The 47,045-nt window shown below is 73.8% G+C and carries 39 protein-coding genes and 1 pseudogene; 10 read left to right on the forward strand and 30 right to left on the reverse strand.

Annotated features, from left to right (window positions below):
• Positions 1 to 847 (forward strand): annotated as a pseudogene (locus ACFWA9_RS16915) (hypothetical protein); the annotation flags it as partial.
• A gap of 849 nt (positions 848 to 1,696) precedes the next feature.
• Here ACFWA9_RS16915 and ACFWA9_RS16920 read toward each other — a convergent pair.
• On the reverse strand, positions 1,697 to 2,506 hold the full coding sequence (locus tag ACFWA9_RS16920) for an RNA methyltransferase (protein ID WP_329486847.1): 810 nt from the start codon (positions 2,504 to 2,506) through the stop codon (positions 1,697 to 1,699).
• A 263-nt stretch (positions 2,507 to 2,769) separates the two neighbouring features.
• On the opposite strand from ACFWA9_RS16920, the gene ACFWA9_RS16925 reads away from it, so the two are divergent.
• On the forward strand, positions 2,770 to 5,373 hold the full coding sequence (locus tag ACFWA9_RS16925) for a SpoIIE family protein phosphatase (protein ID WP_380387916.1): 2,604 nt from the start codon (positions 2,770 to 2,772) through the stop codon (positions 5,371 to 5,373).
• A gap of 104 nt (positions 5,374 to 5,477) precedes the next feature.
• Here the strand turns inward: ACFWA9_RS16925 and cobA are convergent, their stop codons facing one another.
• The 17 genes from cobA to ACFWA9_RS17010 all read right to left on the reverse strand — a co-directional run bounded on the left by cobA (position 5,478) and on the right by ACFWA9_RS17010 (position 27,299).
• Entirely contained in the window at positions 5,478 to 6,755 is a 1,278-nt protein-coding gene (gene cobA, locus ACFWA9_RS16930) for a uroporphyrinogen-III C-methyltransferase (RefSeq protein WP_380387918.1), read from the reverse strand.
• A 107-nt stretch (positions 6,756 to 6,862) separates the two neighbouring features.
• Positions 6,863 to 10,627 (reverse strand): nicotinate-nucleotide--dimethylbenzimidazole phosphoribosyltransferase, encoded by a 3,765-nt coding sequence (gene cobT / locus ACFWA9_RS16935; protein ID WP_380387920.1) that lies wholly within the window; start codon positions 10,625 to 10,627, stop codon positions 6,863 to 6,865.
• Between the two features lie 496 nt (positions 10,628 to 11,123).
• Positions 11,124 to 12,389: a precorrin-6y C5,15-methyltransferase (decarboxylating) subunit CbiE gene (gene cbiE, locus ACFWA9_RS16940; RefSeq protein WP_380387922.1), complete on the reverse strand. Its 1,266-nt coding sequence runs from the start codon at positions 12,387 to 12,389 to the stop codon at positions 11,124 to 11,126.
• Between the two features lie 217 nt (positions 12,390 to 12,606).
• Positions 12,607 to 13,290: a GNAT family N-acetyltransferase gene (locus tag ACFWA9_RS16945; RefSeq protein ID WP_329486852.1), complete on the reverse strand. Its 684-nt coding sequence runs from the start codon at positions 13,288 to 13,290 to the stop codon at positions 12,607 to 12,609.
• A 204-nt stretch (positions 13,291 to 13,494) separates the two neighbouring features.
• Positions 13,495 to 14,322, reverse strand: coding sequence for a MetQ/NlpA family ABC transporter substrate-binding protein (locus ACFWA9_RS16950; protein WP_352290995.1), 828 nt, complete (start codon positions 14,320 to 14,322; stop codon positions 13,495 to 13,497).
• A gap of 58 nt (positions 14,323 to 14,380) precedes the next feature.
• Entirely contained in the window at positions 14,381 to 15,118 is a 738-nt protein-coding gene (locus ACFWA9_RS16955) for a methionine ABC transporter permease (protein WP_329486854.1), read from the reverse strand.
• Complete coding sequence (locus ACFWA9_RS16960) at positions 15,115 to 16,155, reverse strand: ATP-binding cassette domain-containing protein (RefSeq protein WP_329486855.1); 1,041 nt, start codon at positions 16,153 to 16,155, stop codon at positions 15,115 to 15,117. Before ACFWA9_RS16960 ends, ACFWA9_RS16955 begins: the two co-directional genes overlap by 4 nt.
• 558 nt (positions 16,156 to 16,713) lie before the next feature.
• Positions 16,714 to 17,217 carry a GNAT family N-acetyltransferase gene (locus tag ACFWA9_RS16965; RefSeq protein WP_329486856.1) on the reverse strand — a complete coding sequence of 168 codons (504 nt, stop codon included), beginning with the start codon at positions 17,215 to 17,217 and terminating at the stop codon, positions 16,714 to 16,716.
• A 311-nt stretch (positions 17,218 to 17,528) separates the two neighbouring features.
• Complete coding sequence (locus ACFWA9_RS16970) at positions 17,529 to 17,786, reverse strand: hypothetical protein (RefSeq protein ID WP_329486857.1); 258 nt, start codon at positions 17,784 to 17,786, stop codon at positions 17,529 to 17,531.
• Between the two features lie 116 nt (positions 17,787 to 17,902).
• Positions 17,903 to 19,342 (reverse strand): argininosuccinate lyase, encoded by a 1,440-nt coding sequence (argH, locus tag ACFWA9_RS16975; RefSeq protein WP_352290993.1) that lies wholly within the window; start codon positions 19,340 to 19,342, stop codon positions 17,903 to 17,905.
• A gap of 97 nt (positions 19,343 to 19,439) precedes the next feature.
• Positions 19,440 to 20,633, reverse strand: a complete 1,194-nt coding sequence (locus ACFWA9_RS16980; protein ID WP_329486859.1) for an argininosuccinate synthase — start codon at positions 20,631 to 20,633, stop codon at positions 19,440 to 19,442.
• 171 nt (positions 20,634 to 20,804) lie between these two features.
• On the reverse strand, positions 20,805 to 21,353 hold the full coding sequence (locus ACFWA9_RS16985) for an arginine repressor (RefSeq protein WP_329486860.1): 549 nt from the start codon (positions 21,351 to 21,353) through the stop codon (positions 20,805 to 20,807).
• A 17-nt stretch (positions 21,354 to 21,370) separates the two neighbouring features.
• On the reverse strand, positions 21,371 to 22,615 hold the full coding sequence (locus ACFWA9_RS16990; RefSeq protein ID WP_352290992.1) for an acetylornithine transaminase: 1,245 nt from the start codon (positions 22,613 to 22,615) through the stop codon (positions 21,371 to 21,373).
• On the reverse strand, positions 22,612 to 23,487 hold the full coding sequence (gene argB / locus ACFWA9_RS16995) for an acetylglutamate kinase (protein ID WP_329492049.1): 876 nt from the start codon (positions 23,485 to 23,487) through the stop codon (positions 22,612 to 22,614). The genes ACFWA9_RS16990 and argB overlap by 4 nt, the downstream gene beginning before the upstream one ends.
• Positions 23,488 to 23,599: 112 nt before the next feature.
• Entirely contained in the window at positions 23,600 to 24,769 is a 1,170-nt protein-coding gene (argJ, locus tag ACFWA9_RS17000; RefSeq protein ID WP_380387927.1) for a bifunctional glutamate N-acetyltransferase/amino-acid acetyltransferase ArgJ, read from the reverse strand.
• The gene (argC, locus tag ACFWA9_RS17005; RefSeq protein ID WP_329486863.1) at positions 24,766 to 25,794 is read right to left on the reverse strand and encodes an N-acetyl-gamma-glutamyl-phosphate reductase; all 1,029 of its coding nucleotides are present in this window, start codon (positions 25,792 to 25,794) and stop codon (positions 24,766 to 24,768) included. The genes argJ and argC overlap by 4 nt, the downstream gene beginning before the upstream one ends.
• 221 nt (positions 25,795 to 26,015) lie before the next feature.
• Entirely contained in the window at positions 26,016 to 27,299 is a 1,284-nt protein-coding gene (locus ACFWA9_RS17010) for a methyltransferase (RefSeq protein ID WP_380387929.1), read from the reverse strand.
• A gap of 98 nt (positions 27,300 to 27,397) precedes the next feature.
• Between ACFWA9_RS17010 and ACFWA9_RS17015 the strand changes: the two genes are divergently transcribed.
• Positions 27,398 to 27,799, forward strand: a complete 402-nt coding sequence (locus tag ACFWA9_RS17015; protein WP_380387931.1) for a VOC family protein — start codon at positions 27,398 to 27,400, stop codon at positions 27,797 to 27,799.
• A 77-nt stretch (positions 27,800 to 27,876) separates the two neighbouring features.
• A complete protein-coding gene (locus ACFWA9_RS17020; protein ID WP_329486866.1) occupies positions 27,877 to 28,251 on the forward strand; it encodes a S4 domain-containing protein in 375 nt (124 codons plus the stop codon).
• A 42-nt stretch (positions 28,252 to 28,293) separates the two neighbouring features.
• On the opposite strand, the gene ACFWA9_RS17025 is transcribed toward ACFWA9_RS17020, so the two are convergent.
• The gene (locus ACFWA9_RS17025) at positions 28,294 to 28,800 is read right to left on the reverse strand and encodes an FBP domain-containing protein (RefSeq protein WP_329486867.1); all 507 of its coding nucleotides are present in this window, start codon (positions 28,798 to 28,800) and stop codon (positions 28,294 to 28,296) included.
• Positions 28,801 to 29,007: 207 nt separating this feature from the next.
• Positions 29,008 to 29,886: an SAM-dependent methyltransferase gene (locus ACFWA9_RS17030; protein WP_380387933.1), complete on the reverse strand. Its 879-nt coding sequence runs from the start codon at positions 29,884 to 29,886 to the stop codon at positions 29,008 to 29,010.
• A gap of 280 nt (positions 29,887 to 30,166) precedes the next feature.
• On the opposite strand from ACFWA9_RS17030, the gene ACFWA9_RS17035 reads away from it, so the two are divergent.
• Positions 30,167 to 31,105: a polysaccharide deacetylase family protein gene (locus tag ACFWA9_RS17035; RefSeq protein WP_352290988.1), complete on the forward strand. Its 939-nt coding sequence runs from the start codon at positions 30,167 to 30,169 to the stop codon at positions 31,103 to 31,105.
• A 246-nt stretch (positions 31,106 to 31,351) separates the two neighbouring features.
• Positions 31,352 to 32,221 carry a 3-hydroxybutyryl-CoA dehydrogenase gene (locus ACFWA9_RS17040; RefSeq protein ID WP_380387936.1) on the forward strand — a complete coding sequence of 290 codons (870 nt, stop codon included), beginning with the start codon at positions 31,352 to 31,354 and terminating at the stop codon, positions 32,219 to 32,221.
• A gap of 404 nt (positions 32,222 to 32,625) precedes the next feature.
• Here ACFWA9_RS17040 and ACFWA9_RS17045 read toward each other — a convergent pair whose 3' ends face one another.
• The 9 genes from ACFWA9_RS17045 to infC form a co-directional block, all read right to left on the reverse strand.
• Complete coding sequence (locus ACFWA9_RS17045) at positions 32,626 to 33,357, reverse strand: hypothetical protein (RefSeq protein WP_329486871.1); 732 nt, start codon at positions 33,355 to 33,357, stop codon at positions 32,626 to 32,628.
• A 93-nt stretch (positions 33,358 to 33,450) separates the two neighbouring features.
• The gene (locus tag ACFWA9_RS17050; RefSeq protein ID WP_380387938.1) at positions 33,451 to 34,290 is read right to left on the reverse strand and encodes a chitosanase; all 840 of its coding nucleotides are present in this window, start codon (positions 34,288 to 34,290) and stop codon (positions 33,451 to 33,453) included.
• Positions 34,291 to 34,516: 226 nt separating this feature from the next.
• On the reverse strand, positions 34,517 to 37,018 hold the full coding sequence (pheT, locus tag ACFWA9_RS17055) for a phenylalanine--tRNA ligase subunit beta (RefSeq protein ID WP_380387940.1): 2,502 nt from the start codon (positions 37,016 to 37,018) through the stop codon (positions 34,517 to 34,519).
• Positions 37,018 to 38,139, reverse strand: a complete 1,122-nt coding sequence (gene pheS, locus ACFWA9_RS17060) for a phenylalanine--tRNA ligase subunit alpha (protein ID WP_329486873.1) — start codon at positions 38,137 to 38,139, stop codon at positions 37,018 to 37,020. The genes pheT and pheS overlap by 1 nt, the downstream gene beginning before the upstream one ends.
• 278 nt (positions 38,140 to 38,417) lie before the next feature.
• Positions 38,418 to 39,521, reverse strand: a complete 1,104-nt coding sequence (locus ACFWA9_RS17065; protein ID WP_380387942.1) for an ATP-binding protein — start codon at positions 39,519 to 39,521, stop codon at positions 38,418 to 38,420.
• Between the two features lie 125 nt (positions 39,522 to 39,646).
• Positions 39,647 to 40,513 (reverse strand): RNA methyltransferase, encoded by an 867-nt coding sequence (locus ACFWA9_RS17070; RefSeq protein WP_329486875.1) that lies wholly within the window; start codon positions 40,511 to 40,513, stop codon positions 39,647 to 39,649.
• Positions 40,514 to 40,652: 139 nt separating this feature from the next.
• Positions 40,653 to 41,048: a 50S ribosomal protein L20 gene (rplT, locus tag ACFWA9_RS17075; RefSeq protein WP_329486876.1), complete on the reverse strand. Its 396-nt coding sequence runs from the start codon at positions 41,046 to 41,048 to the stop codon at positions 40,653 to 40,655.
• Positions 41,049 to 41,157: 109 nt separating this feature from the next.
• Entirely contained in the window at positions 41,158 to 41,352 is a 195-nt protein-coding gene (rpmI, locus tag ACFWA9_RS17080; RefSeq protein ID WP_329486877.1) for a 50S ribosomal protein L35, read from the reverse strand.
• Between the two features lie 139 nt (positions 41,353 to 41,491).
• On the reverse strand, positions 41,492 to 42,214 hold the full coding sequence (infC, locus tag ACFWA9_RS17085; RefSeq protein WP_359807314.1) for a translation initiation factor IF-3: 723 nt from the start codon (positions 42,212 to 42,214) through the stop codon (positions 41,492 to 41,494).
• A gap of 483 nt (positions 42,215 to 42,697) precedes the next feature.
• Here infC and ACFWA9_RS17090 point away from each other — a divergent pair, with 483 nt between their 5' ends.
• Positions 42,698 to 43,075: a DUF1844 domain-containing protein gene (locus ACFWA9_RS17090; protein WP_329486878.1), complete on the forward strand. Its 378-nt coding sequence runs from the start codon at positions 42,698 to 42,700 to the stop codon at positions 43,073 to 43,075.
• Between the two features lie 85 nt (positions 43,076 to 43,160).
• On the opposite strand, the gene ACFWA9_RS17095 is transcribed toward ACFWA9_RS17090, so the two are convergent.
• The gene (locus ACFWA9_RS17095) at positions 43,161 to 43,904 is read right to left on the reverse strand and encodes an SseB family protein (RefSeq protein ID WP_380387945.1); all 744 of its coding nucleotides are present in this window, start codon (positions 43,902 to 43,904) and stop codon (positions 43,161 to 43,163) included.
• Positions 43,905 to 44,021: 117 nt separating this feature from the next.
• Here ACFWA9_RS17095 and ACFWA9_RS17100 point away from each other — a divergent pair, with 117 nt between their 5' ends.
• The 3 genes from ACFWA9_RS17100 (at position 44,022) to ACFWA9_RS17110 (ending at position 46,983) form a co-directional block, all read left to right on the forward strand.
• Complete coding sequence (locus ACFWA9_RS17100) at positions 44,022 to 45,254, forward strand: amino acid deaminase/aldolase (RefSeq protein ID WP_380387947.1); 1,233 nt, start codon at positions 44,022 to 44,024, stop codon at positions 45,252 to 45,254.
• A gap of 97 nt (positions 45,255 to 45,351) precedes the next feature.
• Positions 45,352 to 45,810 (forward strand): hypothetical protein, encoded by a 459-nt coding sequence (locus ACFWA9_RS17105; protein ID WP_380387949.1) that lies wholly within the window; start codon positions 45,352 to 45,354, stop codon positions 45,808 to 45,810.
• A 249-nt stretch (positions 45,811 to 46,059) separates the two neighbouring features.
• A complete protein-coding gene (locus tag ACFWA9_RS17110; RefSeq protein ID WP_329486882.1) occupies positions 46,060 to 46,983 on the forward strand; it encodes a lytic polysaccharide monooxygenase in 924 nt (307 codons plus the stop codon).
• Positions 46,984 to 47,045: the final 62 nt, after the last annotated feature.

Raw genomic sequence — 47,045 nt, forward strand, 5'->3', positions numbered from 1 at the left:
GGACCAACGGCCGGACCGGCCGCGCGGGCAGGCCCGCGACCGGCAGCACACGCCCGTCCCCGGCGGCCGCCCGGCCACCGCCCGCCGGCGGTTGCTGCGGCAGCGGCTGGTGGTCTTCGTCACCGTGACGATCGGTGTGGCACTGGCGATCGCGGCGGCGCAGGGGTGCGAGAACCGGGACAACCAGAGCCTCGGTCCGGTCCGCGGCGCCGGGGCCACGGTCAGCGCCGGACCCAACGGGCCCGCCGGGCAGCCGGGCGCCGCCCCGCAGGGGGCCGGGCTCTCGGCGGACGGCGCGGCGCAGTCCGCGACACCGCTGGCGGCGGCGGCCCACGGCAGCGTGGCGGGTGACGGCGCGCTGACGCCGCCGCAGGGCGCCGGGCCGGCGGTGGACTGGCCCAACCGCAGCTACCCCGACCCGGCGGGCGGCCCGGCGATCGCGCTGCGGGACGGCCGCTCGGCGGCGGGGGCGGGGCCCCAGGTCGCGCTCAGCGCCGTCCTCCCGGCCCGCTACAAGGGCGCGGCCGCGGCCCTGGTGGTGCTGCGCCGCGCGGAGGGCTCGGTGCCGGCCGACCTCGTCCAGCTGTTCGCCTTCAACGGGGACGCGCCGGTCGCGCTGGCGTCCCGCTCGTCCGCCGCCGATCCGCAGGCGACCGCCGCCTGGCGGCTCGACAACGGCGCGCTGGTCCGCGAGGAGCGGGCCAACCAGACCGGCGCGGTGGCCTCCACCCGCTACTCGGTGCGGTCGGACGGCACCATCGAGGAGTCCTGGCCCGGCGCCCCCACCACGATCGTCACCCCGCCACCCGCCGCCGCCCCGGCCCCGCCGACGGCCCCCACGGGCTGACCGGCGGGGCAACCGACGCACCGGAAGTCGACCGGGCCGACTTCCTGCTCCCGGGAAGAGCGCTGCCGTTGGCGGCCGACCTGGGCACCGAACGCATCGCCCCGCACCGGAAGTCGGCTCGTCCGACGTCCCACTCCGCTGCGGACCGCGTGTCGTCGGCGGATCCTAAGGGCCGCCCTCGGGGCCGCGCGCGGGAAGTCGGACAGATCGACTTCCTACTCCCCCCGTTGGGCCGTCCCTGCCCGCTGCTGCCGACCGCCTCGGGGACACCGCCGCATCACCCCTGCACGCGAAGTCGGCCCGCCCGACTTCGCCCTCTCCCAGCTGGCTGAGGCGCTCACCGACAGCTCCGGTGGGACGCCCCTAGGCCACCCCCGAGCGCAGGAGGTCGGCCGGGCCGACTTCCTGATCCGCGGCTCAGGGTGTGGATGGCGTGGGCCATCGGGGAGCCAAGGCGGTGCTCCGCCCTGATGAGGGCTCGGTGGAGGGTGCGGGGTGCGGATCGGGCCGAGGGGCCGGAGGTGCGGGCCACGGTGAGGAAGCCGCCGGGCACGCCGCCGGCGTAATCCGCGGCGGCCGGCGGGTCAGGCCGTCGCCCTCCGGGATTGTTCGGCTGGGTGTGGGAGCGGAGGTGACGGGTCAGGCCGCGACGCTGATGGTGTGGCCCACGCCGCGGGCCACACCGGCGGTGCTCCGCGCTGACCTGAGCTCGGTGGAGGGTGCGGGGTGCGGATCAGGCCGAGGGGCCGGAGGTGCGGGCCACGGGGAGGAAGCCGCCGCCGGCGGCCGGCGGGTGAGGCCGTCGCCCGCCGGGGTTTCTCGGCTGGGTGTGGGAGCGGAGGTGACGGGTCAGGCCGGGGCGGTGACGGCGTAGAAGGCCACGGCTGCGGCGGCGCCCACGTTGAGGGAGTCGATGCCGTGGGCCATCGGGATGCGGACGGCGCGGTCCGCGGCGGCCAGCGCCCGGCGGGTGAGGCCGTCGCCCTCCGCACCGAGCATCAGGGCCGCCTTGGGCAGCCGGTGCGGGGCCAGGGCCGCCAGGTCGACGGAGCCCTCGGCGGGGGTCAGGGCGAGCAGCTCGAAACCGGCGGCGCGCACGGTGTCCAGCGCGGCCGGCCAGGGCTCCAGCCGCGCGTACGGGACGGCGAAGACGGCGCCCATGGAGACCTTGACCGCGCGCCGGTACAGCGGATCCGCGCAGTCGGGCGACAGCAGCACGGCGTCCATGCCGAGCGCGGCCGCGCTGCGGAAGATCGCGCCCAGGTTGGTGTGGTCGACCAGGCCCTCCAGCACGGCCACCCGGCGGGCGCCGGCCAGCAGCTCGGCGGCGTCCGGGAGCGGGCGGCGTTCCATCGAGGCGAGCGCGCCGCGGTGGACGTGGTAACCGGTGACCGCCTCGGCCAGCCCCGGTTCGACCACGTGGACGGGGGCGTCGGTGTCGGCGATCACGTCCGCCATCACGTCCAGCCACTTGGCCGTCAGCAGCATCGACCGCATCCGGTACCCGGCGGCCATCGCCCGGCGGATGACTTTCTCGCCCTCGGCGATGAACAGGCCCTCGGCGGGTTCGCGGCGGCGCCGCAGTTCGACGTCGGTCAGGCCGGTGTAGTCGCTCAGGCGCGGGTCGGCGGGATCGGTGATGGTGCTGGGTTCGGACACCCTGCGATCTTGCCAAGCCGGGGTGGAGAAGGCCAAACGGCCCAGGGCGGGATGTGCTTGACCTTGGCCTGTAGGTGTGTGGAGTGCAAATATGACGTATGGCCCGTTTTCCGGGCCGATCATGGGCTCCGTCGGCCTCTGGCACTTTCGGCTCCGCTACGTCTTCCCGTGCCGCTGGTACCGCCGGCTCCTCCGGTGGGCGCCCACACGGTCGGCAACAGCAGCCGAAGGACGCTCGGCCGAGACCGGTACAGCGCCGGTCGGTGGCCGGGCAGGTCTTCGCGCTGCAGGTACTCGTGGTGCTGCTGCTGGTCGCCGCCGCCGTGGTGGCGCTGGTGGTGCAGTCCCGCAACGACGCCCGGCACGAGGCGACCAACCGGTCGGTGGCGGTCGCCCAGACCTTCGCCAACTCACCGGGCATCGTCGAGGCGCTGCACTCCCCCGACCCCACCGCGGTCCTGCAGCCGAAGGCCCAGGCCGCGGCGCTCAACGCGGGAGTGGACTTCATCGTCGTCCTCAACACCGACGGCATCCGCTACACGCACCCCAATCCGGCCCGGATCGGTCAGAAGTTCGTCGGCGACTACGAGCCCGCGCTGCACGGGCAGGTGGTGACCGAGCAGGTCAACGGCACGATCGGACCTCTGGTCCAGGCGATCGTGCCGGTCCGGGCACCGGACGACTCCGTGGTCGGCATGGTCTCGGCGGGGGTCACCATCGCCAACATCAGCAGCGCGAGCGAGCGGCAGCTGCCCGTGGTGCTGGGCGCCGCGGCGGTCGCCATGGGGCTGGCCACCTGCGGGACGGCGCTGGTCAGCCGGCGGCTGCGGCGGCAGACCCACGGGCTGGGCCCGTCCGAGATGACGCGGATGTACGAGCACCACGCGGCGGTGCTGCACGCGGTGCGCGAGGGCGTGCTGATCGTGGCCGGCGACGGGCGGCTGCTGCTCTGCAACGACGAGGCGCGCCGGCTGCTGGCGCTGCCCGCCGACGCCGAGGGGCGGCTGGTGACCGAGCTGGGCCTGGACCGCGCGCCCGAGGAACTGCTGACGGCCAACCGGCCGGTCACCGACGAGGTGGTGCTGGCCGGTGAGCGGCTGCTGGCCGTGAACGTCCGGCTGACCGACCGGGACGGCGGTCCGCCGGGCTGCGTCGCCACCCTGCGGGACTCCACCGAGCTGCTGGCGCTGTCCGGGCGGGCCGAGGTGGCCCAGCGGCGGCTGCGGCTGCTGTACGACGCCGGGGTGTCGGTGGGCAGCTCGCTCGATGTGACGCGGACGGCCGAGGAGCTGGCCCAGGTGGCGGTGCCGCGGTTCGCGGACTTCGTCAGCGTCGATCTGGCCGAGGAGGTGCTGGAGGGCGACGAGCCGGCGCAGGGCCAGCCGCTCGGACAGATGCGGCGGGCGGCGTTCAAGGGCGTCCGGGAGGGCTCGCCGTTCTACCCGGTGGGCACGGTGCTGGCGGTCGTGCCGTCGACGCCGCTGGCGGGCGCGCTGGACACCGGGGAGGCCGGGCTGGAGCCGCGGCTGGCGGAGACGGAGGCCTGGCGGGGGCAGGACCCGGAGCGCTCGGCGCAGGCGCTGGAGTACGGGGTGCACTCGCTGGTGCGGGTGCCGCTGCGGGCGCGCGGGGTGCTGCTGGGGGTGGCGCGGTTCTGGCGGGCGGACCGGCCGGAGCCGTTCGACGAGGAGGACCTGGCGCTGGCCGAGGAGCTGGTCTCGCACGCCGCGGTCTGCATCGACAACGCGCGCCGGTACACCCGCGAGCACGCGATGGCGGTGACGCTGCAGCACAGCCTGCTGCCGCGCAACCTGCCCGCGCAGAACGCGCTGGACGTGGCGCACCGGTACCTGCCGGCGCAGGCGGGGGTGGGCGGCGACTGGTTCGACCTGATCCCGCTGCCGGGCGCGCGGGTCGCGCTGGTGGTCGGGGACGTGGTGGGGCACGGCCTGCACGCGGCGGCGACGATGGGCCGGCTGCGGACGGCGATCCACAACTTCTCGACGCTGGACCTGCCGCCGGACGAGTTGCTCGGGCACCTGGACGAGCTGGTGAACCGGATCGACCAGGAGGAGTCGGCGACCGGCGGGGCGGCGGCGGTCACCGGCGCGACCTGCCTGTACGCCATCTACGACCCGGTGACGCGGCGCTGCACGCTGGCCAGCGCGGGGCACCCGCCGCCGGCGCTGGTCGGTCCGGACGGCCGGGTGGAGTTCCCGGAGCTGCCGACCGGGCCGCCGCTGGGGGTGGGAGCGCTGCCGTTCACGACCGCCGAGCTGGAGGTGGCCGAGGGCAGCCGACTGGTGCTCTACACCGACGGACTGGTGGAGGACCGCGACCGGGACATCGACGAGGGGCTGGAGATGCTGCGGGCCGCGCTCACCGGGCCGCCGCGCACTCCCGAGCAGACCTGCGCGGACGTGCTGGGCGCGATGCTGCCGGCAAGGCCGCAGGACGACATCGCGCTGCTGGTGGCGCAGACCCGGGCGCTGGCGTCCGACCAGGTGGCGGAATGGGAGGTGCCGTCCGACCCGGCCGCGGTCGGCGAGGTGCGGGCGGCGGTGGCGGAGCGGCTGGCGCAGTGGGGGCTGGACGAGGCGGCGTTCGTCACCGAGCTGATCCTGAGCGAGCTGGTGACCAACGCGATCCGGTACGGGCGCGGGCCGATCCGGGTCCGGCTGCTCCGCGACCGGGCGCTGATCTGCGAGGTGTCCGACGCCAGCAGTACGTCGCCGCACCTGAAGTACGCGGCCACCACGGACGAGGGCGGGCGCGGGCTCTTCCTGGTCGCGCAGTTCGCGGACCGCTGGGGCACCCGTTACACGGCCGGCGGCAAGGTGATCTGGACCGAGCAGCCGTTGGAGTGAGGCCGGGCGCGCGGGGCGCGGTGCGGAGTGGGAAGTCGGCCGGGCCGACTTCCCACTCCTCGGTCGATCAGGCGGGCACGGCTGATCAGACGCGCACGGGTTGGTCAGGCGTGCACGGCGGGGGCCAGGACGTTGACCACGTCACCGATGACGATCACGGCGGGGGGCTTGATCCGCTCCGCCTCGACGGTGGCCGCGACCGTGGCGAGGGTGGCGTCCACCCGGCGCTGGGCCGAGGTGGTGCCCTCCTGGACGACCGCCACCGGGGTGTCGGCCGGGCGGCCGCACTCGATCAGCTTGTCGGCGATCGCGCCGATCTTGTCGACGGCCATCAGCAGCACCAGGGTGCCGGTCATCCGCGCGACGGCCTCCCAGTTGGTCAGCGAGCGTTCGTCGGCCGGGCCGACGTGCCCCGAGATCACGGTGAACTCGTGCGTCATCCCGCGGTGGGTCACCGGCACGCCGGCCGAGGCCGGCACGCTGATCGAGCTGGAGATGCCCGGCACCACGGTGACCGGCAGCCCGGCCTCCGCGCAGGCCAGCAGCTCCTCGCCGCCGCGCCCGAACACGTACGGGTCGCCGCCCTTGAGCCGGACGACGAACTTGCCGGCCTTGGCGTGCTCGATGAGCGTCCGGTTGATCGCCTCCTGGGCCATGAACCGGCCGTACGGGATCTTGGACGCGTCGATCACCTCGACGTGCTCGGGCAGCTCGGCGAGCAGCTCGCGCGGGGCGAGCCGGTCCGCGACCACCACGTCGGCGTCGGCCAGCAGCCGGCGCCCGCGCACGGTGATCAGGTCCGGGTCACCAGGACCGCCGCCGACCAGGGCGACGCTCCCCGTGCCCGGCCGCCCGGCGGCGCCCCCGACCCCGTGCGAGCGGTACTGGCGGGCGGCCAGCGAGCCGTCCCGCAGGCCGTCCACGATGGCGTCGCGCAGGGCGGCGGAGTGCCTCGGGTCACCGGTGAGGACGGCGACGGTGGCGCCCGCGTCGCGGCCGCTGGCCGGGGTCCAGGCGGTGGCGGCGGCCGCGTCGTCGCTGCGGGCGCAGAACACCCGCTCGCGCTCCGCCTCGGTGCTGACCGCGGCGTTGACCGCCGGGTCGTCGGTGGCGACCAGCGCGTACCAGCTGTCGGCCAGGTCGCCGTCCCGGTAGCGGCGCTCGTGCCAGGTGAACTCCCCGGCGTCGGCCATCGCCTGGACGGCGGGCGTGGTGGTCGGCGATATCAGGTGCAGGTCCGCACCGGTGGCGATCAGCGCGGGGAGCCGGCGCTGGGCCACGTGGCCGCCGCCGACCACGACGACGCGGCGGCCGGCGAGCAGCAGGCCCACCGGGTACGGGGTCCGGCCCTCGGTGCCGGGGTGCGGGTGGGGCGCGGTCATGGGCAGGGCTCCTGAATCAACGTGAGGGTGCGGTGGGGGTACGGCGCGGCACCGCTCCGCGCGCCGGCGCGCCCTCGGGCCGGTTCACGGAGCGGTGCGGACGGTCGTCAGGCCTTCTCGGTGACCCCGGCGGAGTCGAACGTGGCTACATCGTGCATCGCCCGGGCCGCACTCTGCACCAGCGGCAGGGCCAGCAGGGCGCCGGTGCCTTCGCCGAGCCGCAGGTCGAGGTCGATCAGCGGACGCAGGCCGAGCTTGGCCAGCGCGGCCTGGTGGCCGGGCTCCGCCGAGCGGTGGCCGGCGATGCAGGCGGCGAGCACCTCGGGCGCGATCGCCTTGGCGGCCAGCGCGGCCGAGCCGGCGATGACGCCGTCCAGGATGACCGGGGTGCGCAGCGAGGCGGCGCCGAGCAGGAAGCCGGCGATGGCCGCGTGCTCCAGACCGCCGACGGCGGCGAGGACGCCGATCGGGTCGGCCGGGTCCGGCTGGTGCAGGGCGAGCGCGGCGCGGACGACCTCGACCTTGCGGGCGTGCGTCGCGTCGTCGATGCCGGTGCCGCGGCCGGTGACCTCGGCCGGGTCCAGCCCGGTGAAGACCGAGATCAGGGCGGCGGAGGCGGTGGTGTTGGCGATGCCCATGTCACCGGTGACCAGGGCCTTGTTGCCGGCGGCGACGAGGTCACGGGCGGTCTCGATGCCGATCTCGACGGCCTTGAGGGCCTCGTCCCGGGTCATCGCCGGGCCCTGGGTCATGTCCCCGGTGCCGGGCCTGACCTTGCGCGGCAGCAGGCCGGTGGTCCGGCCCTGCTGGATGGCGTCGGGGAGCTCGGCGGCGACGCCGACGTCGACCACGCAGACCTCGGTGCCGATCTGCTTGGCGAAGGCGTTGATCACCGCGCCGCCGGCCAGGAAGTTGCCGACCATCTGGGCGGTGACCTCCTGCGGCCAGGGGCTGACGCCCTGGGCGTGGACACCGTGGTCGCCCGCGAAGATCGCCACGCAGGCGGGCTCCGGGATCGGCGGCGGGCACTTGCGGGACAGCCCGGACAGCTGAGCGGAGATGATCTCCAGCATGCCGAGCGAGCCGGCCGGCTTGGTCATCCGCTTCTGGCGGTCCCAGGCCTCGCCGAGGGCCTTGGCGTCGAGCGGGCGGATGCCGCGCAGGGTCTCGGAGAGCAGGCTGTGCGGCTCCTCGCCGGGCAGCGCGCGGTTGCCGTACTGCTCCTCGTGGACGACCCAGGAGAGCGGGCGCTTCTTGGCCCAGCCCTGCTGCTGGAGCTCCGGCTCGTCCGGGAAGGCGTCGACGTAGCCGACGCAGAGGTAGGCGACGACCTCCAGGTGCTCGGGCAGGCCGAGCTCGCGGACCATCTCCTCCTCGTCGAAGAAGCTCACCCAGCCGACGCCGAGGCCTTCGGCGCGGGCGGCCAGCCAGAGGTTCTCGACGGCCAGGGCGGCCGAGTAGGGGGCCATCTGGGGCTGGGTGTGCCGGCCGAGGGTGTGGCGGCCGCCGCGGGTGCGGTCGGCGGTGACCACGATGTTGACGGGCGTTTCGAGGATCGCCTCGATCTTGATTTCCTTGAACTGCTTGGCCCGGCCCTTGGGGAGCGAGTCCGCGTAGGCCTCGCGCTGGCGCTCGGCCAGTTCGTGCATCTTGCGACGGGTCTTGGCCGAGCGGATCACGACGAAGTCCCAGGGCTGGGAGTAGCCGACGCTGGGCGCGGTGTGGGCGGCCTCCAGGACGCGGATCAGCACCTCGTGCGGAATCTGGTCCGGGCGGAAGCCGTTGCGGATGTCGCGGCGCTCGCGGATCACCTGGTGGACGGCCTCGCGGCCGGCGTCGTCGTAGCCGGGGGCGGCCGGGCCACGCGGCTCGGCGGGCTCCTCCGCGGGCTCCTCGGCGACGGGCTCGGCAGTGACAGGCTCCTCGGTGACGGGCTCGGCGGCTTCGGCGGGGTCGGCCGCCTCGGCGGGCTCCGCGGCCTCGGCGCTTCCGGCCTCCGCGTCGGGGGCGGCGGCGTCGGCCCCGGCGGCCTCGGGCTCGCTCTCGGCGGCCGGCTGCTCCGCAGGGGCCTCAGGGACCTCCGCGGCGGCCTCGGGAGCCGTCTCGGGCTCCACCGGCTCCCCCACGGCCGCGGGCTCGGCGACAGCCCCCTCCGGGCCCGGAGCCGGGGCGGCGGCCTCAGCCTCGGCCTCCGCCGGCGCCTCCTGCGGCTGCTCGGGCTCCGCGACGGCGACGGCGACGGCCTGGCCGGACGGCATCTCGCCGGTGCCGACGGCGGTCTCGGCGGACTCCTCGGCGGCGGCCTCGACGACCGTCCCGGCGGCGGCCTCGGCCGGGCTCTCGCCTTCGGCAGGGGCCTGGCCCTCGGTGACGACCGACGCCTGCTCGACGGCGTCCGGCTCCTGGGGGGCCGGCGCCTGCTCGACGGCGGGCTGCTCGACAGCGGGCTGCTCAACGGCGACCGGCTCGGCGGCGGGCTGCTCCGGGGCGGTGTCCGGCACCGGCTCGGCGGCGGGCGCCTGGGCCTGCTCGACGACCGCTATGGGGACGGCGTGCCGGCCCTCGCCCTCCGCGACGGCCTGGACCGGCTCGGTGCCCTCGACCTGCGGGAGGCCGTGCGGGGTCGGTGCGGCGAGGAAGGCGGAGATCCGGCGGGGCTGACCGGCCTGGGCGGCCGGCTGCTGCGGCGCGGCCTGGGCGGCGTCGGGCGCCTGCGCCTCGGCGGCCACGGGCTCGGCGACAGCGGGCTCGACGACAGCGGGCTCGACGGCAGCGACCTGCTCGACGGCGACCGGCTCGGCGGCGACGGCCTCGGCGGGCAGGGCTTCGGTCTGCTCGGCGACCGGCACCTGCACCGGCACCTGCTCCACGACGGCCGCGGGCTCCACGACGGCGTCGGCGGCCGGCGCCGCGACGGGCGCCTCGGCGGTCAGCCCGGCGTCGGCGACCGGAGCGGCCACCTCCACCGCGTCCACCGGCTGCGCGGCCGGTTCGGCGTACTGCGGGGCCTGCGGGGCCTCCTGGACCGGCGGCACGGCCTGGGGCGGCTGGACCGGGGCCACCGGCTGCTGCGCCGGCTGGGCCTGCACGGGCGCGGTGGCCTGCGGCTCCGGCTGCCCGGCGAAGACCGGGATGCCGTGCGCGGGCGTGCCGCCCTGCGACGGGCCGCGGTCGGCGAGCGAGCGCACCGGGACCTGGCCGGTCATCAGCGAGGGGTCCGGGATCGGGGGCCCGGCGTGCAGCGGGCGGCGGGGCTGCTGAGCCGCCGTCAGCTGGTCCTGGCCCTGCGCCTGGAGCGGCGGCTGGACCTGCTGCGGCACCGCGGCCTGGAGCGGCACCGGCTGGACCTGCTGGGCGGCCGGGTCGGCCGCGCCGAGGACCGGCGGCTCCAGCGGCGGCCAGGACGGCTCGACCGGCGTACCGGGTACGGCCTGCTGCTCGGCGCTCTGCTCACCGGGACCGGCCGCCAGCGGCTCGCCCCAGGAACCCTGCGGACCGGGCATCAGCAGGACGTCGTCCTCGTCGTCGAGGGGGTCCGGCTGGTCCGGCTGGTCCAGGAAGTGGAACGCGGGGCGCGGGGCGCCCTGGTCGACCCCCCAGCCCTCGCCGGGCGCCTGGACGCCGTAGCCGGGCACGCCGATCGGCTGCGGCTGACCGCCGGGGCCCTGCGCGGGAAACATGCCGATGCCCTGGCCCACCGCTCCGGGCAGGCCGTTCCCCGGCGCCGCCGGGTTCGGGATCAGGCCGCCGTCCGGTGCGACGCCCTGCCCCGGCGCGACAGTGGAGACGCCCTCCGGGCCGCCGAGAGGGTCGGGCCCGGCGAGCAGGTGCTCCGGCAGTCCCTCGTTCGGAACGTGGCCGCCATCGGTCATGTCAAAGCTCCTTCCAGGCCGCTGCCGCGCCCTTGGCGACGCGATCACCGACCGCAGCGCCCATCCGCACGGGCCGGGCCCTGGAACCGGACCCGCCCCTCAACCACATGCGGCCGCCGCGCCGAGGCGCTGCGGCCGAATTCCTTCCGGCGCGCTGCGGCACCCCGGCCCGCGCGCCACCCGGGTGGGAAGGCGCGCCATCTGAGACAACGACAAGGCGGGGCGACCGGCAACGACCGCACCGGACCCTACGGCATTCTCCAGGTCCGGCACGCGGCCCGTCGAATTGCCCACACTCCGAGCCGTTCCGGGTTGCACCGCGTCAAAAAGGCGACAAACCGACCGGATCGGGCGGGCCCCCGGACGCCGCAGCCGTCCCGGACGCCACACTACCGGCCCGGCGCCGTCACCTCTCGAATCGGTGTCCGGATGCGACCTGGATCACCGCCGGACCCCGCAATCGCCACCGGGGCGGCCGGGCGACGGCACCCGGTCTTCACACGATCTGCTCACCCCAGAGCAGGAGCACGCCGGGCTCGCCCGCCGCGAGCCCCAGGCCGCCGTCCGCCCCGACCGGGCGCAGCGGCGCGGACTGGAGCAACGCGCCGTCGGCGCGGTAGCCGGCCCCGGTGACGGCGCGGCGGATCTCCTCGGCCTCGGCGAGGGTGCGGGCCACCGCCGCGAAGCGCTCGGGCCGGCGGGCCAGGACGGCGCGCACCACCTCGATGCCGCCGGCCTCGACGACGGCCGCGTCGGGCTCCGGCAGGCCGCCGAGCACCTCCGGGCCGGAGCCGTGGACGGTCTCCACCTCGACGCCGAAGCGGCGGGCGTTGACCGTCAGCCGGGCGCAGGCGGAGCGGGAGGCCTCGACCGCGACGACGGCCGCGCCGAACCGGGCGGCCTCCACGGCGAGGGCGCCGCTGCCCGCGCCGACCGACCAGACCAAGTCCCCCGGACGGACACCCAGACGGGCCAGTACGAGGGCGCGCGCGTGCGCGGGCAGCGCCTCCGGCGCGCCGGGCGCGTCCTCCGCGCGCCCGGCGCCCGTGTAGGCGTCGCCGGGGAGCGCCCAGCCGCGGTCCGGGCCGGGGTAGCCGACCGGGCGGCCGGCCAGCCAGCCGGCCGCCTCGCCCACCGCGCCCGCCTGCGGACCGCCGCCGTTGCCGCCGATGACCAGCACCACGTTGGGGTCGCGCCAGATGTGGTCGGCGACCCGGTCGGAGGTGAGGACGGTGACGTCCTCCTCGGGGGTGCCGAGGGCCTCGCAGACCACGAAGGTGCGGTGCACCCCGCGCAGCATCAGGGCGAGTTCGCTCGGTCCGGCGCCGGGTGCGGTGAGCACGGCGACCTTGGCGTTGGCCCGGCAGATGTTGGCGGCCCGGCGCAGCCGTCCGCCGTGGGCGCTGACCACCTGGGCGTCCTCCCAGGGCATGCCGGCCCGGGCGAAGGCGACGGCGACCGAGGAGACGGCGGGCAGGACTTCGAGTTCGAGGCCGTACTCGGGGCGGCGCAGGGTGCGCACGACGCCGAAGAAGCCCGGGTCGCCCTCGGCCACCACCACGGCGGCGCCGCGGTGTTCGGCGATCCGGCGGGCCGCGAGCCCGACGTTGCCGAGCACGAGCCGCTCCGCGCTCGGGGGCACCGGGAGGGCGTTGAGCTGGTAGGGGGCGCCGGCCACCAGGGTGGCCGCGGCGAGTGCCGCGCCGGCGGCCTCGGTCAGCGGGGTGCCGTCCCACCCGATGACCGTGATCCGGTCAGCCATCTGCGGCCGTTCTCCCTCGCCTCGGTGCGCCGACATGCCGCGCCCGCTTACGGCGCCGTGGGAGAGGCTACCGGGTGCGTTCCCCTCGGCGCCGACTTCTCGCACACATGTCCGCCGTTCGTCGGCCGCCGCTCCCCCGCCGGTCACCGTGCGGCCCACCGGTCACCGTGCGCCGGCTGGTCACCGTGCGGCCCGCCCGGGCCCGGACGACGGCGGGTCAGTCGCGCAGGACGTAGCGGTGGTCGTCGTGCCAGGCGCTCTCCGGCTCCGCCGGGTTCTCCATGTCCTCGGGGAGCAGGCTCCACAGGATGAGGTCGCTGCGGCTCTCGGCCGCGCTCCGGTGGCCGGACGGCACCTCCGCGGTGTGCGTACCGGCTCCGACGGACTCGGCCGGTTCGCCGCGCACTATCCAGGCGCTGCGCAGTACGCCCTCGCTGATGGCGCCGACCTTCTGGGCGACCTGCTGGGCGGCGGTGTTGCCGGCGGCGGTGCGCATCTCCAGGCGCAGGAAACCGCGGTCCTCGAACAGCCACTGGGCGGTGCCCAGGACGGCCTCGGGCGCGTAGCCCTCGCCGCGCGCCCAGGGGGCGGTGACGTAGGCGATCTCGGTGGAGCGCAGCCGCCAGTCGGTGTTGCGCAGCTCGACCAGGCCGACCAGGCGCTGGGTGAGGTGTTCGGTGACGGCGAAGACGATGCCGCGGCCGGCCGCCCGGTGGGCGGGGGCGAGGGTGCGGGCGAGTTCGGCGGCGTAGGCCTCGGTGAAGGGGTACGGGAGGTCGGTCCAGGCGAGGACGAGTTCGTCGGCCGTCATCGCGGCGAGGCCGGGGGCGTCGTTCTCCGCAAGGGGGCGCAGCAGCAGCCGCTCGGTGCTGATGGCGGTCTCGGGGAAGCTCGCTGCCATGCCGTCTCTCCTCGCCGGTCGTGGACACACCGTACGCCTCACCGGTACCCCGGATGTCGCGCGGTGCGCGGACCGCACGACGGTACGTCAGAACGCGGTCTGTCAGGGCGTCACTGGTGCATACTGCCCGACCGGGCCCCCGCCGAGGTGCGGCGGGGGCCCGGTCGTGGACGTGCGGTTCGGCGGTGCCGGTGGGTCCGCCGGTCAGAACGCCGGGATGACGGAACCCTTGAAGGTGTCGTCGATGTACTTCTTGACCTCGGCGGAGTGGAGCAGCTCGGCGAGCTTCTTGACCCGGGGGTCGTTCTCCTTGCCCTGCTTGACCGCGAGGATGTTGGCGTAGGGGTTGCCCTCGGCCTTCTCCAGCAGCAGCGAGTCGCCGGCGGGCTTGAGGCCGGCGTCGAGGGCGTAGTTGCCGTTGATCACGGCGGCGTCGAGGTCGTCGATGGAGCGGGGCAGCTGGGCGGCCTCCAGCTCCTTCCACTTGAGGTTCTTCGGGTTGCCGGTGATGTCCTGCGGGGTCGCGGCGGTGCCGACGCCGGCCTTGAGGGTGATCACGTTGTTGTCGGCGAGCAGCTTGAGCGCGCGGCCCTCGTTGGTGGCGTCGTTGGGCAGGCCGACGGTGGCGCCGTCCTTGAGGTCGCCGATCGCCTTGACCTTCTTCGAGTACACGCCCAGCGGCTCCAGGTGGACCGGCTCGACGGAGACGATCTGGGTGCCGTGCTTCTTGTTGAAGTCCTCCAGGTACGGCACGTGCTGGAAGTAGTTCGCGTCAGCCGAGCCGTCCTGCACCGCGGTGTTGGGGGTCACGTAGTCGGTGACCTCCTTGATGGTGAGCTTGAGGCCGGCCTTGTCCGCGAGGTTGTCCTTGACGAACTTCAGGACCTGCCCGTGCGGGGTGGGGCTGGCGACCACGGTGAGCGGGGCGTTGGGGTCGGAGGAGCCGGACGAGCCGGAGCTTCCGCAGGCCGCCAGCGAGAGGGCGATGCCGGCCGTGGCGAGGACGCTGGTGAACTTCAGGGCGTTGCGCACGAAAAGTGCCTTTCTGCGTGATACGGGGAGCCGGGTCCGGAATCGGACGCCGGGAGGTCTAGAGGGCGACGAGGTCCTCGTCGGGGGCGGCCGGGGTCGTGCCGCGCGGGCGGAGCAGGCGGGTCCGGCCGCCGGTGCGCCCGCGGTTGGCGAGCCGGCCCACGGCCCAGTCGCCGAGCAGCTGCACCAGGGTCACGATGATCACCAGCTCCGCGACGATGATCCACATGAAGGCGGTCTCGAAGCGGAAGTAGCCGTAGTTGATGGCGAGGGTGCCGAGGCCCCCGCCGCCGACCACGCCGGCCATCGCGGAGTAGCTGATCAGCGTGATGACCGTGGTGGTGACGGAGGCGGTCAGGCCGGGCAGCGACTCCGGGAGCAGCGCCTTGCGGACGATGGTCCAGGTGGAGGCGCCCATGGCCTGCAGGGCCTCGACCAGGCCGCGGTCGACCTCGCGCAGGGAGGTCTCGACCAGCCGGGCGAAGAAGGGGATCGCGCCGATGGTGAGCGGCACGGTCGCGGCCTCCCAGCCGATGGAGGTGCCGACCAGCCAGCGGGTGAAGGAGATCAGGGCGATCATCAGGATGATGAACGGCACCGAGCGGACGATGTTCACGATCGCGCCGAGCACCTTGTTGACCGGCCGGTTCTGCAGCAGCCCGCCCTTGTCGGTGAGCACCAGCAGGACGCCGAGCGGCAGGCCGAGCAGGACGGTGCCGGCGGTGGCGACGCCGACCATCTGGAGGGTCTCCCAGGTGGCGGGCCACATCAGTTCCTGCATCTGGTCCCAGGTCATGCCACCGCTCCGCTCGCCTTGTCGATGCCGGTCGTGTCGAGCACGTCCACCTGCAGGCCCTGCTCGCGCAGGAACCCGATCGGCACCACGTTGTCCTGGTGGCCGCCGGGGAGTTCGACCCGCATCCGGCCGACCATGCGGCCGGCGATGGTCTCGACAGCGGCGCCGAGGATGTTGATGTCGATCTGGTAGGTGCGGGCGAGCTGGGAGACGAAGGGCTGGGCGGAGCTGTCGCCCTGGAAGGTGATCTCCAGCACCGTGCGGCCGGGGTGGCCGGTGCCGAACTCGCTGAGCGGGAAGAGCTCGCGGGCGAGTTCCGAACCGGGCTTGGCCAGCAGGTCGGTGAGCTCGCCGGACTCGACCACCCGGCCGCCGCGCATCAGGGCGGCGGAGTCGCAGACGGACTTGATAACGTCCATCTCGTGGGTGATCAGCAGGACGGTCAGGCCGAGCTGCTGGTTGAGGTCGCGCAGCAGCTTGAGGATCGAGCGGGTGGTCTCCGGGTCGAGGGCCGAGGTGGCCTCGTCGGAGAGGAGCACCTTGGGGTCGCCGGCGAGGGCGCGGGCGATGCCGACGCGCTGCTTCTGGCCGCCGGAGAGCTGGCCGGGGTAGCTGCGGGCCTTGTCGCCGAGGCCGACCAGGTCGAGCAGTTCGGCGGCCTTGCGGCGGCGCTCGGTGCGGTCCAGGCCGACGATCTCCAGCGGGAGCTCGACGTTCTGCTGCACGGTGCGGGAGGCGAGCAGGTTGAAGTGCTGGAAGACCATGCCGATCCGGCGGCGTGCCTCGCGCAGCTCCTTGCCGGCCCGGTTCTCACCGCCGGCGAGCGCGGTGAGCTCGACGCCGTCCACGGTGACGGTGCCGGAGCTGGGGCGCTCCAGCATGTTGACGCAGCGGATGAGGGTGGACTTGCCGGCGCCGCTGGTGCCGACGACTCCGTAGACCTCGCCGGGGCGCACGTGCAGGTCGACGCCGGCGAGGGCGGTCACCTCGCGGCCGCGGGAGCGGTAGACCTTGGTGAGGTCCGTGGTGGTGATCACAGCTGCTTCCGTGGGTCGGGGGCGGACGGCGTGGAGCCGCCGGACCGGGTTGCGGTCGGCGGGACGGACGGCGTCGCACCGGGGGGATCCGGACCTGCCACCCCTTGATCGTCGCCGCTGGGCGGCCGGGCCGCGCGACGGCGTGGCCCTAACGAGTCATCAGGGACGACCGCCGGCCCGTGGCCGGGCAGGCGGACGGAGCGGGTGGTGCTCCACAGGCTGGGGCGTGCTCGCACTGACGGGAGCAGGCCGGGTCTCGCTTCGGGGCGCGAGGGGGAGGGCCCCGGCCGACGGCCGGGGAGGGGACGGTGGCCCTCAGCGGTGACACATTCGACGACACATGGCGCGCTCACCTGCCGGCAGTGTGCCGGTGGGGGTCCATTTCGTCGTCGCAGTCATGTGAGCCAGTAAATCAGAAGGTTCGACTTCGTCCCAACTATTCGGATTCGCTGTCCGCAATACGGACAGCCACCCCTGTGAGCTGCTGCGATGCACCTCGGCGCCGCCCCCGGATCGTCCGGATGATGGCGGCGCCGGGTAACGGCGACGGCGCGGGGCTCAGGCGGTCGCGGCGAGCGGCGCCACCGCGGGCTTCTCCAGGTGGACCAGGCCCGGCCCGCCGTCGACCTGCTCGACGGCGGTCTGGCGGTAGCCCTGACGGGTGTAGAGGCGCAGGTTGCCCAGGCTGCGGTGGCCGGTGAACAGGCGGTACGCCGTCACCGGGCGGCCGTCGGCGGCGAGGCGGCGCTCCAGGGCCTCCAGCAGGCGGCCGCCGAGGCCGTGGCGCTGCATCCGGGGGTGGACGACCAGGCGCCCTATCCGGCCGATGCCGTCGGGGCCGATCCGGCCGCGGACGGTGCCGACCACCTCGTCACCGAGCCGGGCGACCAGGACGTACTGCTCGGTGAGCTCCTCGCGCAGGCTCTCCAGGGTCTGCGTCAGCGGCTCCAGGCTCCAGTCGCCGTACAGCTCGGCCTCGCTCTGGTAGCCGAGGTACTGCAGCTTGAGGATCTGCTCCGCGTCCTCGGTGTCCGCCACCGAGATGATCACGCTCATGCCCATGTGCTGGGGCCTCCCCATCGTCGTGCCCGGCGCGCAGAGTGAGGGTGTCGCACCGGATGCCCTGCCGGAGATGTCCCGGCCGGGGATCGGTCCTGGCCGGGGGTGGCGCACGAACGCGCCCGTCGGGCGGCCCGGTGGGGCCACGGCGACGGCGACGCGCTCACGCTCAGTATCCGAGTGATCGCGCCGCCGTCAAGAGCCGCGTTCGCCAGCGCTCTACCCGCGCGTCAGCTGCTCTCAACCTTCCGGCCGTACGACGTGGCGAGGGTCACGTCGCACCGCCCGGGGCGACGGCCGCGGGCCCGGGCCGGCTACGGATAGCGCTCGGCGTGCAGAACGGCCCGCAGGCAGGCGAGGCAGCGGGACCGGGTGGGGCCGATCGAGCCGCGCGGCATGCCGAGCCGCGCGGAGAGCTCGCGGTAGGTCGGCGGCGGGTCCTCGGCGAGGGCGGCGACGAGCTGCGGGCAGCGGCCCGGCAGGGCGGCCACCGCCGCCCGGACGGCGCGGCGCCGCAGCGCGGCGAGGACCTCGTCCTCGGCGGACGGGACGACGGGAAGGATGGTGCACATACCGTGCATGACCTGCTCCGGGCCGGGCCGGTTACGGCCCACCGGGCGTGAGCACCCGAAGGGGGCGCGGCGCTCGATCCGCCACGCCCCCTTCGAGGGGTACCGCCTCGGGGGTGTCAGCCCTGGACCCACTCCTCCTGGAGCGCCAGGTCGTCCTTCACCTCGGCGAGCTGGACGGCCACCGCCGAGGGGGCCGTGCCGCCGCGGCCGTTGCGCGAGGCGATCGCGCCGTGGACGCTGAGCACCGAGCGGACGTCGGGCGTCAGGTGCTCGGAGATCCGCGCGAACTGCTCGTCCGTCAGGTCGGAGAGCTCGATGCCCTGCTGCTCGCAGACCTTGACGCAGGCACCGGCGACCTCGTGCGCGACCCGGAACGGCACGCCCTGCCTGACCAGCCACTCGGCGATGTCGGTGGCGAGCGAGAAGCCCGCCGGGGCGAGCTCCTCCAGCCGGTCCCGGTGCACGGTGAGGGTGGCCATCATGCCGGTGAAGGCCGGCAGCAGCACCTCCAGCGTGTCGCAGGAGTCGAAGACCGGCTCCTTGTCCTCCTGGAGGTCCCGGTTGTAGGCGAGCGGCAGCGCCTTCAGCGTCGCCAGCAGGCCGGTCAGGTTACCGATCAGCCGGCCGGACTTGCCGCGGGCCAGCTCGGCGATGTCCGGGTTCTTCTTCTGCGGCATGATCGAGGAGCCGGTGGAGAAGGCGTCGTGCAGGGTGATGAAGCCGAACTCCTTGGTGTTCCAGATGATCACCTCCTCCGCGATCCGGGAGAGGTTGATCCCGATCATCGCGGTGACGAAGGCGAACTCGGCGACGAAGTCGCGCGAGGCCGTCCCGTCGATGGAGTTGCCGACCGAGCCCCGCTCGAAGCCGAGGTCGGCGGCGACCGCCTGCGGGTCGAGGCCGAGCGAGGAACCGGCCAGCGCACCGGAGCCGTACGGGGACACGGCGGTGCGCACGTCCCACTGGCGCAGCCGCTCGGCGTCCCGGCCGAGGGCGTGCACGTGCGCGAGGACGTGGTGGGCGAAGAGCACCGGCTGCGCGTGCTGGAGGTGGGTGCGCCCCGGCATGGCGGTGTGCGGGTGCTCCTCGGCCAGGCCGACCAGGGCGTGCTGGAGGTCGAGGATCAGCCCGCCGATGATCCGGGCGTGGTCGCGCAGGTACATCCGGAACAGCGTGGCGATCTGGTCGTTGCGCGAGCGGCCGGCCCGCAGCTTGCCGCCCAGGTCGGCGCCGAGCCGCTCCAGCAGGCCGCGCTCCAGCGCGGTGTGGACGTCCTCGTCGGCGACGGTGCCGGTGAAGGTGCCGGCCTCGACGTCGGCGAGCAGCTGGTCCAGCCCGGCGAGCATGGCGTCGAGCTCCTCGGCGCTGAGCAGCCCGGCCTTGTGCAGGACGCGGGCGTGGGCCTTCGAGCCGGCGATGTCGTACGGCGCGAGGCGCCAGTCGAAGTGCACCGAGGCGGAGAGCCTGGCGAGCGCCTCGGACGGGCCGTCGGCGAAGCGCGCGCCCCAGAGGCGCAGCTCAGGAGAGTTACTGGCGGCGGTCTGGTCGGCAGGCATCGCTGGGCTCCTTACAAGGTGGCGGGTCGGGGGCGGCCCGGGCGGGGGGGGGGGGCGGCCGGGGCCCGGCAGGTGGTCGGACGACCGGGCGGTCGGCTCAGCCGAGGTCGCGGCGGGCGGCGATCTTCGAGGACATCCCGAAGATCTCGATGAAGCCCTTGGACATCGACTGGTCGAAGGTGTCGCCGGTGTCGTAGGTGGCGAGGTTGAAGTCGTACAGCGACTGGTCGGACTTGCGGCCGTCGACGACGGCCCGGCCGGCGTGCAGCACCATCCGGATCTCGCCGGTGACGTGCTGGTTGGCCTCGTTGACGAAGCCGTCCAGCGCCCGCTTCAGCGGGGAGAACCAGAGGCCGTCGTAGACCAGCTCGGCCCAGCGCTGCTCCACCTGCCGCTTGTAGCGGGCGAGTTCGCGCTCGACGGTGACGTTCTCCAGGGCCTGGTGGGCGGTGATCAGGGCGATCGCGCCGGGGGCCTCGTAGATCTCCCGGGACTTGATGCCGACCAGCCGGTCCTCGACCATGTCGAGCCGGCCGATGCCCTGGGCCCCGGCCCGCTTGTTGAGCTCCTCGATGGCCTGCAGGACGGTCACCTTGCGGCCGTCGATGGCGACCGGGACGCCGGCGTCGAAGGTGATGACCACCTGGTCGGCCTCGCGCGGGGTGGCCGGGTTCTGGGTGTACTCGTAGACGTCCTCGATCGGGGCGTTCCAGATGTCCTCCAGGAAGCCGGTCTCGACGGCGCGACCGAAGACGTTCTGGTCGATCGAGTACGGGGACTTCTTGGTGGTGGCGATCGGCAGGCCCTTGGCCTCGGCGAAGGCGATCGCCTTGTCCCGGGTCATCGCGTAGTCGCGTACCGGGGCGATGCACTTCAGCTGGGGGGCCAGCGACTGGATGCCGACCTCGAAGCGGACCTGGTCGTTGCCCTTGCCGGTGCAGCCGTGGGCGACGGTGGTGGCGCCGTGCTTCTGCGCGGCGGCGACCAGGTGCTTGACGATGGCCGGCCGGGAGAGGGCCGAGACCAGCGGGTACTGGCCCTGGTACAGGGCGTTGGCCTTGATGGCCGGGAGGCAGTACTCGTCGGCGAACTCGTCGCGGGCGTCCGCGACCTCGGCCTCGACGGCGCCGCAGTCCAGCGCCCGCTGGCGGATGACCTCCAGGTCCTCGCCGCCCTGGCCGACGTCGACGGCGACGGCGATGACCTCGGCGCCCGTCTCCTCGGCGATCCAGCCGATGCAGACGGACGTGTCCAGACCGCCCGAGTAGGCGAGTACGACGCGCTCGGTCACGGCTTTCTCCTTCACAACAGTGCGAACAGGCTTACGGCGATAGGCATAAGTATGCACTACACCGTATGGATTTCAAAACCCCTGCCGAGGAACGGGCGAACCGGGGTCACGGGGCGGTGCGTCGGGCGGGCTGAACGGGGCGGGCCCGGGTCGGCCGGGCCCGGCCGGGGGCTACTGGGCCTTGGCCTGGGCGAGCTGCATCAGGTGGTCGGCGAGCGCCTGGCCGCCGGAGGGATCGCGGCTGATCAGCAGGACGGTGTCGTCCCCGGCGATGGTGCCGATGATCTCGAAGACCTCGGCCTGGTCGATCGAGGAGGCCAGGAACTGGGCCGCGCCCGGCGGGGTCCGCAGGACGACGAGGTTGCCGGAGGCGGTGGCGGAGACCATGAGCTCGCCGGCCAGCCGGGCCATCCGGCCCTCGCTCGCCGACTCCCCCATCGGTGCGCGCGGCGTGCGGTCGCCGCCCTCGGCCGGGACGGCGTAAATGAGCGCGCCGTCCCGGTTGCGGATCTTCACCGCACCCAGCTCGTCCAGGTCCCGGGAGAGGGTGGCCTGGGTGACCACCAGTCCGTCGTCGGCGAGCAGCTTGGCGAGCTGGCTCTGCGAGCGCACGGGCTGGCGGGTGAGCAGGTCCACGATTCGCCGGTGGCGCGCGGTGCGGGTCTGCGGGACCTGCGGCGTCGGACCGGCGGCGGGCTGGTCGGCGTGGGGAACGGTCATGTGATTATTCTCCCGGACTACGCTCGGCTCGCATCGGCCGGGGCGTTCTCCCGCACCGTCCGGAGGATCTCCGGCAGCGCGGCCAGGAAGGCGTCCGCGTCCTGCTCGGTGAGCACCAGCGGCGGCGCGAGCCGGACGGCGTCCGGGACGGCGGCGTTGACCAGGAAGCCGGCCTCCTGGGCGGCGGCCTGGACCTTCGCGGCCACCGGCGCGGTCAGCACGATGCCGAGCAGCAGGCCGGCCCCGCGCACGTGCGAGACCAGCGGGTCGCCGATCGCCTCGACCCCGTGCCGCAGCCGCTCGCCGATCTTGCGGACGTGCTCCAGCAGGCCCTCGGACTCGATGGTGTCGAGCACCGCGAGAGCCGCCGCCGCGACCACCGGATTGCCGCCGAAGGTGGTGCCGTGCTGGCCCGGGGTGAGCAGCTCGGCGGCCTCCCCGAACGCGAGCACGGCGCCGATCGGCAGCCCGCCGCCGAGTGCCTTGGCGAGGGTGACCACGTCCGGCTCGACGCCCTCGACGGCCTGGTGGGCGAACCAGTACCCGGTGCGGCCGATGCCGGTCTGGATCTCGTCCAGGACGAGCAGGGTGCCGGTGGCCCGGGTGATCTCGCGGGCGGCCCGCAGGTAGCCGTCGGGCAGCGGGATCGCGCCGTTCTCGCCCTGGATCGGCTCCAGGAAGACGGCCGCGGTCTCCGCGGTCACGGCCGCGCGCAGCGCCTCGACGTCGCCGAAGGGGACGTGGGTGACCTCGCCGGGCAGCGGCAGGAACGGCTCCTGCTTGGCGGGCTGGCCGGTGAGCGCGAGGGCGCCCATGGTCCGGCCGTGGAAACCGCCCTGGAGGGCGACCACATGGGTGCGGCCGGTCCGGCGGCTGATCTTGAACGCGGCCTCGTTGGCCTCGGCGCCGGAGTTGCAGAAGAACACCCGGCCGTCCCGGCCCGAGAGCGTCAGCAGCCGCTCGGCCAGCGCGATGGTCGGCTCGGCCATGAAGAGGTTGGAGACGTGGCCGAGGGTCGAGATCTGCCGGGTGACGGCCTCGACGACCGCCGGGTGGCCGGTGCCGAGGGCGTTGACGGCGATGCCGCCGAGCAGATCGGTGTACTCCTTGCCGTCGGCGTCCCACAGCTTGGCGCCCTCGCCGCGGACCAGCGGGATCCGCGGGGTGCCGTAGTTGTCGGTGAAGGCGTGCTGCCAGCGGTCGGTGAGCCGCTCGTTACCGGTCGGCTGCGCGCTGCCGCTGTGCTGTGCGTCGGTCGTCATGCCAGTCCCCCGGTCACGGTCGCTTCGTCGTCCGGCACGACCATCGTGCCGATGCCCTCGTCGGTGAAGATCTCCAGCAACAGGCTGTGCTGCACCCGGCCGTCCAGGACGCGGGCGGTGCCCACGCCGGAGCGGACGGCCCGCAGGCAGCCCTCCATCTTGGGGAGCATGCCGCTGGCCAGCTCGGGCAGCAGCTCCTCCAGCTCGGTCGCGCTGAGCTGGCTGATCACGTCGTCGGAGTGTGGCCAGTCGGCGTACAGTCCCTCGACGTCGGTGAGGACGACGAGCATCTCGGCGCCGAGCGCCACCGCGAGGGCGGAGGCGGCGGTGTCGGCGTTGATGTTGTAGACGTGCCCGTCGGTGCCCCGGGCGATCGAGGAGATCACCGGGATCCGGCCGTCGGCGATCAGCGCCTTCACCGCGCCGGCCTCGATGTTGACGATGTCGCCGACCAGGCCGATGTCGACCTGCTCGCCGTCGACCACCGCGTACCGCTTGACGGCGGTCATGGTGTGGGCGTCCTCGCCGGTCATGCCGACCGCGAACGGGCCGTGGCCGTTGAGCAGCCCGACCAGTTCGCGCTGGACCTGGCCGGCCAGCACCATCCGGACCACGTCCATGGTCTCGGGGGTGGTGACCCGCAGACCGTTGGTGAACGAGGACTCCAGGCCGAGCTTGTCGAGCTGGGCGCTGATCTGCGGGCCGCCGCCGTGGACCACGACGGGGTGCAGACCGGCGTAGCGCAGGAAGACGACGTCCTGGGCGAAGGCCGCCTTGAGGCTCTCGTCCACCATGGCGTTGCCGCCGAACTTCACGACGACGGTCTTGCCGTGGAAGCGCTCCAGCCAGGGCAGCGCCTCGATCAGCGTCATGGCCTTGGGCAACGCGGTGTTGTTGCGGGCCTGTTCGCCCTTGGGTGCGATCTGCACGTGTGTGGTCCCCGGCTCGGTCGGCAGGTGCGGCTGTGGCGGCTGTCAGCGGCTGTCAGGTGGAGTAGGCGCTGTTCTCGTGCACGTAGTCGGCGGTGAGGTCGTTGGTCCACACCGTCGCGGCGGCCTGGCCGGCGTTCAGGCGGGCGGTGATGACGATCTCCCGGCCGGTCATGTCGACGAGGTCGCGGTCCTCCCCGACGCTGCCGTCCCGGCAGACCCAGACGCCGTTGATGGCGACGTCGAGGCGGTCCGGGTCGAAGGCGGCGTCGGTGGTGCCGATCGCGGCCAGCACCCGGCCCCAGTTCGGGTCCTCGCCGTGGAGGGCGCACTTGAGCAGGTTGTTGCGGCTGATGACCCGGGCGACGCCGACGGCCTCCGCCTCGGTGGCGGCGGCGGTGACGTCGATCCGGATGTCCTTGCTCGCGCCCTCGGCGTCACCGATCAGCTGCCGCGCGAGGTCGGCGCAGACGGTGCGGACGGCCTCGTCGAACCCGGCCTGCTCCGGGGTGATGCCGGAGGCGCCGGAGGCGAGCAGCAGCACCGTGTCGTTGGTCGACATGCAGCCGTCGGAGTCGATCCGGTCGAAGGTGGTGCGGGTGGCGGCGCGCAGCGAGACGTCCAGGGCGGCGGCGTCGAGCGCGGCGTCGGTGGTCAGGACGACCAGCATGGTGGCGAGGCCGGGGGCGAGCATGCCGGCGCCCTTGGCCATGCCGCCGACCGTCCAGCCGTCCTTCGTCACCTGGGCGGTCTTGTGGACGGTGTCGGTCGTCTTGATGGCGATCGCGGCGGCCTCGCCACCGGCGGCGTCGAGCTGCCCGGCGGCGAGGGCGACACCGGGCAGCAGGATGTCCATCGGCAGGCGCAGGCCGATCAGGCCGGTGGAGGCGACGGCGATCTCGCCGGCGTTGAGCCCCAGCTCCTCGGCGGCCTTCTCGGCGGTGGCGTGGGTGTCCTGGAAGCCGAGCGGGCCGGTGCAGGCGTTGGCGCCACCGGAGTTGAGGACGACGGCGGAGACCTGACCGCCCTTGAGGACCTGCTCCGACCAGAGCACGGGCGCGGCCTTGACCCGGTTGCTGGTGAACACTCCGGCGGCGGCCAGCGACGGGCCGTCGTTGACGACGAGGGCGAGGTCGGGGGTGCCGGAGTCCTTGATCCCGGCGGTGACGCCGGCGGCCCGGAAGCCCTTGGCGGCGGTCACGCCGACGTTGACGTTCTTGGTCACGGTGCGACTCCGATCAGGGGAAGGCCGAGCTCCTCGGGCAGGCCGAGGGCGATGTTCATGCTCTGCACCGCGCCGCCGGCGGTGCCCTTGACCAGGTTGTCGATCGCGCTGATCGCGATGATCCGCCCGGCGCTCTCGTCCAGGGCGACCTGGACCAGGGCGGCGTTGGAGCCGTAGACGCTGCTGGTCTGCGGCCACTGGCCCTCGGCCAGCAGGTGGACGAAGGGCTCGTCGGCGAACGCCTCGGTGTAGGCGGCGCGCAGGGCCTCGCCGGTCACCCCGGGCTTCGCCTTGGCGGAGCAGGTGGCGAGGATGCCGCGCGGCATCGGCACCAGGGTGGGCGTGAAGGAGACGGTGACCGGCTCGCCCGCGACCGGGGTGAGGTTCTGCGACATCTCCGGGGTGTGCCGGTGCTGCCCGCCGACGCCGTAGGCGCTGACGTTGCCCATCACCTCGCTGCCGAGCAGGTGGGTCTTGGCGGCCTTGCCGGCGCCCGAGGTGCCGGAGGCGGCGACGATCACGGCCTCGGGCTCGGCGAGCCCGGCCGCGTACGCCGGGAAGAGCGCCAGCGAGACGGCGGTCGGGTAGCAGCCGGGGACGGCGATGCGGTTGCCGCCCTTGAGCGCGGCGCGGTGGCCGGGCAGCTCGGGGAGGCCGTAGGGCCAGGTGCCGGCGTGCGCGGAGCCGTAGAACTGCTCCCAGTCGGCGGCGGCCTTCAGCCGGAAGTCGGCGCCGCAGTCGACGACCAGGACGTTCTGGCCGAGGGCCTCGGCGACGGCGGCGGACTGGCCGTGCGGCAGCGCCAGGAACACCACGTCGTGGTCGGCCAGCACCTCGGGGGTGGTGGGCTCCAGGATCCGGTCGGCGAGCGGGATCAGGTGCGGCTGCAGGGTGCCGAGCCTGGTACCCGCGTTCGATCCGCCGGTCAGCGCCCCGATCTCCACCTCGGGGTGGCCGAGCAGCAGGCGCAGCACCTCACCGCCCGCGTATCCGCTCGCACCGGCGACGGCGACTCGCAATGCCATGGCAGTTCCCTCCTTGGTCGGAGCATGAATATACGCATCACGGAACATTCATGCAAGGGAGTGCACGGCGGACCGGCAGGCGGACCGCTCCACACCCGGGCGGCGGGGTGCGCCGTCCACCGCGGACGGCTCGCCACCCGTCGGCGCCATGAGCTTAGGTTACCCTTAGTTGATCGTCGGGCGGCGCGCTCCCGGCACTGTCGGCCCGGCCCCCGCCCGGGTCACCGGCGGACGGCCCGCAGCACCACGAACTTCGGGTTGCCCGCGACGACTTCGCAGTTCCCGAAGAGGCGGCGCAGCTTGACGTGGTAGCCGAGATGACGGTTGCCGACCACCCAGAGTTCGCCACCCGGGCGCAGCGCCCGGCGGGCACCGGTGAACATCCGCCAGGCGGTGGCGTCGGTGGTGGCCTGGTGGGAGTGGAACGGCGGGTTGTTCAGCACCAGGTCGACCGAGCCGGCCGGGACGGCGACCGTGCCGAGGGCGTCGGCGGTGAGGAACTCGGCGGGCGCCCGCGGGCCGAGGTTCTCCCGGAAGGTCGCCTCGGCCGAGGCGACGGCCTGGTGGGACTCGTCGACGAAGACCAGCTCGGCGCCGGGACTGGCGAGCGCCGCCGCGGTGCCGACCACGCCGTTGCCGCAGCCGAGGTCGACGACCCGGGCCCCGGGGGCGGCCACCGGCAGGTGACCGAGCAGGAAGCGGGTGCCGATGTCGAGCCGCTCGGCGCAGAAGGTACCGGCGTGGTTGACCACCGTGCGCCCGGAGGCCGGGCCGATGTCGCCGGGCAGCGCGTAGCGGTGCGGCCAGGGGTTGGGGCCGGGGTCGAGCGCCGGGTCGGGGGTGCAGAAGATCAGCCGGGCCTTGCGGGCCGCGAGCGAGGTGCGGGTCGGGCCGAGGATCCGCTCGAAGAGCTGGAGGGTGGAGGTGTGGATCTCGGTGACCATGCCGGTGCCGATCACCACCGTGCCGGGGTGCACGGCGGGCGCGAGGCGGTGCAGCTGGTCCTCCAGCAGCGCCAGGCTCTTGGGGACGCGGACCAGCAGGACGTCGACCCGCCCGGGCGGGGTGTCGCGGGTGGTGAGCAGCCGGGCCGCGTCGGGGGCGGCGCCGGCCCGGGCGAGGTTGGCCAGGGTGGCCTGCCGGCCGAGGTGGGAGTCGCTGATCTGGACCGGCGCGGTACTCGGGGCAGGAGCCGATGCGGGGGCCGGCGCGGGGGCCGCCGCGGTGGTCGGCGCCGAGGACAGCGCGGTGGTCAGCGCCGTGGTCAGCGCCGTGGTCAGCGCGCCCCAGCGGTCGCCGAGGACGACGACGGTACGGCCGGTGAGCTCGGTGACCGCCCCCTGGGCGCTGTCCGCCTCCCCGGCGAGATGGCGCAGCAGGTACTCGTCGGCGGCGTCCCAGGCGCGCAGCCGCTCGCGCGGGTCCTCCGGGAAGCGGGTGAGGTCGAAGGTGCCCCACGGGGTGGTGAAGGGGGTCGCGGCGGTGGGCGTGCTGAGGCGGTTCATCGTGATCTCAGGCTAGCCGACCACCGGGCGCCGACCGTCCGGTCGGCCGATACTGGAGGGGCCCGACCGGAAGGTCCTGACCGGAAGGGGATTGGGCCATGGACTGGAAGCTCGAAGTGGTGGTGGTACAGGTGTCGGACGTGGCTCGGGCCAAGACCTTCTACGAGGAACAGGCCGGTTTCACCGTCGACCACGACACCCGGATCCGGGACGGGGTCCGGGTGGTGCAGCTGACGCCGCCGGGCTCCGGCTGTTCGATCGTGGTGGGCACCGGAGTCACGGACGCGCCGCCGGGCTCGGTGAAGGGCCTGCAGCTGGTGGTGCCGGACATCGTCAAGGCGCACGGCGAGCTGGTGGCGCGGGGCGTGGAGGTGAGCCCGGTCCAGCACTTCGAGGACGGCGCCCGGGTGGACGGCCGCGGCGGGGCGTGGAACTCGTTCGTCTTCTTCAACGACCCGGACGGCAACGGCTGGGCGGTCCAGGAATCGCCGCCCGGCTGACCCCGGCGCCCTCGCCGGCCCGGAAGCCCGCGCAGACCCCGGCGCGGCGCCGGGCCGGCCGTGGGTAGGCTCGGAGGATGGTCGAAGACGAGGGAAGCGTCCGGGTGGACAGCTGGATCTGGTCGGTGCGGCTCACCAAGACGCGCGCGCTGGCGGCGGCCGCCTGCCGGGCCGGACACGTCCGGGTGAACGGCGAGCGGGTCAAGCCCGCGCAGGCGCTGAAGGCCGGCGACGAGGTGCGCGTGCGCCAGGAGGGCTTCGAGCGGATCGTCGTGGTGAAGCGGCTGGTCCGCAAGCGGGTCGGGGCGGTCGTCGCGGCCGAGTGCCTGGTGGACAACAGCCCGCCGAGGCCGCCGCGCGAACTGCTGGCGGCGGCCGGCGAGCGCGACCGGGGCGCCGGCCGGCCCACCAAGCGGGACCGCCGCGAGCTCGACCAGCTGCGGCACGGCTAGCGGACGCGGCACGGCCGGCGGACCGCCCCCGGCCCGGCGGTCTCAGGCCGGGGTGTCGGTGAGGACCTTCGCCAGGAAGGCGTCCAGGTTCGCCACTGTGCGGGCCACCAGCTCCTCCTGCGACAGCGACTCCTCGGGCCGGCTGACCAGGGCGGACTTCTTCAGCCCGCGCAGGTAGAGCGAACAGGCCAGGTCGGCGCAGATGTAGGTGCCGACGGTGTTGCCCTCGCGGCCGGAGACGCCGGCCCGGCGGGCGGCCAGCAGCGCCACGCCCGAGCCCGCGTGGGCGGAGAGGCAGAGCGAGCAGACGTTGGTCTTGGTCAGGCTGCGGCGCACGGACGGCACCCGCAGTGTGACGCCGACCAGCTCGCCGCCGTGCTCGGCGACCAGGTAGCCGCGGTCGGGCGCGCCCTGGTCCCGCCAGCCGAGGAAGTCCAGGTGCTCCCACGGGAGTTCGGCCAGACCCCGGGGCAGGTTGAGCCGACGGGCCTCGCCCTTGGAACAGTTGACGAAGGAGCCGCGGATCTCGTTCTCGCTCAGGGGGTTCATGATTCGCAACGTAACACCGAGCGCGCCGGGCGGTCGCGGCATTTTCCACCGAAGCGTCCCGCCGTGCGCCACCCGATGCGCCCGCCCGCGGCCCGGAACGGGCCGGCCCCGGCGCCCGGCACGGGCCGGCCGGTGGTCGGCACGGGCACCGGGGCCGGCCGCCCGCACGGTGGTCGGGGCCGCACGGCGCGGGCCCCGACGGGTGGTTCAGGCCTTGAAGGCGACACCCGCGTAGGCGGAGACGTCCTGCCAGCCGGCGGGCAGCTCGTCGGTCGGGACGTGGCCGGCCCCGGCGCGCCAGAGCGGGAGCTGGACCAGACCGGGCCCGGCGAACCGGAAGTCGCCGAAGAAGGGCTCGACGGCGGCGCGCGGACGCAGCACCAGCGGCGCGCTGGCGCTCCGGTAGATCCGGGTGCCCTCGGCCGCGCTCTCCCGGGAGGCGAAGTCGGGGCTGCCGTGCGAGAGGATCAGCGCGCTGCCGGGCGCGAGCGCGTCGCGCAGGGTGCGGACGATCTCCTGGGCGCCGTCCTCGTCGCGGATGAAGTGCAGCACCGCGACCAGCATCAGGGCGACCGGCCGGTCCAGGTCGACGGCGGCGCGCAGGCCGGGATGGTCGAGGATGGTCGCCGGCTCGCGGAGGTCGGCCTCGATGACGGAGGTATGGCCGGCCTTGTGGCTCGCCAGCAGGGCGCGGGCGTGGGTGGCCACGATCGGGTCGTTGTCGACGTACACCACGCGGGCGTCCGGGGCGGCCCGGCGGGCCACCTCGCTGGTGGAGCCGACGGCGGGGATGCCGGTACCGATGTCGACGAACTGGCGGATGCCCTGGCCGGCCACGAACTCGACGGCGCGGCCGAGGAATTCGCGGTTGGTGCGGGCCAGCAGCGGCAGCGCGGGGTAGGCCGCTATCGCGGCCTCGGCGGCCTTGCGGTCCGCCTCGAAGTTGTCCTTGCCGCCGAGGTAGTAGTCGTACATCCGGGCGGTGTGCGGAACGCCGGTGTCCAGCTCGGTCGGCGGCTGCCAGTCCTCGGCCTTCACCCAGTCCCAGTCCGTACCGACGTCGGTCGTCGCGGTGTCCTCGTGCATCCTGCTTTCCGCCCCCTCAAGCCCACTGCCGGAATGCCTGCCCGTCACGGCGCCGGAGCGCCGCGCTGCGCGGGCGGCCCGGCCTGCCGGGCCCACCACGTGGCGCGCGGTGATCGTATCCGACGACACGCCGTGGAGACAGCGGGAGTTCAGGATTCCGAAGCTCCCCGGCCGTGGTGCGGGCACGTCCTCCCGGCGTGGTGCGGGCACGTCCTCCCGGCGGGTCGGGTCGGCGCGCTCGAATCGCCCCGGGGTTTCACCGTCTCTATGCTGGCTGCCGATGACTGCCGACCGGATGACCGCCGACCGCCGCACCGTCCTGCGCGCCACCGCCAGGTTCGCCGCCCTGACCGCCGTCGGCGGCCTGCTCGCGGCCTGCGCGGGGACCTCCCCCCGCCGGGCCGACCCGGGGGCGCTCGCCGTCCACCCCGGCACCGTGGACCCGGCCGGCGGCGACCCGGCGGCGGTCGACCCCGCCTGGGCGGCCGGCGAGGGCGCCGCCTCCCCCGCCCCGGACCCCACCGCCCCGGCCGGACCGCAGGGGGCGGCCTCCCCCACCGCGGCCGCCACCACCGTGGCGCCGCCGGTCCCGCCCACCCTCACGCCGCTCGCCCCGGGCACCCCCGTCGAGGTCGCGTACGGACCGCGGACCGGCCGCAACGTCGCCCTGACCTTCCACGGCAGCGGTGACCCGAGGATCGCCACCGCCCTGCTGGAGATCGCCGAACAGCGCGGCGCCGCGCTCACCGTGATGGCCGTCGGCAGCTGGCTGGACCAGCAGCCGCAGATGGCCCGCCGGATCCTGGACGGCGGCCACGAGCTGGGCAACCACACCCAGAACCACCAGAACATCTCCGCGATGGGCCCCGACCAGGCGCGCGCCGAGATCGCCCAGTGCGCGGAGCGGCTGCAACGGCTCACCGGCTCGATCGGCCGCTGGTTCCGGCCCTCCGCCGCCCAGTACGCCACGCCGATGGTGCGCGAGCAGGCCCGGGCGGTCGGGTACGAGCACGTGCTCTCCTTCGACGTCGACCCGCGCGACTACAGCGATCCGAGCGCCGCGGAACTCCAGCGCCGGGTGCTCGCCTCGGTGAAGGGCGGCTCGGTGGTCGCCCTGCACATGGGCCACCAGTGCACGGTGGACGCGCTGCCGGGCATCCTGGACGGACTCACCAGGGCGGGGCTCGCGCCGGTCACCGCCAGCCGGCTCTGCGCCTGAGTCCTCCGGGCGGCGGGTGCGCCGGCACCCGGGCGCACGGGTCCCGCGACCCGGGCCCACCCCTTCGGAGCAGCGCCCGCGGACCCGGTTCAGCCTGGGAGGGGATGACCTACCGACGGGTACGGAGTAGTAACGTCGTCGGGGCGGTGCACCGGTGCACACCTATCGGTGCGCCCGCCCGCTGAACAGCAGCTTGCTGGGACACCTGTCGCTGGGAGACCCCCGGCACCACCGAAGGGCAACTGAGTGAGTGACATCGCGCGCGTCGGAGTGATCGGCTGCGGTCTGATGGGGTCGGGCATCGCGGAGGTGTTCGCCCGGGCGGGGCTGGACGTCCTGGTGTCGGAGGCGAGCGGGGAGGCCCTGGAGTTCGGTCGCACCCGGCTGACCAACTCCCTGGAGACGGCGGTCAAGCGGGGCAAGCTGAGCCCCGAGGACCGCGACGGGGCGATGTCCCGGCTGTCCTTCACCACCGACCTGGCCGACTTCGCCGACCGCGACCTGGTGGTCGAGGCGGTCGCCGAGCGCGAGGACATCAAGGTCCAGATCTTCCAGACGCTGGACCAGGTGGTCGAGCGCCGGGACGCCATCCTGGCCTCCAACACCTCGTCGATCCCGATCGTGAAGCTGGCCGCCGCCACCTCGCGCCCGGAGCAGGTGATCGGCCTGCACTTCTTCAACCCGGCGCCGGTGCAGAAGCTGGTCGAGGTGATCCCGACGCTGACCACCTCGGCGGCCACCACCGAGCGGGTCGAGGCCTTCGCCTCCGAGGGGCTGGGCAAGGAGCCGATCCGCGCCCGCGACCGGGCCGGCTTCGTGGTGAACGCGCTCCTGGTGCCGTACCTGCTGTCGGCGGTGCGGATGTTCGAGTCGGGCGTGGCGACCGCCTCCGACATCGACAAGGGCATGGAGGCCGGCTGCGCCCACCCGATGGGCCCGCTGCGGCTGTGCGACCTGATCGGTCTGGACACCATCGTGTCGATCGCCGAATCGATGTACGACGAGTACAAGGAGCCGCTGTTCGCCGCTCCCCCGCTGCTCTCCCGGATGGTCGACGCGGGTCTGCTGGGCCGCAAGTCCGGCCGCGGCTTCTACGACTACACCGCGAGCGCCTGAACCCGGGAACGGTGACGGGGCCCGGGAGCGGTATCCAGCTACCCGGGCCCCTGAGGTGCCACCCAATTGCTTGCACCGGCACGTTTAAGGGTGTGGGTCATTCTCACAGCATCGCGCTTTGCCATTGAAGCTACCGCGCCACGATAGAGGCGCAGACGGGAGTCGAACCCGCATCCGACGCTTACAGCACACACCCGGTCGATCCGGCGCTCGGCGGCGAATGCTGAGCCTGGAGCGAGAGTCTGAGTCTTACAGGGGCGCCTCTGCCATGTTGGGCCACTCCGGCGCGAAATGCCGGAGGGAGGACTCGAACCTCCACATTCTCCCCTGATATCAGCTTCAACCTCAGTATCAGCTTGCGCTCTTCGCGCCACCCCCGCTCTCATACGGGGGCGATCTGGGGGCTACCCGAACAGGTAGCCGAACACCGCCTCACCGACCCGGCGGTCGGTGACCTCCGAGCCGTTGGCCTCCTCGCGGGCGAACTGGACGGCCTGCTGGAGCTTCTCGACCCGCTCCAGGAGCTCGTTCACCCGCCGGGCCGGAAGGGCCCCGGAGAACTTGACCGTCGTCCAGTAGCCGACCGCGATGTCCTCGTAGTACACCTCGACCTGCGCCGGGTGCTTCTCCGTGGCCTCGGCCTTCACGTGGTTGCGCGGCACCTTCTTGGTGCGGATCGTGCGCACCGCCTCGGTCTTCCAGGAGTCCGTCGAGGCGTCGTGGTTCCAGGCCTCGGCGGCGTCCAGCACCGGCAGCTTCCGCACGAAGGTGCGCAGGTCGGTGAGCTGCTTCTCCAGGAAGAGCAGGTAGGTGACCGGCACCTGGGCCACCAGCGTCCGGCCGTCGACCACGACGTCGGCGCGGGCCTCGGTGTTGGCCCAGTCCTTCGTCGCGGTGACGTCGAACAGCCGGGACAGCGTCGCGGACGTGGTCCGCAGGACGTCTTCGGCCTTCACCTGGACGCGGGTGGACTCCGGGGGGAGCTGCTCGCCCTCCTCGTCCTTGGGCTGGTACGTCCGGGAGATGCCGGCCAGCAGCGCGGGCTTCTGCAAGTCCTGGTGGGACTGCGTCAGCTCCTGGAAGGACTTGGACTTGACGCCCTTTTCGACGGCGATGATCTGGTTCAGCTTTGCCACGTCGTCGAACGTATCAGCGATCGTGGCGGGGTGTCACCCGATAAACGGGGCGACCGCGGAGGCCGGGCGAACGGCCTCCGCGGTCGGCACGGGTCAGCTGTTGATGCTGTAGCTGTCGCCGTAGACCTTCCACTTGAGCGGGGGGTTGAGGTCGAAGTTCTTGGCGTTGAGGAAGACCAGCTGCTCGGTGTCGACGCGGCTGGTGTCGGAGTGCGCCTCCTCGGTCTTCATGGCGGCCCGGCGGGCGTCCAGGAAGGCCTTGAGGTAGGTGGCCTCGTCGCCGCCCTGGGCCGGGGTCTTGGCCTTCTTCATGGCGGTCTTGCGGATCCCGCCGAAGCTGGTCGAGCTGGTGCCCGGGCCGTGCATGACGATGGCGTCGTAGTAGGCGAACTGGCCGAGCGCGCGCAGGCCGTCGGACTTGGCCTGGCTGACGGCGGGGTTGAAGTAGACGCGGTCGCGCTCGTCGTTCTGCGCCTGCTGGAAGACGCCGTCCTTGGCCGCGGTGGCCCAGTCCTTCTCGAAGGCGCTGCCCAGGCCCGCGTGCGACTCGGTGCCGTTCACCTTGCGCAGCGCCGGCAGGTACTTGGCGAGGACGTTGCCCGGCTTGAGGTCGGTGTAGTGCTCGACCAGGTCGAGCATGTCGCCGGTGCCCGAGCAGAAGCCGATGATGCCGGCGGTGTAGCCGCGGCCGTCACCGATGTCCTCGATGTACTTGTACTGCGACTTCCAGTCCAGCGAGGAGTTCTCGGCGCTGGACACCAGCTGCATCGCGATGTCCTTCTTGTGCGGGTCGTCCAGGCCGACGGCCTTGGCCTGGACGACGGCCGCGGTCGGCGCCGCGTGGGCTGCGCCGGCGGCCGCGACCGTGGCGGGCGCGGCCATCAGCAGGGCGGCGAGGGCTATCCGGACGGTGCGGTGCTGGGGACGGTGCATCTGACGCTCCGTGTTCCGTGGGGGGACGGCGGGGGGATGCCGTCGGCCGGGAGTTAGGAAACTTTCCTAACCAAGGAATAGCGCCCACGATCCCTGCTCCGCAAGGGCTTTGACGGAAACTCCTCAAAGAGCCAGGTCAGCCGTACCGGCCGGACCGCCGCCACCGGGACGACGAAGGGCCCCGCCGCCGGAAACCGGCGACGGGGCCCTCCACCCGGGATGCGCGTCAGGCGCCGCGGAGCACCGCGCCGGTCCGGGCGACGGCCTCGGCCACGGCCGCCTCACGGGCCGCGCTGGCCTCGTCGGCGGTCAGCGTGCGGTCGGCCGCGCGGAAGCGCAGCGCGTAGGCCAGCGACTTCTTGCCCTCGCCGACCTGCTCGCCGGTGAAGACGTCGAACAGCCGGATGGCCTCCAGCAGTTCGCCGGCGCCGGCCCGCAGCGCGGCCTCGACCTCGGCGGCCGGGACGGCGCCGTCGACGATCAGCGCCACGTCCTGGGTCGCGACCGGGAACGCGGAGACGGCCGGGCCGGAGACCCGGACGGCGCCGTCGGCGGTCAGCAGGTCGAGGTCGACCTCCATCGCGCTGGTGCGCTCGGGCAGACCGAGCGCCTTGACGACGCGCGGGTGCAGCTCACCGGCGTGGCCGACCACCCGGTCGGTCCCGGCGACCACCAACTCGGCGCAGCGGCCCGGGTGCCACGGGGCCAGCCGGCCCTGGCGGACGGCCAGTTCGACGCCGGCCGCACGGGCCACCGCACGGGCGGCCTCGATCGCGTCGGCCCAGGAGGCCGGGGCGCCCTTGCCCCACCAGCCGGACGGCACCCGCTCGCCCGCGAGGGCGGCGGCGATCCGGCGCGGCTGGTCCGGCAGCGCGGCGTCGAGGGCGGCGAGCTCCTCGTCGCTCGGACGGCGGTCGACGGCCGGGCGCGGCGCGACGGACTGCTCGTCCTTGGGCAGGAAGACGGTGCCCGTCTCGAAGATCGCCAGATCGGTGTTGCCGCGGCCGACGTTGCGGCGCAGCGCCCCGAGCAGGCCCGGCAGCAGCGTGGTGCGCAGCGCCGGCTCCTCGTCGTTGAGCGGGTTGACCAGCTTCACCGTGCGGCGGCGCCGGTCGTCCTTCTCCAGGCCGAGCCCGTCGAAGGCGGCCTCGCCGACGAACGGGTAGTTGTTGACCTCGACGTAGCCGGCGGCGGCCAGCGCGACACCGGCCCGGCGGTGGGTGCGCTGGGCCTCGGTCAGGCCCTTGCCCGGCGGCACGGTGGGCATCCGGGCGGGGACGTTGTCGTACCCCTCCAGGCGGATGACCTCCTCCGCGAGGTCGTACGGGTCGGTGAGGTCGGGGCGCCAGGTCGGCGGGGTGACCTCCAGGACGTCGGCGCCCGCGACGGAGCAGCCGATCTCCTGCAGCCGCCGGGTGACGGTCTCCCGGCCGTAGGCGGTGCCGGCGACGCGGTCGGGCAGGTCCGCGGCGATGGTGATGGTGCGCACCGGGTGCGGGGCCGCGATGTCGGTGACCCCGGCCTCGGCGGTGCCGCCGGCGATCAGGACCAGCAGGTCGACGGCGCGCTGCGCGGCGGCGCGGGCGGCCTCCGGGTCGACGCCGCGCTCGAAGCGCTTCGACGCCTCGGAGGGCAGCTTGTGCCGCTTGGCACCGCGGGCGATCACGACCGGGTCGAAGTGCGCCGCCTCGATGATCACCTCGGTGGTGCCCGGACCGGCGGCCGGGTCGAGGATCTCGGTGGAGGCACCGCCCATGACACCGGCCAGGCCGATCGGGCCGCTGTTGTCGCAGATCAGCAGGTCCTCGGCGGAGAGCTTGCGCGCGACGCCGTCGAGGGTGGTCAGGGTCTCGCCCTGCTCCGCCCGGCGGACCACGATGGGGCCGTCCACGCGCTGCTTGTCGTAGGCGTGCAGCGGCTGGCCGACCTCCAGCATCACGTAGTTGGTGATGTCCACGGCCAGCGAGATCGGCCGGATGCCGGCCTTCTGCAGGCGGCGCTGGAGCCAGATCGGCGACTTGGCGGTCGGGTCGAGGCCGATCACCGTGCGGGCCACGAAGCGGTCGCAGCCGGCCGGGTCGGCGACCTTGACCAGGTAGCCGTAGGAGTTCGCCGGCGGCACGTCGAGCAGCGCCGGGTCGGCCAGCGGCAGCCCGTACGCGGCGGCGGCCTCGCGGGCCACCCCGCGCATCGAGAGGCAGTAGCCGCGGTCCGGGGTGACGGCGATGTCCAGCACCTCGTCGACGAGCTGGAGCAGCTCGACGGCGTCGGTGCCGGGCTCGTACTCCGGCGGGAGGACGATGATGCCGTCGTGGTCGTCGCCCATGCCCAGCTCGCGGGCCGAGCAGATCATGCCGGCCGAGGTGTGGCCGTAGGTCTGGCGGGCCGCGATCGGGAACGGGCCGGGCAGCACGGCGCCCGGCAGGACGACGACGACCTTGTCGCCGACGGCGAAGTTGGTCGCGCCGCAGACGATCTCCTGCGGCTCGCCGGTGCCGTTGGCGTCGCCGACGTTGACGAAGCAGTGCCGGATCGGCTTCTTGAAGCCGGAGAGCTCCTCGATGGAGAGGACCTGGCCGACCACCAGCGGGCCCTTGAGGTCGCCGCCGATCTGCTCGACCGTCTCGACCTCCAGCCCGGCCCGGACCAGTCGCTCCGCCACGTCGCGGCCGGTCTCGCCGGCCGGCAGGTCGACGTACTCGCGCAGCCAGGAAAGCGGGACGCGCATCAGATCTCCATCCCGAACGGGAGGGTGAAGCGCACGTCACCCTCGACCATGTCGCGCATGTCGGCGACGTTGTGACGGTTCATCAGGATTCGCTCCAGGCCCAGGCCGAAGGCGAACCCGCTGTAGCGGCTCGGGTCGATGCCGCAGGCGACCAGCACCCGCGGGTTGACCACGCCGCAGCCGCCGAGCTCGATCCAGCCCTCGGAGGAGCAGGTGCGGCAGGGCCGGTCCGGGTTGCCGACGCTCTCGCCGCGGCAGACGAAGCACTGCAGGTCGATCTCGGCGCTCGGCTCGGTGAACGGGAAGTACGAGGGCCGCCAGCGCAGCTCCAGGCCGTCCCCGATCAGCTTGGACACCAGCAGCTCGATGGTGCCCTTGAGGTCGGCGAAGGTGATGCCCTCGTCCACGGCCAGACCCTCGACCTGGCGGAAGACCGGGGTGTGGGTGGCGTCCAGCTCGTCGGTCCGGTAGACCCGGCCGGGGCAGACCACGTAGATGGGAGGCTCGCGGTCGAGCATGGTGCGGGCCTGGACCGGGGAGGTCTGGGTCCGCAGCACCACGCCGGAGTCGGCGGAGCCGTCCGGGGCCTGGACGAAGAAGGTGTCCTGCATCGAACGGGCCGGGTGGTCCGGTCCCAGGTTGAGGGCGTCGAAGTTCAGCCACTCGGCCTCGACCTCGGGGCCCTCGGCGACCTGGTAGCCCATCGCGACGAAGGTGTCCTCGATGCGCTCGGCCAGCGTGGTCAGCGGGTGGCGGGCGCCGCGCGGGGTCCGGTCGTAGGGCAGCGTGACGTCCACCGCCTCCTCGACCAGGACGCGGGCGTCGCGCTCCGCCTCCAGCTCGGCCTGGCGCCGGGCGAGGGCCTGGTTGACGGCGCCGCGGGCCTGGCCGATCAGCTTGCCGGCGGCGGCCTTGGCGTGCGGGGGCAGAGCGCCGATCTCGCGGTTGGCGAGGGAGAGCGCGGAGCGGTCGCCGGTGTGGGCGACCTTGGCCTGCTTCAGCTCGTCGAGGCTGGTGGCGGCGGCGAAGGCCCGGACGGCCTCGTCCCGCGCCTGCTCCACCACCTCGGGCTTGAGGGCCTCGACCTCGACCGGGTCGTACGACTTGTTGGGTGCCGACATCTCTATCTTCCCGTGCTCCTGCTCGTCCGTGCTCAGGTAAGGGCTCGTGCCTTCGCGTGACGCCCGGCGTGGCCGGGGCACGGGCAGCCCCCGCCGCAGGTGCTCGGAAGGGGTGTCCGCGGCACGGCCGCGCAGGGCGTCCCACAACGCCAAAGGTCGAGTGTAGTCGCAGCGCATGGTGCGGCTGCCGTCAAGCCCGTCCGGCCTCCCGATCCGCACCGGGCCCAGGGGGTGGCGGCGCCGCCCCCGGAGCCCGCCGCGGCTGCCTCCAGGCTCCGTCAGAGCATGAAGTCGGGCACGCCGGCGGGCAGGATAAATCGGAACCGGGCGCCGCCGCCGGGCGCGCGGTCGACGCGGATCGAGCCGCCGTGGGCCTCCACGATGCCCTTGACGATGTAGAGGCCCAGGCCCGTGCCGCCGCGCTTGGAACCGCGCCAGAAGCGGGTGAACACGCGCGGCATCGAGTCCTCGGGGATGCCGGTGCCTTCATCGCTCACGGTGACCGCGGTGCCTTCCACAGTTCGGGGCGGAGTGCCGGAGCGCTCCCAGACGGGTGCCTCGACGACCTCCTTGGCCGGTGCCACCTCGATCGTGACAGTTCCCTCACCGTGGCGCACCGCATTTTCCAGCAGGTTGGCCAGCACCTGGTCCACCTTGTCCGGGTCGGCCCAGAGCACGGTGAGCGGCTCGCTGATCCGGATGTCGAAGCGGTCCTCGGGGATGCCGGTGGCGACCTTGCGGTCCACGTGCCGGCGCACCGCGGCGGCCAGGTCGACCACCTGCTTGCGCAGCTCCAGCCGCCCGGCGTCGATCCGGGAGATGTCCAGCAGCTCGGCGATCAGCCGGGTGACCCGGTCGGCGTCGGCGTCGACGGTCTCCAGCATCAGCCGCTTCTGCCCGTCGGTGAACCGCTCCCACTTCGCCAGCAGGGTCGCGGTGAAGCCCTTGACGCTGGTGAGCGGCGAGCGCAGCTCGTGCGCGACGGTGGCGATCAGCTCGGCGTGGCTGCGCTCGGTCCGCCGGCGGGCCTCGGTGCCGCGCAGCGCGATCACCAGCCGCTCCAGCGGCGCCTGCGGGCGGGCCCGGACGTAGCGGGCGGACACCAGCACCTCGCGGCCGCCGGGGAGCAGCAGATTGCGCTCGGGCTGGCTGGTCCGGGTCGCCAGGCCGCCGTACGGGTCGGTCAGCTGCCACCAGCGGCGGCCGTCCAGGTCCTCCAGCGGGAGGGCGTGCTCCAGCGGGCTGCCGAGCGCGGCCTCCTGGAGGATGCCGGTCAGCCGGGCGGCGGTGCGGTTGAAGCAGACCACCCGGCCCAGGGCGTCGGCGACCACCAGGCCGTCCGGCAGGTCGTCCGGGTCGAGCTCTGGCCCGCTGCCGACCATGGGTGTCCTCCCCGATTACCCACCGTGTCTTTCCCCCCACCGAGGCAGACCCTAGCGTCTCGCGGCCCCCCGCAGTAGGGCCCGCGGCGTCGCGATGACGACTTCCGGGAGCGTCCGGGTACGGCCTACGCCCGCGCCCGGCAGCCGCCGGGCGAGCGCTGCGCCCGGGCGGAGGCGTAGAGGCAGACGGCGGCGGCCGTCGCGAGGTTGAGGCTCTCGGCGTGTCCGTGGATCGGTACGCGCACCACCTCGTCGGTGAGTGCGCGGGTCTCCTCCGGGAGCCCCCAGGCCTCGTTGCCGAACACCCAGGCGCCGGGCGCGCCCAGCGTGCCCTCGTCCAGCTCCTGGTCGAGGTCGCGCTCCCCCGCGCCGTCGGCGGCCAGCACCCGCACGCCGGCCTCGCGCAGCCGCCCGACCGCCTCCTCCACCGGCACGCCGACGGCGACCGGCAGGTGGAACAGGCTGCCGACGGAGGCGCGCACGGCCTTCGGGTTGTACAGGTCCACCGAGGCGTCGGTCAGCACCACGGCGTCCGCGCCGGCCGCGTCGGCGGTCCGCAGCACGGTGCCGGCGTTGCCGGGGTCGCGCACGTGGGCGAGCACCGCGACCAGCTTGGGGCGGGCCGCCAGCACCTCGGCGAACGGGGTGTCGATGAACCGGCAGAGCGCCACGATGCCCTGCGGGGTCACGGTGTCGCAGATGTCCGCGATGACCTCGTCGGTGGCGGTGAGCACCGGCAGCCCCTCGGCGCGGGCGGCGGCGACGATGCCGGCGTGCCGCTCGGCGGCCTCGGGGGTCGTGTAGACCTCGACCACGGCGTGGTCGGCCGTGCCCGGCAGCGTCCCGAACGCGACGGCCTCCCGGACGGCCTGCGGGCCCTCGACGAGGAACCGGCGCTCCTTGGTGCGCTGGTTCCGCTTGGCGAGCCGGCGTGCGGCGACGACGCGGGGCGAGCGCAGGGAGGTCAGCAGGGGGGTGTCGGTGCTCGACATGGTCTCGTCTCTGAGGCGGGGCGCCGGTGGCGTGCAGGGACTGTGGCGGGGAAACGCAAAACCGGACCCGCAGGGAGAGCCTGCGGGTCCGGTCGGTGCGACGAACCGATCCCGGGGGGATCAGGCCGATCCAGGAGGATCAGGCGGCGTCGGCGGCGGCCCTCGGGGCGTTGACGTCGGCCGGCAGCGCCTTCTGCGCGACCTCGACGAGCGAGGCGAACGCGCCCGGGTCGTTGACCGCGAGGTCGGCCAGCATCTTGCGGTCGATCTCGACGCTGGCGGCCTTCAGGCCCTGCACGAAGCGGTTGTAGGTGATGCCGTTGGCACGGGCCGCAGCGTTGATGCGCTGGATCCACAGCTGACGGAAGTCGCCCTTGCGCTTCTTGCGGTCGTTGAAGTTGTAGACCAGCGAGTGGGTGACCTGCTCCTTGGCCTTGCGGTACAGGCGCGAGCGCTGGCCCCGGTAGCCGCTGGCGCGCTCCAGGATGACCCGGCGCTTCTTGTGGGCGTTGACTGCCCGCTTGACGCGTGCCACTTGATTACTCCTTGGGTTGGACCACGGACTACTTCACGCGGTCCGTCATTCGAATGGGTCGGGAAGGATCAGCTGTCCCGCTCACGGCTCGCGCCGGGCGGGAGGGCGATCACTTGCCGAGAAGCTTCTTGATCTTCTTGGCGTCGGCGGGGGCCACCACGACGGTGCCGGCCAGCTTGCGGGTCAGCGTGGAGGGCTTGTGCTCCAGGAGGTGGCGGCGGCCGGCGCGCTCGCGCAGCACCTTGCCAGAGCCACTGATCTTGAAGCGCTTGCTGGCGCCACTGTGCGTCTTCTGCTTCGGCATTTCGCCGTATCTCCTCGTCGGTCCGTCCACGCCCGCGCGGTGTGCGCCGCGCGGGCGTGAAGGATGGATCTGCGATGACCGGGCGGACGCCCGTTCACCTTGGTGGCCGGTCTCCCGAACCGCCCTGGCCGGTGAAGGCTCAGGCGTCCTGGGAGGCCTCGGCCGGCTGCTCGACCTCGGCGGCGTCGTCCTCGGCGTCGGCCTCGTCGGCCTCCGCCTCGGCCGCGGCGTTCTCGGCCTCAAGCGCTGCGTCCTCGTCGGCCTCGGCGGCGTCGGAGCCGGGGGTGCGGCCCTGACGCTCGGCCTTGCGGGCGTCCGCGATCGCGCGGGCCTCGGCCATCGCCTCGGTCTTCTTCTTGTGCGGGCCGAGAACCATGATCATGTTTCGGCCGTCCTGCTTGGCCGAGGACTCGACGAAGCCCAGGTCCTGGACGTCGTTGGCCAGCCGCTGCAGCAGTCGGAAGCCCAGCTCGGGCCGCGACTGCTCACGACCGCGGAACATGATCGTGATCTTGACCTTGTCGCCCTGCTTGAGGAACCGAACGACGTGACCCTTCTTGGTGTCATAGTCGTGCGGGTCGATCTTCGGCCGGAGCTTCATCTCCTTGATGACCGTGTGCGCCTGGTTCTTGCGCGCCTCACGGGCCTTCATGGCCGACTCGTACTTGAACTTGCCGTAGTCCATGAGCTTGCACACCGGCGGCCGGGCGGTCGCCGCGACCTCGACGAGGTCGAGGTCGTACTCCTGCGCGAGCTCCAGCGCCTTGGCAAGCGGCACGATGCCGACCTGCTCGCCGCTGGGACCGACGAGTCGCACCTCGGGGACGCGAATCCGGTCGTTGATGCGGGGCTCGGTGCTGATGGGGCCTCCTAGGTTGCACCTTCTGCGATGCGGCCGTCGGACGGCGGTCGCACGTAGTGGACTCGACCACTGGGCGGGGCTTCATTCGTGCTGCGCTGCCTACCTTGCTGATGGGCACTGCATGCACCGCGACACGAAAAAAGCCCCGCTCGGTACAAGCGGGGCTCCACACAACCGGGGGCTGCACCCGGTGAGGGGTGCGGCGGGCGACTCGGCGCCTGGGCGCCCGTCGCGGACCGGGACCCGTCGACCGTGAGGCCGATCGGGTGGGAGACTTTCGCGGTTGCCCTCTCGGGCCTCCTGGGTGGAGCCTCCTCTTGCTGGCCGGGCGCTCCTCAGGAGCTCCTGGCCGGTCAGTCTCGAAGCATACAGCGTTTCGGCCGCGCCCGGTATTCCGCCCCTCGCTCCCCGCGGCCCGGCCCCCGGCCGGCCCCCTTGTACGCTCCTTGGGTACGGACACCGGCACGACGGAACGAGCCCCCCTTGAGCAGCGAGCCCACCCAGAACCCCGCCGCGGACGACGAGGCGATCGGTTTCGACGACCTCACCCGGGACATCGCCGAGGTCCCCGCCGTCGAGGTGATCACGACCGTCGCGGTGCACCTGATGAGCGCCGCCGCCGTGAAGTGCGGCCTGGCCGAGGGCGGCGAGGCCGACAAGGACCTCGACGAGGCGCGCAAGCTGATCACCGCGCTGGCCGGGCTGGTCACCGCCGGTGCCCCCGAGATCAGCAACTTCCACGCCGCCCCGCTGCGGGACGGCCTGAAGTCGCTCCAGCTGGCCTTCCGCGAGGCGTCCATCGTGCCGGACGCGCCGGGCACCGGGCCGGGCGAGAAGTTCACCGGGCCGGTCTACGCCTGAGCCCCACCGGGACACCGCGTGCCCTCTCGTCCACCGGGCGAGGGGGCACCCTCGCGTCCGGGCACCGCGCGCGGGCCGGACGCCGCTAGCGGCGGTACAGCGGCTCGCCGGGCAGCGCGGAGTCGGCCGGCAGCACGGCCAGGTTCAGGCCCCGGTCGAGCCGGACCCGCAGCACCGGGTCGGCCGCGACCGCCTGCCCGATCCGCCGGGCGGCCGCCTGGACGGCCTCCTGGTCCAGCGCCCGGTCCAGCACCACCGCGAGCAGGCCGTCCCCCTCCTGGTAGGGCGCCAGCAGACCGCTCACCACCTGCGGCTCGGCCGCCAGCAGCGCACGGACGGCCTCGCGCACCTCGGGGTCGCGCACCGGCGGCAGGTACGGCCGGTTCTCCGCCAGCGCGCGCAACCGGGCCCCGGACAGCCGGTACGGCACCGGGCCGGCCGGGTCGATCAGCAGGGTGTCCGCGCGCTCGGAGTAGGCGACCATCGCGGCCTGCGGGGCGGCGACCGGTGCCGGGCGGGCGTCGGCGCGCCACCGGGTCAGCGCCTCCATCGAGGTGAAGGCCGGCAGCGCCCGCCGGCCGTCCGTGGCCTCGATCACCGGGACGGCCATGTCACTGGTCTTCTCGTGCTTGTGCCCGTGCTCGTCCAGCTCCACCTCACCGAGGACGGCGACGATCGGGACCATCAGCCGGGTCGGCGTCAGCGCCGCGAGCACCTCCGGCTCGGCCCCGGGCTCCTGCGACCAGCGCGCGAGCGCCTCGGCGAGCGCCGGGTCGGCGGTGCCGTCGTCGGCGGCGAATCCTGGGTTCGGAATGTTCTTGCGGTCCACCCGGCCGACCCTATGCCACCTCACACCCGCCGCCGGGGCGAGGCGGAGCCGCGCCGTCGGGGTGGATCGTCCGCCGCAGGCCTACCCACCGGTAGCGGGGTGTGGCACTCTGCGCCCATGGCCACGCTCGAAGCTGCTGCCCGTACCGCCGCCGTGCCCTCGCCGGCCGCCGACCGAGCCCGGTACGACCGGGCCACCGCCCATCTCGACGGCCCGGTGGCCGTCGTCGACCTCGCGGCCTTCGACGCCAACGCCGCCGACCTGGTCCGCCGGGCGGCCGGCAAGCCGGTCCGGGTGGCCAGCAAGTCGGTGCGCTGCCGCGCCCTGCTGGAGCGGGTGCTGGCCATGGAAGGCTTCGCCGGGGTGATGAGCTTCACCCTCGGCGAGTCGCTCTGGCTGGCCCGCACGGGCGTCCGCGACGTCCTGCTGGCCTACCCCTCGGCGGACCGCTCCGGCTTCGCCGAACTGACCGGCGATCCGGAGCTGGCCGCCGCCGTCACCGTGCTGGTCGACGACCCGGCCCAGCTCGACCTGATCGACGCGGCCCGGACCGGCCCCGCCGAGGTCCGGGTCTGCCTGGAGCTGGACACCGCGCTGCAGCTGTTCGGCGGGCGGGTGCGGGTCGGCGCCCGGCGCTCGCCGATGCGCACGCCCGAGGACCTCGGAGCCTTCGCCGAACTGGTGCAGCGCCGCCGCGGGTTCCGGGTGGTCGGGCTGATGGCCTACGAGGGACACATCGCCGGGGTGGGCGACAGCGTGCCCGGGCGGCCGGTGCGCTCCCGGATGATCCGGCTGATGCAGGCGAAGGCCCGGGCCGAGCTGGCCGAGCGGCGCGCGGCGACGGTCCGGCGGCTGCGCCGGGTGACCGAGCTGGAGTTCGTCAACGGCGGCGGCACCGGCAGCGTCGAGTCGACCGTGGCGGAGCGGGCGGTCACCGAGGTGGCGGCGGGCTCCGGGCTGTACCTGCCGCGGCTGTTCGACAACTACCGCTCGTTCCGGGGCCGGCCGGCCGCGCTGTTCGGCCAGCCGGTGGTGCGCCGGCCCGGCCTCGGGGTGGTGACGGTGCTCGGCGGCGGCTACCCGGCCTCCGGCGCGGCCGGACCGGACCGCTCGCCGGTGCCCCACCTGCCACCGGGGCTGCGCTACGACCCGATGGAGGGGGCCGGCGAGGTGCAGACCCCGCTGCTCGGCGCGGCCGCCGACGACCTGCTGATCGGGGACCGGGTCTGGTTCCGGCACGCCAAGGCGGGCGAGCTGTGCGAGCGCTTCGCCGAGCTGCATCTGATCGAGGGCGACCGGGTGGTGCGCACCGTCCCGACCTACCGGGGCGAGCAGCGGACCTTCCTCTGACCACCGGGTATGCCACCACGGCCGAACGGGCCGCCGCGGCGCCCTCGTTGCCCTACCGTGGTTCAGGACAGGACCGGACGCGACGTCAGGGGGCGCCATGGAGGCCGAGATCGTGCAGGGGCTGGTGACGTCGGGTGCCACCACCCTGGTCGGGCTGATGGCCACCGAGGCCTGGACCCAGGCGCGTTCGCGCTTCGCGGCGCTGTTCGGGCGGGGCGAGACCGACGAGGCGGAGGCCGCGGCCCTGGAGCGCTCGCGGACGGTCATCGCCCGCGCCCGGGAGACCGGTGACACCGGGGCCGTCGACGACCTGACCGGCACCTGGCGGGGCCGGCTCCGCCAGGCACTCCTGGAGAACCCCGAGGTGGCCGACGAACTCCGCGCCATCCTGGCGGAGTTCGAGCCGCGGCTGCCCGCACGGGGCGGCGAGTCCCTGGAGAACACCTTCAACGGCGGAACGACATACGGCATGGTGATCCAGGCCAAGAACGTGCACGGGGGCGCGCACTTCCACCAGTACGGGCAGGACCCGGGCCGGCCTTCCGGCGGCCGCTGACCTTTTCCCGGCCTTTCCCCCACCTTAAGAAGGCCCGAGGGGCACCCGGACTCCGGCGCCCCTCGGGCCTCTGTGCTGCGCGTACGGCTACAGTCCGTCAAAAAGTACGCCACAACGGGCTATTGCCAGTTGGTCTAGTCCAATCATACGCTCAGCCCGGGCCCCGCGCGCCGGGCCGGCGGGCCCCGGGCAGACGTGCCCACTCCCCCACACTCTCGGCCCGGAACACGGTCAAGGAGTCCCCACCCCATGTCCATCAAGAGAAGTGCTCTGTCCCTCGGCGTCATAGGCGCCGCGGTCCTCGCCGTTTCGACGACCGCCGCCGGCACCGCCAGCGCCCACGGCGCCATGACCAACCCGGTCAGCCGCATCGCGGCCTGCTACGCCGAAGGCCCGGAGACTCCCAAGTCCCAGGTCTGCAAGGACCTCGTGGCGATGAGCGGCACCCAGCCGCTGTACGACTGGAACGAGGTCAACATCGCCAACGCGAACGGCAACCACCAGGCGCTGATCCCGGACGGCAAGCTCTGCTCGGCCAACCGCGACAAGTACAAGGCGCTCGACATGCCCCGCACCGACTGGCCGGCCACCCCGGTCAGCGCCGGTTCGTTCGCCTTCAAGTTCCGCGTCACCGCGGCACACGTCGGCACCCAGACCGTCTACATCACCAAGGCCGGCTACGACCCGACCAAGCCGCTGAAGTGGTCCGACCTGGAGTCGGCCCCGGTCGCCCAGGTGCAGGTCACCCGCACCGCCACCGACGGCTACTACACCTACACCGGGACGCTGCCGCAGCGCACCGGCCGCCAGCTGCTGTACATGGTCTGGCAGCGCAGCGACAGCCCGGAGGCGTTCTACAGCTGCTCCGACGTCGACTTCGGCAAGACGGCGGCCGCCGTCGACCAGCCCGTGTCGGCGCTCGCCGCGCAGGCCCCGGCCGCGCCGAGCGAGGCGCAGATCGCCGCCGGCCAGTCCAAGTCCACCGTTTCCCACAACGGGCACGGCGGCAACGCGAACGAGCCGGCGGGCGCGGTGGTGCCGACCGCCAGCGCGGCCGTCGGCGGCTCGCCCACCGGTCCGCTGCTGCTGGCCGGCGCCGCCGCGATCAGCGTCGGCTGGGCCGGCATGGTGCTCCGGCGCCGTCGCTTCGAGGCTGTTCGACGCGACTCCTGACCGCCGGAGGCCTGGGCCGGACCGCACACCGCCCCCCGTGCGGTCCGGCCCAGGCGATCCCC

Source organism: Kitasatospora sp. NPDC059973 (genome assembly GCF_042737525.1).
Classification (GTDB): Bacteria; Actinomycetota; Actinomycetes; order Streptomycetales; family Streptomycetaceae; genus Kitasatospora.

What these genes read in the sequence shown, in the direction of transcription:
- ACFWA9_RS17015 (WP_380387931.1), top strand. Translation starts at nt 27,398, where the DNA reads ATGGACTGGAAGCTCGAAGTGGTGGTGGTACAGGTGTCGGACGTGGCT.
- ACFWA9_RS17050 (WP_380387938.1), bottom strand. Translation starts at nt 34,290, where the DNA reads ATGCACCGTCCCCAGCACCGCACCGTCCGGATAGCCCTCGCCGCCCTG.
- ACFWA9_RS17105 (WP_380387949.1), top strand. Translation starts at nt 45,352, where the DNA reads ATGGAGGCCGAGATCGTGCAGGGGCTGGTGACGTCGGGTGCCACCACC.
- ACFWA9_RS17065 (WP_380387942.1), bottom strand. Translation starts at nt 39,521, where the DNA reads ATGGTCGGCAGCGGGCCAGAGCTCGACCCGGACGACCTGCCGGACGGC.
- ACFWA9_RS17035 (WP_352290988.1), top strand. Translation starts at nt 30,167, where the DNA reads ATGACTGCCGACCGGATGACCGCCGACCGCCGCACCGTCCTGCGCGCC.
- argC (WP_329486863.1), bottom strand. Translation starts at nt 25,794, where the DNA reads ATGGCATTGCGAGTCGCCGTCGCCGGTGCGAGCGGATACGCGGGCGGT.
- ACFWA9_RS17100 (WP_380387947.1), top strand. Translation starts at nt 44,022, where the DNA reads ATGGCCACGCTCGAAGCTGCTGCCCGTACCGCCGCCGTGCCCTCGCCG.
- ACFWA9_RS16955 (WP_329486854.1), bottom strand. Translation starts at nt 15,118, where the DNA reads ATGACCTGGGACCAGATGCAGGAACTGATGTGGCCCGCCACCTGGGAG.
- ACFWA9_RS17110 (WP_329486882.1), top strand. Translation starts at nt 46,060, where the DNA reads ATGTCCATCAAGAGAAGTGCTCTGTCCCTCGGCGTCATAGGCGCCGCG.
- cbiE (WP_380387922.1), bottom strand. Translation starts at nt 12,389, where the DNA reads ATGGCTGACCGGATCACGGTCATCGGGTGGGACGGCACCCCGCTGACC.
- argB (WP_329492049.1), bottom strand. Translation starts at nt 23,487, where the DNA reads ATGACGCTGATCGAGGCGCTGCCCTGGCTGGAGCGCTTCCACGGCAAG.
- pheS (WP_329486873.1), bottom strand. Translation starts at nt 38,139, where the DNA reads ATGTCGGCACCCAACAAGTCGTACGACCCGGTCGAGGTCGAGGCCCTC.
- ACFWA9_RS17010 (WP_380387929.1), bottom strand. Translation starts at nt 27,299, where the DNA reads ATGAACCGCCTCAGCACGCCCACCGCCGCGACCCCCTTCACCACCCCG.
- pheT (WP_380387940.1), bottom strand. Translation starts at nt 37,018, where the DNA reads ATGCGCGTCCCGCTTTCCTGGCTGCGCGAGTACGTCGACCTGCCGGCC.
- ACFWA9_RS17030 (WP_380387933.1), bottom strand. Translation starts at nt 29,886, where the DNA reads ATGCACGAGGACACCGCGACGACCGACGTCGGTACGGACTGGGACTGG.
- ACFWA9_RS17025 (WP_329486867.1), bottom strand. Translation starts at nt 28,800, where the DNA reads ATGAACCCCCTGAGCGAGAACGAGATCCGCGGCTCCTTCGTCAACTGT.
- cobT (WP_380387920.1), bottom strand. Translation starts at nt 10,627, where the DNA reads ATGACCGATGGCGGCCACGTTCCGAACGAGGGACTGCCGGAGCACCTG.
- rpmI (WP_329486877.1), bottom strand. Translation starts at nt 41,352, where the DNA reads ATGCCGAAGCAGAAGACGCACAGTGGCGCCAGCAAGCGCTTCAAGATC.
- ACFWA9_RS17070 (WP_329486875.1), bottom strand. Translation starts at nt 40,513, where the DNA reads ATGTCGAGCACCGACACCCCCCTGCTGACCTCCCTGCGCTCGCCCCGC.
- cobA (WP_380387918.1), bottom strand. Translation starts at nt 6,755, where the DNA reads ATGACCGCGCCCCACCCGCACCCCGGCACCGAGGGCCGGACCCCGTAC.
- ACFWA9_RS16985 (WP_329486860.1), bottom strand. Translation starts at nt 21,353, where the DNA reads ATGACCGTTCCCCACGCCGACCAGCCCGCCGCCGGTCCGACGCCGCAG.
- ACFWA9_RS16965 (WP_329486856.1), bottom strand. Translation starts at nt 17,217, where the DNA reads ATGGGCATGAGCGTGATCATCTCGGTGGCGGACACCGAGGACGCGGAG.
- ACFWA9_RS17020 (WP_329486866.1), top strand. Translation starts at nt 27,877, where the DNA reads ATGGTCGAAGACGAGGGAAGCGTCCGGGTGGACAGCTGGATCTGGTCG.
- argH (WP_352290993.1), bottom strand. Translation starts at nt 19,342, where the DNA reads ATGCCTGCCGACCAGACCGCCGCCAGTAACTCTCCTGAGCTGCGCCTC.
- ACFWA9_RS16990 (WP_352290992.1), bottom strand. Translation starts at nt 22,615, where the DNA reads ATGACGACCGACGCACAGCACAGCGGCAGCGCGCAGCCGACCGGTAAC.
- ACFWA9_RS16945 (WP_329486852.1), bottom strand. Translation starts at nt 13,290, where the DNA reads ATGGCAGCGAGCTTCCCCGAGACCGCCATCAGCACCGAGCGGCTGCTG.
- ACFWA9_RS16970 (WP_329486857.1), bottom strand. Translation starts at nt 17,786, where the DNA reads ATGTGCACCATCCTTCCCGTCGTCCCGTCCGCCGAGGACGAGGTCCTC.